Genomic DNA, 56,439 nt, shown 5'->3' with positions numbered 1-56,439 from the left:
TTTTGCAGGGCATCGATATCGGGAGCTATCTGGGCCAGCCGCAAGCCTTTCAGGACTGGTTGCGCAGCCAGGTTCGGGTGCCGGGGGGCGGGAGTACGGGTGATGCGCCGGTCTGTGACATTAATGGTTGTGCGATCTGAAGCGGGGAGGGGGCTGGATGGTTGGTGACTGGTTATCTGCCAATGCCGCCATTCAGAAGTTAGTCTGTGGCGGTCAGCAATTGGCTGGATACCTGCCGGTCAGTGTCAAGGCTTGGTGAGCAGCAGCCTCCATACTCGGCTCGGTTCAAAGCAGACGTCAAAAGTCTAAGCTCCGCGAACTCCACGAAGCAAAGCGCTGATATGCCAGGCCATACTCAGGGAGTAGCGCTGAACCTAGAAAAAGGGCGGTACGCCGGCAATCCGCAGCGGGGCCGGCGTACCGATTTCTTGTGTTAGGCCGCGACTGGCTCCGGCTCCATCGCAGGAACGGCCTTCCCGTCTCCCGCCGTTGGCCTGATCTTGAACCAGATCGCGTACAAGGCTGGCAGGAAAACCAGGGTCAGAATCGTCCCGGCGAAGGTGCCGCCGATGAGCGTATAGGCCAGCGTGCCCCAGAACACCGAATGGGTCAGCGGAATGAATGCCAGCATGGCGGCGAGTGCGGTCAGGATGACCGGACGGGCGCGCTGCACAGTGGCCTCGACGACGGCGTTGAAGGGCGCCAATCCATCCGCGATGTTGTCGCGGATCTGCCCGATCAGGATCAGCGTGTTGCGCATCAGGATGCCGGACAGGGCGATCAGACCGACCAGTGCATTGATGCCGAACGGCTGCCCGAACAGCAACAGCGTCGGCACGACGCCGATCAAGCCGAGCGGTGCGGTGGCGAATACCATCATCATCGCGGCGATCGAACGCACCTGGAAGATGATGGTGATCAGGGTCAGCGCGATCATGATCGGGAAGACCGGCGCCAGGGCCCGATTGGCCTTGCCCGACTCCTCGATGGCGCCAGCCATTTCGATCCGGTAACCAGCCGGCAGTTTGGCAATGATCGGCTGCAGTTCCTGCCACACGGCGCTGGAGACGTCCGGCGGCTGCAAGCCCTCGGCGATATCGCCACGCACGGTGATGGTTGGGGTGCGATCGCGGCGGCGCAGGATGGGATCTTCCATGCGGACATCAACCTTGCCGACCTGTGACAGCGGAATCTTTTGACCGGCCGCACCGACCAGGGTGAAGTCGCCAATCCTGCCCGGATCGAGCCGTGTGTTGCCGCCCGATCTGGCCGTGACCTGCACCGAACGGATGTCCTCGCGCACTTCCGTAATCGGGATGCCACTCAACAGGAACTGCAGCTGCTGCGCCACATCGGCAGACGTCAGGCCGATGCTCTGCAGGCGATCCTGGTCGAGCGAAAAGTGCAGTGCGGGCACGCGCTCGCCCCAGTCGGTGTTGACCGTCCGCATCTGGGCGGAGGCCTGCATGACGCCACGCACCTCTGTCGCGATGTCGCGCAGCTTGTCGGGGTCCGGCCCCATGACACGGTAGGCCACGGGAAACGGCGACGGGGGTCCGAAGACGATCTGGGTCACGCGCACCCGCGCCTCGGGCGCCAAGCCGTCGGCTGCCGCCTGGCGCAATCTGAACTTGAGGGCTTCGCGTTCCTTGTTATCGCCCGTCAGGACCACGACCTTGGCGAACGACGGATCGGGCAATTCAGGTGACATCGCCAGGAAAAAGCGGGGCGCGCCCTGGCCGATGTAGGACGTCACGACCCTGGCCTCTGGCTGTTCTGCCAGCCAGGCTTCGACCTTGGCTGTCGCGGCGCTGGTTTGCGCGATTGAGGTGCCATACGGCATCTGCACCTCGACCAGCACTTCCGGCCGGTCCGAGGTCGGGAAGAACTGCTTGTTGACCACGCCCATGCCGAGAATCGCGATAACGAAGGCGCCAATCACGCTCGCCGCGACCAGCCATTTGTGCCGGATCACCCAGACCAGCAGCCGGCGGAAGCGCTCGTAATTCGGCGTGCCGTAGATGGCTCCGTGCCCACCCGCATGCTTCTCGTAGTTTGGCAGCAGCTTGACCCCGAGGTAGGGCGTGAACACGACGGCTACGATCCACGAGGCGATCAAGGCCGTGCCGACGATCCAGAACATGTTGCTGGTGTACTCGCCGGCGGTCGACTTGGCGAAGCCGTTGGGCATGAAGCCGATCGCCGTCACTAGGGTGCCGGCCAGCATCGGCGCGGCGGTGTGGCTCCAGGCATAGGCTGCGGCACGGATGCGGTCGTAGCCTTCCTCCATCTTCACGACCATCATCTCGATGGCGATGATCGCGTCGTCGACCAGCAGCCCCAGCGCCAGGATCAAGGAACCCAGCGTGATGCGGTCGAAATTCTTGCCGGTCGCCGCCATGATGATGAAGACGGCGGCCAGGGTCAGCGGCACTGCAGCCGCAACCACGACGCCGGCGCGCCAGCCCATGCTGAGAAAGCCGACCAGGATCACCACGCCGAGGGCGACCAGGAACTTGACCATGAATTCGCCAACCGCCGACTGGATATTCACAGACTGGTCCGTCACCTTGGAGAGGTTCATGCCGAGTGGCATTTCGGCGTTGATCGTCGCCGCTTCCGCCTCCAGCGCCTTGCCCAGATTGAGGCCATTCCAACCCTCGCGCATGACCACGCCGAGCAGCAGGGTCGGTTCGCCGTTGTTCCGGATCAGGAAGGTGGCCGGGTCTTCGTAGCCGCGCTTGACCTCGGCGATGTCGCCGAGCTTCAGCGTCCGGCCGCGCGCCGCGACCGGCGTATTACGGATCGTCTCCAGATCGTCGATGGCGCCTTCGAGGCGGATGAAGACCTGTGGGCCCTTGGCTTCGATCGAGCCGGCCGGCGTCATGACATTGCGGCTGTTGAGTGCGGCGAAGAGGTCGCGCGGGGAGACGCCCAGCGTCGCCAGGCGGTCATGCGAGAACTCGACGAAAATCCGTTCGGCCTGCTCGCCGATGATGTTCACCTTCTTGACCCCGGGTACGTGCAGCAGACGCTGACGCATGGTTTCCGCATCGCGCACCAGGTGCCGATGCGGCTCGCCCTTGGCTTTCAAGGCATAGAGCGCAAAGGTCACGTCGGCATATTCGTCATTCACCATCGGGCCGATGACGCCACGCGGTAGTTTGAGCGCCTCGTCGCCGAGTTTCTTGCGCGCCTGATAGAACTGGTCGGGGACGTCGGCCGGCGGCGTACTGTCGAGCAGGACTACCGTGGAGAAAGCCAGCCCCGGCCGCGTAAAGGTCTCGGTCCGGTCATACCAGCGCAGTTCCTGCATGCGCTTTTCCAGCGGTTCGGCGACCAGTTCTTCCATCTCCTTGGCTGTCGCGCCGGGCCAGGCGGTGATCACGGTCATCTGCTTGATGGTAAAGGCGGGGTCCTCGGCACGACCCAGGGTCAGGAAGGCGATGACGCCGGCGATGAAGATCGCCAGCATCAGGAACAGGGTGACCGAGCGCTCGCGGACGGCGAGGGCGGAGAGGTTGAAAGAACTCATTTCTGTGCCCCGCCGTTCGCCGCTGCGCCAGGTGCGGCGCTGCTGTCAGCCAGTCGAACCGGTTCGCCTTCGTGCAGCAGATGGGCGCCGAGCACAACGACACGATCACCCGCCGCCAGCCCACCGGTGATCGCAGCGGATTCACCGCTGAGGCCGGCTACCTGCACGGCGCGCCAGGTAGCCTGAAGCCCCTGTCCTTGGTCCTCCTGACCTTTGACCAGCCAGACGCCGGGCCCCTTGCCCTGATCGAAGAGCGCGCTGACAGGAATCTGGAGCGCCGGGGTGGCGCGGCCGCTTTGAATTTCGATAGAAACGGTCGAGCCGAGGGGCGCGTCGGCCAGCCGGCCCTCCAGTACGTAGCGAGCCTCGAAAGTACGTGTCAGGGGGTTGGCGGCATCCGACAACTGACGCAGTTTCGCGGCGCCTGTCAGCCCGCTGCCATACAGGGTCGCGCGCCCTGCGGAGCCGATCGCCGGACGCAGGCTTTCGGGGAGCGCAATGAGCGCTTCACGACGCCCGGCATGGGCCACCCGGACGACGACCTGGCCTGCAGCGACCACCTGACCCGGCTCGCCCAGGGTCTCGACCACGACCCCGTCCGAATCGGCGAGCAGTACGGCGTAGCCCGTTTCGTTGTGGGCAACGTCGGCCTGGGCCTGGGCTGCCTTGAGCTCCGCTCTCGCCGAATCGGCGGCCGCCTTGATCTTGTCGTAGGCGGAGGCTGACACCGCCCCGGCCGAAACAAGATCGCGGTATCTCGACTCATCCTCCGCGGTCTGGCGGGCGCGCGCCGTGGCGGCGGCAACGGCCTCGTCGTGGGCACGCGTGGCGAGCTTCAAATCGGTGGGGTCGATGCGCATCAGCGCCTGACCGCGCTTGACGGTCTGGCCAGCATCGACCAGGCGCTCCAGGATTTTGCCGGGAACGCGGAAACCCAGGTCGCTCTGCACCCGTGCCGCGACGACGCCGCTGAACGAAGGCTCGGCCTGGATGGCGGTCGCTACCGGCGCGATCCGGACGAGTGGCGCCTGGGTCCGCGGATCGAGTGAAGAAGTGGCGTCGCTGCAGGCTGCCAAGGCGAAAGGCAACAGACCGACGACGGCGAGGAAGGGAATATAGCGGCGCTGAAACATGACGACCTCCTTTAACGCGAAGGCCTTTATCTTCCATCTAGTGACCAATATTGTCAATGGTCACTTTTTTCTCAGGCGGCGTTCTAGGGTGCCAGGCTACGCAGCACCAGATTCGACAACTGGCTGGGCGCGTCCTCGATGAGATCGAGGTTGTGCTGGAGCAGCAACGGATTGGCAAAGGGCAGCATGACGAGATAGATCGCATGCACCGTTTCGTCGAGCGGCGTCTTGCGCTCGAACTCGCCCACTTCCCGCCCTTCTCGGACGATCTCTGTCAGGGTCTGCCGAATGCGCTGTCCGTAGGCAACGGCGGACGGCCAACCCTCGCCGGCGGAATGCGCGGCAATGTCGTACAGCTTGCGATCATTGAAGAAGATTTCCACGCTCGTCGCCACCATGGCTTTGAATAATCGACGGAATTTCTCCGTCGGCGTGCTGGCGCCGGCCACCGCTTCATCGACCGCAGCGACGATGGTGCTCAAGGTCTTGCTGCAGATGGCTTCGCCGATTGCCTGCTTGGAATCGAAGAATTTGTAGATATAAGCCTTGGAAAAGCCGATCGCCTTGGCCAGGTCGGAGACCGTGGTCTTGTCGTAGCCGTAGTGGCTGAAGTGCGCCTCGGCTGCCTCGACGATCTGATCACGAACGCTGTGGTCGACGGGGCCGCGGGCCTGTGGGGTGGAAGATTCGATTTCGCTCATGGGAAAACAATACCGCGTTTGCTGTCGGTTGACAACTAGTGACTAAATTGGGTTATAGTCACAAAAACAAACCAAACCCCGAAGGACTCCCATGCTCACCCATCCCCGCTCTCTCGTCCTGTTTCTGAGTGCCGGCATCTTGTCGGGCTGCGCTGTTGGCCCCGACTATCGGCCGCCCTTGGTCGAGTTGACATCCAGCTTTCTCGGGCAGAAGGGCATCGAGCAACGTCCGGTGCAAGGCAAGACAGACCTGCAACACTGGTGGGCCGCCTTCGACGATGCCTTGCTCGCGTACTACGTCGCCCTAGCCCTCGAGCAGAACCTCGACATCGCCCAAGCGACGGCGCGCGTCGCCCAATCGCGTGCCGCATTGCGCTACGCCGATGCGGCCTTGCTACCCGCGGGCAACGTGAGTGCGAGCGCCGGGCGAGGCTACCTGTCGGTTGAGACCCCGCTCGGGCAGGTGCTCAATAGCTCGCCCGGCTTCAACCGCTGGGGCGGCACTTACGAGGCCAATCTCGGGGCGAGTTGGGAGATCGACCTGTTCGGCGGTCTGCGGCGCGGGCGGGAGACTGCGCGCGCCGAATACGAGGCGTCCGAAGCTGCCGTTGCTGCGACACGGCTGGCCATCGCCGCGCAGACTGCGGACGTGTACGTCATGATCCGCGGCCTGCAGGCGCGCCTCGCGATTGCCCAACAGCAGGTGGAGACCCGACGCCGCTTACTTGTGATGATCCAGCTCCAATACGAGAAGGGGATCGCCGCCGAACTACAGAAGAACCAGGCCGAGGGTTCGCTGACCCAGGCCGAGGCACAGATCCCCGTCCTCCAAGCCGGCCTCGATTCGGCGATGAACGCGCTCGACGTACTGCTCGGCGTGCAGCCGGGAACCCACCGCGCCGAACTGGCGCCGGTAAAGCCGATCCCGGCCGCGCCGGCCCTGGCCGAGGCCGGCAACCCTGCCGAGATGCTGCGCCGCCGGCCGGACCTCATTGCTGCCGAACGGCGTCTGGCTGCCGCCAACGCGCGCATCGGCGTGGCGGTCGCCGAGTATTACCCCAAGTTCTCGCTTGGCGCGCTGCTCGGCAGTGCCACCGCGATAGCGAGCGGCAACCTGTTTACCGGGGGCGCCAGCCAGGCCCAGGGCGTCCTCGGGCTACGCTGGCGGCTGTTCGACTTCGGTCGTGTCGACGCGCAGATCGCTGCCGCGCGCGGCCAGGAGGCCGAAGCCCTGGCAGCCTACCGGCTGGCCGTATTGCGGGCGACCGAGGATGTCGAGAACGCCTTCTCCGCCCTGGTCAACCGCGAGGCCCAGGTCGGCATCCTGACCCGGGGTGAGTCGTCGTTTGCCAAGGCGCGCGAGAACTCGTTTGCCGCCTACCAGGGCGGCGTCGTCAGCCTGATCGAGGTGCTCGATGCTGACGGCAACCTGCTGCAGGCGCGCGATGCCAAGGCCCAGGCACAAACCGAGGCGGCGCGTGCCGCCATCGCCTCCTTCCGGGCCTTGGGCGGCGGCTGGGATACTCCATCGGCAAACAACAACCGCCTCTCCGGCAAACTCTCCACCAACGACTTGAGGAAAGCAAAATGATCACAACCAATAATTCATGGGTACTCATTACGGGCGCATCGAGCGGCTTCGGCGAGGAATTCGCCCGCCAATATGCCGAACAAAATCACTCGCTGGTCCTCGTGGCTCGCCGGCTGGACCGGCTGCAAGCGCTCGCCGAGAAGCTGCGCCGGCAATACCGCATCGAAATCGTGGTCGAGCAGGTCGATCTCTCCGATATTGAAGCGATCACCCAATTGCATCGGCGCCTCCGCGAGCGCGGCATTACCATCGACATCCTGATCAACAACGCCGGCCATGGGTTGCAAGGTCCGTTTTTGGACAACCCATTGGACGCAACCCTGGCGATGGTGCAACTCGATGTGGCCAGCCTGACAGCGGTCACCCATGTCTTCGCCCAGGACATGCGGGCGCGCCGACATGGAAAAATCCTGCTGGTCGCCAGCCTGCTGGCCTACCAGGGCGTGCAGAACTTCGCCGTCTATGCCGCCGCCAAGGCCTACGTGTTGCGTCTGGGTGAAGCGCTGCATCGCGAACTCAGGCGCGATGGCGTCACCGTGACAACGCTCTGCCCCGGCATGTCGGCTACCGGCTTCGCCGCCGCCGCGCAGCAGAAGCTGACGCCGGCATTGAAGTTATTGATGATGCAGCCGGCGCCCGTCGTGCGCACCGGTATCAGCGCCTTGCAGGCCGGACGCATCAGCGTCGTGGCGGGCTGGGCGAACAAGGCGCTGGTGATCCTGACCTGGGCAACACCACGCTGGCTGCACCAGGCCTTCATGGCGCACGCGATGAACGGATGAGCGAGTCGGTCAAACGCTTACAACGAACACTCACAGCAAGGGGTACCTTAGCCCAGCAAACGGTAGCTTTCGCTTGGCGTAGCGTTACCCTGAATGGCCGCTTTTGAAATCTTCGAGCGGCGGGTAACCGCCCCAATGCCGCCGGGCTTTCGGATGATGTCCAGGGTCGGCTTTGGCCGACCAACTGCCTGTTGCCGCTGGCATGAGGCCGGATCTCGGCCGTTGCAGACGTTCGACACCTTTCTTGAGGCCGACTGCTCTGCGAGTTAAAGCAGACCTCCGATTGCCTATAAGAGCCGGTTCAATTCAATTCACGATCTAAAACCAATAAATCCAGCCAAGGCTGGATTTATTGTTTGTCTGATTTGCAACGATCAGGCGGAAAATCCGCCATCGATCAACAGGCTGGCACCGGTGATGTAGGCCGCCTCGGGGCCGGCCAGATAGGCAGCGAAACTCGCCACTTCCTCCACCGTGCCGTAACGCGGTAGCGCCATCAGGCCCTTCAAGGTCTGCGCAAAATCCCCGCTGTCGGGATTCATCTCGGTGTCGATCGGGCCGGGCTGAATGTTATTGACGGTAATGCCGAGCGGACCGAGATCGCGCGCCAGGCCCTTGGTCAGACCGACGATGGCGGCCTTGCTCATGGCGTACACCGAGCCGCCCTGGAAGGGCATGCGGTCGGAGTTGGTGCTGCCGATGGTGATGATGCGGCCGCCCTTGTCCATGTGCTTGACCACCGCCTGCGAGGCGACGATGACGCTGCGCACATTCACGGCCAGGGTGCGATCAATATCTTCGAGCGGGATCTCCGCTTCGGCAACATTGCCCAAGGCCAGCACGCCGGCGTTGTTCACCAGGATATCGATCTTGCCGTAGGTATCGGCGGCTACCTGCACGGCGGCCTTGATCTGCACAGCATCGGCGCTGTCGGCCTTGATCGCGATGGCGCGACCGCCAGCGGTTTCGATCTCCTGGACGACTTCCTGCGCCTGGTTGGCCGAGCTGGCGTAGGTCAGCGCCACGGCGGCGCCGTCGCGCGCCAGCCGCTTGGCAATGGCCGCGCCAATGCCGCGCGAACCGCCCTGAACGAAGGCGACCTTGCCGGCCAGATGATTGACTTGGGCTTGTACGTTTTGAGCTTGCTTCGACATGATGTTTCTCCTTGGGTGGGTTGGCTGCGCAATATCGCTAGGCCATGGGGCGAACTATCCGCCGATCATTGCATTGCGATAAGCCATGAATATCTTTATTCTTTTTAAACCAATGGTTTTAAATAGGCAGGCCGGATTTGGCCTGAAATGCGCATGGAAACATTAGGCAGCATCGAATGCTTCGTCCGCAGCGCCGAAGCCGGCAGCTTCTCCGAAGCGGCGCGGCGCCTGGGTTTGACCCCGGCTGCAGTGGGCAAGAATGTGGCTCGGCTGGAGGCCAGCCTGGGTATCCGTCTGTTCCAGCGCAGCACGCGCAGCCTGCGCCTGACCGAAGCCGGCACGCGCTTCCTGGCCGAGGTCAGCGGTAGCCTGGCAACCATACAGAGCGCGGTCGCCAACTTGGCCGATGCCGAAGGACAAGCCGCCGGCACGCTCAAGGTCAGTATGGGCAACGCTTTCGGGCGCGAGTACATCGTGCCCCTGCTAGGCGACTTTCTCGCCCAGCATCCGGCCATCGTGCCCGACTGGCACTTTGACAATCGCCAGGTCGATCTGATCGCCGAAGGCTTTGACGCTGCCATTGGCGGCGGCTTCGAACTCCCGCCCGGCCTGGTCGCCCGCGAACTTGCGCCGGCGCACATCGTGTTGCTCGCCTCGGAGGCTTACCTCGCTGATCGATCGGCGATCACGCACCCGGATCAACTCAAGCAGCATGCCGGCATTTTCATTCGCTCGCCGCAAACCGGGCGTATCCGTCCGTGGGCCCTGATCAATAGCAAGGATGTGCGCCGCAAGGAGCAGATGCCGATCGACATGAAAATTCGCATGACTATGAGCGACCCAGCCGCTGCGCTCGAAGTGGCCGAGCAGGGCTTGGGCATTGCCGTCGCCAGCATGCCCAACGCCCAATCCTATCTCGCCAGCAAACGGCTTGTCCGCGTCTTGCCTGACTGGTATGCCGATGCCGGCGCTCTCTCGCTTTACTTCTCGGCGCAAAAACTACTGCCGGCCAAGACCCGGGCATTCATCGATTTCGTCGTGTTCCATTTTCGCAAGCGCAAGCTGGCGCAGCGCTTCCGTGCCTACTGAATCGCCCGGACTTTTGTGGTTGTCTTGAAGGACAGCTTTGAATTGATCAGCCGTCGGCGTATTGCGTAGGGCCGAACGTCAGAAAAGGCCGAATTGTGTGAATTGGACTTCTGGCAGGTTCCAGATGTTGGGCTGTCGTTCGATTGGCTGCTTTCTGGAAGGGGCGACCGCCCGTTGGTCGCTAGCACCCAACTACATTCACCTCTAAAGCCCGACCCCGTCCTCCAGCCACACAACCCGTCCCTGACCAGCCTCATTGAGGCGGGCGACAAGGGCAGGTGCTTCGCTTTCGGCCAGCCGGAAAGCGCAGTTCACTTGTTCGCCGTGTTCGATGCTTTTCAGGCTCGCACCAACTGCCTCGATCTCGCGGCGGAGCAGGCCTTCCAGTGCGTAGGGCAGTTCGCAGCTCAGCTCGCGTTGCTTGACGATGGGGATCTTGCGGGCGTCGCGCAGGGCCTGGGCGATGCTGTCGGTGTAGGCGCGGAGCAGGCCGCCGGCGCCGAGCTGGATGCCGCCGTAGTAGCGCACGACGCTGGCGAGTACGCCGTCGAAATCCTGGTGGCGCAGCACTTCGAGCATGGGGCGGCCGGCGGTGCCGCTCGGTTCGCCGTCGTCGACCGCGGCCGACTGGCCGCCGGCGAGCAAGGCCCAGCAGACGTGCGCGGCGCCGGGGTGGGCAGCACGCAGCTGGGCGACGACAGCCTGCGCTGCGGCGCGGTCGGCGACCGGTTGCACGCAGCCAAGGAAGCGGCTTTTCTTGATCAGCAGTTCGCTATGGACGGGCGCGGCGAGAGTCTGGGCCATGGGGCGGGGAACAAGGTGAGGGCGGAGGGCGCCGCCATTTTACGCTGCCCGGCTTGCCTGCCCTGTTCGCCCGTCTTGTTCCTCAGCCTAATCCAGGCTCAGGCTGACCGGTGGTTCGATGCTCACTTCGTCGCAGTTGTTGCCCGGTCCCGAGCGGTCGACGACCAGAAAATCGCCAATTTCATTGAGCGCAAGCAGCGGGTGGTGCCAGACGCCGGCTGCGTAATTGACGCCCTGGCCGGGCCGGGCGAGGAAGGCGCGCAGGTCGTCCGGGCCAGGCGCGGCACCGGGGCGGGCGACGACGACCAGGTAGGGCTGCGGGCCGAGCGGCATGAAGGCCTGCGAGCCGAGTGGGTGGCGTTCCATCATTTCGATCATGAAGGGCAGCGACCGTGGCTGGCCGCGGAATATGCTGACGATCAGCTTCCCGTCCGGGCCGGCGTCGAGTCTGGCCAGGTCGTGGTAGCGCTCGGTGTTGCCGGCGTTGATGGAAATCGGCATTTTTGCGGCGTCGACCGCGATGACCTCGCCGAAGGGCGCGAAGGCGGCAGCGGTCAACGCTTCCGGAACGAGCTTTTTCACCAGGCCACCTTGCCCCACAGACGCAGGCGCGAGACGCCGCCGTCGGGGATGATGTTGAGGCGCACATGCGTGACCGGGCCGAGCTCGGCCAAGCCTTCGCCGAAGGTGTGGATGGCATCCATCGAGAGCTTCTGTTCGCCGATCAGGAAGGGCCAGAACATGCTTTGCGTGATCACCGACTGGTCGGTGCCGCCGTCCATGCGCGCCGCCTGCAGCGAGAAGCGGTCGGGGTAGTTTCCCTTGAAGTGGGCGGTGTCGACTTCGATGCGCTCGATCAGGCCGGGCGTGCCCAGTTGCAGGATGCACCAGTCGTTGCCGGGTTCGCGCCGGCGCCGGGTTTCCCAGCCGTCGCCCATGTTGATGCCGCGCCCCGGAGCGATCAGGTTGGCGGCGCAGCCGAAGTGGGCGTCGTTCGAGGCCACGGCACGGCCGCCGTTTTCCAGCGCGACGAGGTCGTAGGTGCGTTCCGGATCATTCGCATCGAAAACGCCGACCGGCTGGCCATAAACGCGCAGGCGGGCGATGCCGCCGTCCGGGTAGATGTTCAGGCGCAGGTGGCTCCAGGTGTCGGTGCTGGCGATTTCGAGCAGGTGATGGCTATTGCTCGACAAGGTCGTAGACGGCAGGATGCGCGTCCAGCGCGCGTTGGCGAGCACGGCGGGGTCGTCCGATTCACAGTCGGTGGCGTCGATCGAGATGGCCGGTGCGAAGTTGCCGGTGAAGTGGCTGGTATCGACGTCGAAGCCGCGCACGATGCCGCGCCGGCCGAGCTTGACCAGGCTCCAGTCGTAGCCGGCGGTGCGCTTGCGGCGGGTTTCCCAGCCATCCATCCACTTGCCGTTGGCGTCGTACTTGCCCGGAATGAACACCGCCGGTTCCGGGTTGAGCAGGCGTTCGAGCGGCGCGAAGAATTCGTCGCTGGCGGCGATGGCGCGCGCCCCGATGCGGGCGTCGGCGAGGTTGACCGAACGGGTTGCCCAGTCGGGCAGGGTGGCGGGGGCGGAAACGATGGGCGCAGCGTCGCTCATTGGGCGGAGTCCTTGCGGTAAGGGTGGGTGGCGATCCAGTGGCGGGCGATGTCGAGGCGGCGACTGACCCAGACCCGGTCGTGGCGTTCGATATGGTCGAGGAAGCGTTGCAACGCCAGGAAGCGGCCGGGCCGGCCGAGCAGGCGGCAGTGCATGCCGATCGACAGCATCTTGGGCGATTCGTCGCCTTCGGCGTAGAGCACGTCGAAGCTGTCCTTCAGATACTGGAAGAACGGATCGCCATGGCTGAAGCCTTGCGGCAGGCTGAAACGCATGTCGTTGGTGTCGAGCGTGTAGGGCACGATCAGGTGCGGTACCGGCGTGCCGTCGCTCTTGGTGACCTCTGTCCAGAAGGGCAGATCGTCGCCGTAGTAGTCGCTGTCGTAGAGAAGGGCGCCGTCATCGACGACGAGGCGGCGGGTGTTCGGGCTGTCGCGGCCGGTGTACCAGCCGAGCGGGCGCTGGCCGGTCATTTTCTGGATGCTATCGAGCGCCAGCTGCATGTGTTCGCGCTCGGTGGCTTCATCGACGTTCTGGTAGTGAATCCAGCGCCAGCCGTGGCAGGCGATTTCGTGGCCGAGTTCGACGAAGGCGGCGGTCAGCTCCGGGTGGCGTTGCAGTGCCATGCCGACGCCGAACACGGTGAGCGGCAGGCCGCGTTTTTCGAATTCACGCAGGATGCGCCAGACGCCGACGCGCGAGCCGTATTCGTAGATCGACTCCATCGACAGGTGGCGGTCCGGGTAGCTGGCCGGGTTGAACAGTTCGGACAGGAACTGCTCGGAACCGGCGTCGCCATGCAGCACACAGTTCTCGCCGCCTTCTTCGTAATTGAGCACGAACTGCACGGCAATCCGGGCGCCGCCGGGCCAGGCGGCATGCGGCGGGCGGCGACCATATCCAATCAGATCGCGTGGGTATTCGTCTTTGCGTATATGGCTCATTCCTGGCTCCAACTATACTGCGCCCCATCATTTTTCAAGGGATAAGGCATGGAAAACTCACCCACCAGCCCGTATCGCGACGACATCGTGATCTCCTGGCCGGAACTGCACCGCGACACGCGCCTGCTCTGTCATCAGCTGCTGGAAAAAGGCCCGTTCAAGGGCATCATCGCCATCGCCCGGGGCGGCCTGATTCCGGCGGCGCTGATTGCCCGCGAACTGGACATCCAGCTGGTCGATACGATATGTGCCTCGAGCTATGAAGCGGCGGCCGACGACGCCGCCCAGACGACGCGCAAGGAAGTCAAAATCCTCAAGGGCATCGCCCACGATGGCGAAGGCTATCTGCTGATCGACGATCTGGTCGATACCGGCAACACCGCCCGCGTCATCCGTCGGTTGCTGCCCAAGGCCTACTTTGCGACGCTCTACGCCAAACCCTTGGGTCGCGCGGTGGTCGATGTGTGCGTCAAGGAATTCAACCAGGACAAGTGGATCTACTTTCCCTGGGACATCGACTACCAGTTCGTGCCGCCGATCAAGAAACATTTCGCCCCCGCCGCCTGATCTAGCGGTAACCGCCGGCCGCCCAGGCGGCCAGCTTGGCGCGCTCGGCATCGGTCATCGCGGTGATGTTGCCGAGCGGCATGGCCTTCAGTTGCACGGCCTGGGTCAGGATGCGCGGGCCGTTGGCCCGGATGGCGTCCGGGGTATCGAGTAGAACGCCGGCCGGCGCGGCCGGCATCAGGGTCGGCGCGGCGCCGTGGCAGCCGGTGCAGCGCGCCGTGATCAGCGGCTGAATTTCGGCTAGCGTCGGCGCCGTGGCGGCATTGGCGAGGGCCGGCCGGGCCGGGGCCAGCCAGATGAAGACGCCGAGCAGGATTGCCCCGCCAGCCAGCGGGTATTGCCAGGCCAGGATGCCCTTGTGCTTGAGGTTGAAGAAATGGCGGATCAGCACGGCGGCCAGCATGATTGCCGCCAGCACCGCCCAGGCCTGCGGGTGGCTGTAGGTGAAGGCGTAGTGATTGGAGATCATGCAGAACAGGACCGGCAGCGTCAGGTAGTTGTTATGCACGCTGCGTTGCTTGGCGCGCAAGCCATGGATCGGGTCGGGCGTTTCACCGCGTTGCATCGCCGCCACGGTCTTCTTCTGGCCGGGAATGATCCAGAAGAAGACGTTGCCGCTCATCGTCGTTGCGATCATCGCGCCGACATGCAGGAAGGCGGCACGGCCGGAGAGCAGATGGGTCAGCACATAAGCGACGGCGACCACGAAGATGAAATAGAGCGCTGCGAAGAGCAGCAGGCTGCGCTTCATCAGTAGCCGGCACAGGCCGTCGTAGACCAGCCAGCCGCCGGCCAGCGTGGCCAGCCCGATGCCGATCGCCTGGCCCGGCGTCAGTGCCGCCTTGGCCGGATCGACCATGTAGGTCGCGGCCTGCGAGTAGTAGAGCACGCCGAGCAGGAAAAAACCGGTGATCCAGGTCGAGTAGGACTCCCACTTGAACCAGTGCAGGTCGTCCGGCAGGTTCTTCGGGGCGACCAGGTATTTCTGCGGGTTGTAGAAGCCGCCGCCATGCACCGCCCACAGTTCGCCGCCGACGCCCTTGGCGATTAGGTCGGGGTCGCTCGGCGCCTTCAGCGTGTTGTCGAGCCAGATGAAGTAGAACGACGAGCCGATCCAGGCGATGCCAACGATCAGGTGCAACCAGCGCAGCAGCAGCGAGCCGATTTCGATCAGGTAGGCGCTGTCCATCAACTGCCCCGGTAGGTCGAGTAGGCCCACGGCGAGATCAGTAGCGGTACGTGATAGTGACCGCTCGCATCGGCAATGCCGAAGCGCAGGCTGACCTGGTCGAGGAAGGGCGGTTCCGGCAGATCGACACCCAGGCGACGGAAATAGTCGGCTGTCGCGAAAACCAGTTCATAGACGCCGGGCCGCATCGCTTCGTCGGCCAGCAGCGGCTGCGCGCAACGACCATCGCTGTCGGTCTGCCCGACCAGCAGCGGAGTGCGCCGGTCGCCGTCGACCCGGTTCAGGGTGAATTGCATGCCGCCCGCCGGCTGGCCGTGGGCGGTGTCGAGTACGTGGGTCGTCAGGCGCCCCATGGGCTTTCTCCGGTGACTGAGGGTTGGTGGGGCGATTATAGGAAGCTTGTCCGGCGTGGGGTTTTATAAAGGCTATCGGTTATTTCGGATGTTGCTGTCCGGTCTGCGGCAAGTACTTGATTGTTCCGGATATACGAAAGCACAGAAGATCATTATCTTGCGGCGTGGCTTGTTGCCGGGGGCCTGGACTCCGTAAGCTTCGAAGCCAGACAACCCAGCCTTGATCCGATGACCGACGCCACTTCTCTTGCCGAGCTTTCCCGCCTTGAACGCCCGGAGTTCGTCCGCCGGTTGGGCGCCGTCTTCGAGCATTCGCCGTGGGTCATCGAACGGGCCTGGGAAAAGCGCCCCTTTGCCGACAAGCCGGCCTTCTATGCCCGGCTTGCCGAAACCCTGAACGAGGCCGGCCGAGAACGGCAACTGGCCTTGATCAATGCCCACCCGGAACTGGCCGGCAAGGCCGCCATTCGCGGCGAGCTGACGGCCGATTCGGCCCGCGAACAGGCCGGGGCCGGACTCGCTGCCTGCACGCCCGAGGAATTCACCGCCATTCGCCGGCTGAACGACGCCTACCGGGAAAAATTCGGCTGGCCGTTTATCATCGCGGTCAAGGGGCTGAGCCGCCCCTTGATCATCGCCGAGATGAGCCGCCGCCTAGAGCGTCCGGCCGACGAGGAGTTTGCCGAAGCGCTGGGCCAGATCATCCGCATCGCCAGCTTCCGGCTCGACGAGCTGATCGCCGGCGACTGAGCCGGCCCTCGTCTCAGGCCCGCGCGCGCTGGCCGATCGCCGGTTTCGGCGCCGTCTCGGTCAACTGAACTTTGCCGACCCGTTCGCGGATGACGTCGACGATCTGCTCGCGGAACCAGCGGCATTCTTCCGAATGGTGCGAGCGTTCGTGCCAGAGCAGGTAGAAGCGCATTTTCGGAAATTCCAGCGGCGACTCGGCAATGCACAGCTCGCCCACCGAACAGCAATACTCGGCAAAAATGCGCGGCGCCGAGAAGATGATGTCGTTCTGCAACAGCACATAGGGCACCAGATTGAAGTAGGGCACGCTGGCGACCACATTGCGTTTCAGCCGGTCGCGCGCCAGCTGCATGTCGATGACGCCGCGCTGGCCGACCGCGTAGGGCGTCGGGACCAGATGTTCGGCATTCAGGTAATCGTCCTGGCTCAACTTGCGGCCGGCCAGCGGGTGGCTCTTGCGCATCAGGCAGACCACGTCGTCGTCGAACAGCGGCGCCAGGCGCAGATGTTCGGGCGGTTGCGGCCAATTGCCGATGACGATATCCAGCTCGCCCGATTCCAGCGCCTTGGCGTAGTCGTAATCGGGACCGAAGGAATGCAGCACGACCTGCGAATGCGGCGCGAACTTGCGCATGCGGGCGACAACGGTGCCGATCAGGATCGAATTCAGATAATCCGGCGTCGCGATGTTGAACACCCGCCGCGACTTTTGCGGATCGAAACGCACCTGCTGCGAACCGATCGCCTCGATCTGCGCCAGTGCGATCTTGACCGGTTCGAGCAAGCTCAGGCCGCGCTCGGTCGGTGTCATGCCGTTGCGGCTACGGACCAGCAACTGGTCGCCGGTGATATCCCGCAAGCGGCGCAGCGCCGTGCTGACGGCCGGCTGGGACTGGTTCAGGCGGCGTGCCGCATTCGATACGCTGCACTCGGTCAGCAACGCATGCAATACCTGCAGCAGATGAACGTCGATCGATTCCCAGGAACATGTCGCAGCCATTTCTTACCCTTCGTTATGCTGTTAGCAGTAACTATCAGCAAAAACAGTGCCCGGAAAACGAACGCTGCCAGGCGCCAAAAGCCGCCAGCCACAAGGCTTGCGCCGGGGGTCGTCGCACCAATCATGGGCGACGCGGCGACATCGGCACCAAATCGAACCCTGTCTCAAACTGCCAGCGCCTCGCGCACCCCGTCCTGCGGCATCGTTTCGCCGCGGCCGCGCATGATGAACTCGCCGCGCTCCATCAACAGGTACTGGTCGGCCAGCGATTCGGCGAAGTCGTAATACTGCTCGACCAGCAGGATCGCCATTTCGCCGGTTTCGGCGAGCATCCGGATGGCGCGCTCGATGTCCTTGATGATCGACGGCTGGATGCCTTCGGTCGGCTCGTCGAGGATCAACAGCTTCGGCCCCATGGCCAGCGCCCGGCCGATCGCCAGCTGTTGCTGCTGGCCGCCGGACAGGTCGCCGCCGCGGCGATGCATCATCTGCTTCAAGACCGGGAACATCTCGAAGATGCGTTGCGGGATCTTCGTGCTGCCGGGCTTGGTGGCGAGGCCCATCAGCAAGTTTTCTTCCACCGTCAGGCGGGGGAAAATTTCGCGGCCCTGCGGCACGTAACCGATGCCGGCCTTGACGCGGTGGTGGGGGGCGGCGTGGGTGATGTCCTGGCCGTCGAAGGTGATACTGCCGGATTGGGTTTTGACCAGGCCCATCAGGGATTTGAGCAGGGTGGTCTTGCCGACGCCGTTGCGGCCGAGCAGGGTGGTGACTTCGCCGGTTTTTACCTCGAAGCTGAGGCCGCGGAGGATGTGGCTGCCGCCGTAGGATTGGTTGAGGTTTTCGATTGTTAGCATTTTGATTTCCCGTGTTGATTGGCTTGGGATTCCGCCTTGTGGGCGGGCGTACTTTCTTTTGTGTGGCCAAAAGAAAGTAGCCAAAGAAAAGGCCACCCCTGGGTCGGTGCCCGGCGTTGCCGGGTTCCCTGCGCTACTCGAAACGCCGGGCGGCTGGCTAAACTCGCCTGCGGCTCAGACAACGCCAGCCGAAAGCCCCCGGCATTTCTGCGTTGCTCGGCACCTCGCAAGGGGCCCGGAAAACCCGGCAGGTTTGAAGCTGAGTGCCGGTTACAAATGCTTTGGTAGGAACGATATTTGAAGCCTGGCTCGGTTTTGCCCTTCGGGTCCCCATGTGGAGCGCCGAGCAACGGAGCTGGCGGCGGAAAAAGGGCGAGGACTGTCTGAGGGGCGTAGCCCCGAGTTCCGCAGCCCCCGCCGACAGCGAGTAGCGCAGGGAAGCCGGCAACGCCGGCCGCGTAACCCGGGGTCGCCTTTTCTTTGGCTACTTTCTTTTGGCGAAGCAAAAGAAAGTAAGCCCGCCCGCAAGGCGGAACCCCAAGCTCGATATCGGGAAAGTCCAAAATCTCAGCGCCCAAGATAAACCTCAATAACCCGCTGATCATTCTGCACCGTCGCCAGATCCCCTTCCGCCAACACCGACCCCTCATGCAACACCGTCACCAGTCCGCCAAGCTTTTCGACAAACGCCATGTCGTGTTCAACCACCACCAGCGAATGCTTGCCGGCTAGCGAAACAAACAGCTCAGCCGTGCGCATCGTCTCGTCGTCGGTCATGCCGGCGACCGGTTCATCCAATAACAACAGCTTCGGTTCCTGCATCAGCAACATGCCGATTTCCAGCCACTGCTTCTGGCCGTGCGAGAGCAGGCCGGCCTGCCGGTCGGCTTCGCCATCGAGGCGGATCAGGCGCAGGGTTTCGGCGATGCGGTCGCGGTCGTCGCCGGAGAGCCAGGCGAGCAGGCTTTTCCACACCCGCTTGTCGGTCTTCATGGCCAGTTCGAGGTTCTCGAACACCGTGTGCTGCTCGAAGATGGTCGGTTTCTGGAACTTGCGGCCGATGCCGATGTGGGCGATTTCCGGTTCGGTCAGCCGGGTCAGGTCGATCGACTGGCCGAAATAGGCTTTGCCTGAATCTGGTCGGGTCTTGCCGGTGATGACGTCCATCATCGTCGTCTTGCCAGCGCCGTTCGGGCCGATGATGCAGCGCAGTTCGCCGGCGCCGATGTTCAGCGTCAGGTTGTTGAGCGCCTTGAAGCCGTCGAAGCTGACGGTGATGTCTTCAAGGTAGAGGGCGACGCCGTGCGACAGGTCGAGTTCGCCGGTGACGAAATGGCCCATCTGCTCAGTGCCGTCGCTGCCTTCCGGGCGGTCGTCGAGGGTGTTTTCGAGGATCATGCGGCGCCTCCTTGTTTCTGGGTCATCAGTTTCTTCCACAGGCCGACCAGGCCTTGCGGCAGCATCAGCGTGACGACGATGAAGAGCAGGCCGAGGAAGAACAGCCAGTATTCCGGAAAGCTGACGGTGAACCAGCTCTTGGCGAGATTGACGACGAAGGCGCCGATGATCGGGCCGATCAGCGTGCCGCGCCCACCGACGGCAACCCAGATGGCGATCTCGATCGAGTTGGCCGGGCTCATTTCCGAGGGGTTGATGATGCCGACCTGCGGCACGTAGAGCGCGCCGGCGATGCCGCAGATGACGGCCGAGATCACCCAGATGGTCAGCTTGTACCAGAGCGGGTTGTAGCCGATGAACATGACGCGGGATTCGGCATCGCGGATGGCGGTCAGCACGCGGCCGAACTTCGACTTGACCAGCCAGGCGGCGAAAACCAGCGTCACGGCGAGCAGCACGGCGGTCAGGCCGAACAGCACCAGCCGGGTTTCCGGCGAGGTGATGCTGTAGCCGAGGACGCGCTTGAAGTCGGTGAAGCCGTTATTGCCGCCGAAGCCGGTTTCGTTGCGGAAGAAGAGCAGCATCGCGGCGTAGGTAAGGGCCTGGGTGATGATCGAGAAATAGACGCCCTTGATCCGCGAGCGGAAGGCGAAGTAGCCGAAGACGAAGGCGACCAGTGCCGGGACGATGACGACGAGCAGCGCGACCCAGCCGAAGCTGTCGCTACCGCTCCAGAACCACGGGATTTCCTTCCAGTCGAGGAACACCATGAAGTCCGGGAGGTCGGCGCCGTAGGAGCCGTCGCGGCCGATCTGGCGCATCAGGTACATGCCGAAGGCGTAGCCGCCGAGCGCGAAGAACAGGCCGTGGCCGAGCGACAGGATGCCGCCGTAGCCCCAGATCAGGTCCATCGCCACGGCCACCAGCGCGTAGCACATGATCTTGCCGATCAGCGTGATGAAATAGGTCGACAGATGGAAGGCGCTGTCTTCCGCCACCGCCAGATGCAGTACCGGCACGAGAACCAGCGCCAGGGCGAGGAAGACGCCGATGGCGAGCCAGCTCCTGGTGTCCAGCGCGGACAGGATGCGGAGAGTGAGAGGTTGGCGCATGGCTGTTCTCAGTTATCGACGAAGCGGCCCTTGAGGGCGAAGATGCCCTGCGGACGCTTCTGGATGAAGATGATGATGGCGACGAGGATGCTGATCTTGGCGATGACCGCGCCGGCCCAGCCCTCCAGCAGCTTGCTGAAGATGCCCAGGCCGAGCGCTGCCCAGACCGCACCGGCGAGCTGGCCGACGCCGCCGACGACGACGACCATGAAGGAATCGACGATGTAGCCCTGGCCCATATCCGGTCCGACATTGGAGATTTGCGAAAGCGCTACCCCGCCCAGCCCGGCGATGCCGGCGCCGAGCGCGAAGGCCATGGTATCGATGCGTGCGGTCGGGACGCCGACGCAGCCGGCCATCGCCCGGTTCTGGGTGACGGCGCGGACGAACATGCCGAGTCGCGTCTTGTTCATCAGCAGCCAGACCAGCAGCAGCACGAACAGCGCGAAGCCGACGATGATGATGCGGTTCCAGGGCAGGATCAGGTTGGGCATCAGTTCGATGCCGCCGGACATCCAGCTCGGGTTGGCGACTTCGACGTTCTGTGCGCCGAACAGCATGCGCGCCGACTGGATCAGCACCAGCGACAGGCCCCAGGTGGCGAGCAGGGTTTCCAGCGTGCGGCCGTACAGCCAGCGGATCACCGTGCGTTCCATCACCACGCCGACCAGTGCCGCGGCGAAGAAGGCGACCGGGATGGCGGCCGGCAGGTACCAGTCGATGTAATCCGGCAGCCAGGCGCGGAAGACGCTCTGCATGGCGTAGGCCGAATAGGCGCCGACCATCAGCAGTTCGCCGTGCGCCATGTTGATGATGCCCATCACGCCGTAGGTGATGGCCAGGCCGAGCGCCCCGAGCAGCAGGATGCTGCCGAGCGACAGGCCGGAGAAGACCCGGCCGAGGTTCTCGGCCAGGGCGAGGCGGCCGTCGATCGCCTTGATCGCGGCGATCGCCTCATAGCGCACCTTGTCGTCGGCCTCGCTGGCCTTGTCGGTGAGCGGCAGCAGCACGCTCTTGATGGCCGGCGAGGTGGTTTCGGCCAGTGCCTTGACGGCAGCCAGGCGGACCGCCGGGTCGGCATGGCCGAGGCTGGCCTGGGCATGGGCCAGGGTGAGCAGCGCGGTGATCTCGGGGTCGCTTTCCTTTTCCAGCGCCTTGGCCAGCAGCGGCGCCATCTCCGGGCTGACCTTGCTCTGCAGTTCGCGGGCCGAGGCCAGGCGTACTTCGCGCTCGGCATCGAACAGCTTGAGCGCGGCCAGCGCACCGGCTAGTTCGCCGCGAATCCGGTTGTTGACGGTAATGCTTTCCGGCGCACCAGGCATCTTGACCGCTACGCCGCTGGCTGCATCGAAGGCCTGGTCGCCATCGATGATCACCGCCTGGTCGCCGGCCAGGAACAGGCTGTCCGCGGCCATCGCCTTGAGCACCCGGACGGCATCCGGGTCAGCAGTCTGGGTCAGCAGCCGGATGGCCGCCACCTTCTCGGTCGAGTCGTCAGCCGCCAGCTGGCGGATCTGGCCCGCATCGAGCACGGCATGGGCCGGCAGGGTGCAGGCGTAGAGCAGCAAAATAGTCAAAAGTTTGGTCATCAAAGGGTCCGTCCGCAATTTGTGCAGTGCAGCGTCAGCTTAGGGTTCGGGCCGGCGGCGGGGAATACGATGAATTGCGTAGGGTGCGATGCGCGGCGGCTCGCCGTGGCAGGGCGTAGAATTGAATGCCTGCAATCCCGATGGAGCCAGCTATGAGCGACCAAGCGCCCAACTCGAAACCGAATCTTCAGGAAGCCGCCCAGCAGCTGGTGTCGGCGACGCGCTCGGCGCATGCCGCCGAGGTGATGCTGGCCGAAGCCATCGAACACGGCGAGTTGCACGCCGACATCAAGCGCTGGGCGACGGAGCAGTGGGAAGGCAAACAGCTGCCGGGCAATCTCAACCGGCTGGAAACCTTCATCGAGCGCAGCGCCCTCGAGGCCTGGCTGGCTCGCCAGCACTGATCACACAAAGGTGCCCAACTTGACGCGATTCGCCGGTTTTGTCCTGGTCTTGTTGACCTGCTTTTCAGCCTGGGGAGCCGGGCTGTTTGGGCGCGAAGTCGTCATCTCCGAAGCGGAGATCCAGGCGGCGCTGCTCAGGAGTGGCCCGCTGCAGCAAAGCTATGGCGGCGTGATCACCGTGTCCTTGAAAGATCCGCCGAAGATTTCACTGGACAGCCCGGATGGCCGGGCCGGGATCACGGCGCGCATGGATATCGTCTGGCTCGGCAACCGCCCGGTACCGGTCGACGTCGTCGCCCGGGCCGGTCTGCGCTACGACGACCGGAGCAAGGCCTTCTTCCTGACCAGCCCGGTGGTCGAGGCGGTGCAGTCGCCGGCCCTGTCCCGGGAGAACGAACCGCTGGCCCGGCAAGCGGTGAGCCAGCTGATTGCCAGCTACTTGCGGGCCAAGCCGGTCTATGTCTTGCGCGAGGACGGGTCGTCCGAGGAGCAGGCGGCGCGCTGGCTGCTCAAATCGGTGCGCATCGAGCCGGGACGGATCGTCGCTTTGCTGTCACCGATTTGATCGCCGGCGCGTTGCCTTAGATTTCGACCTGTTTGGCGCTGATGGCGTACTGGATGGCGGCCGGGTCGCTGCCATCGAAACGGCCTTTCGGCGATTCGAGTTGCGGCAGCAGCAGGAAGGGAATCGGTGCGTTCTGGCCGGGCAAGGTGACGTCGGTGCCGACATTGAAGGCGATCCAGTTCATCTCCCAGACGCCAAAGAGGATTTTCTTCAAGGACAGCAACTTGCTGTCGCGATCCGATAATCCTTCGATGGCGATGGCCCGCCGGACGTCGCTCGGGTCGACCGGGATCCAGCCGTAACCGGGCACGTAGAATTCGGCCCGGACATGCTGGCCGCGCGTCGCATTGTCGCCGGCCAGGCCGAGGCTGCGGAACAGGCGGGACTGGGCGACACGCAGGCCATAGACGCAACGGGCCGGAATGCCGATGGCCCGACAGAGACTGACGAACAAACCGTTGATGTCGGCCGAACGGCCGCCATACTGGCCATTGATGAATTGCCGGCGAATGTCGCCGGTGCCGCCGCCGGGCAGCGACGGATCATAGGTGGTGTTGTCCACCACCCACTCGTAGATCATTTTCGCTTGCGCCACCGGGTCCTTGATTCGGCCGATCAGTCGCTCGCCGAGCTGGAAGGCCAGGCCGTCGTTGGGAATCAGTTGCGAGGCCTGAAGATTGCGGCGCAGGATGTCGTTGCGCTCGGGGGCAACCGTCCGCTTGGTGACATCGAAATGGCGGTCGGCCGTCGTCACCACGGTCTTGAACTGCAGCTTGCCGTCGACGCCATCGCGCCATTCGCACTGGAAGACCTCGAGGTCGCCATCCGGCAAGCGCCGCATGCTGGAGTTGCCCGGATTGCCTTCCCACGAATGACCCAGCGTGCGCTGGAACAGCGTGTCCTGATTCAAGGGCAGCGGCAGCCACAGCCTGCTGATGCCGCCGCTGGCTTTGAGATTGACCGTCGTGGTGATCTCGTAGGTCCGCCATTCGCTCGGCGGTTCGGGCGCCTTGACCGGCGGCAGACGAGAGGCCGAAGTGCCGACCGGCGGCTTCTCAACGACCGAATCGTCGGCGGTATGCACGACCGGACCGGGCGGCGGGCTCGATACCGGCTGCTTACGGTAGATATTCCTGGCGGTACCGGCTGCCGGCTTTTTGCCTTTTGCGGCAGTCGCCGCTTTTTTGGCCGGGGCTGGCTTGGGGCGCGCCTTGGCGGCCGAAGCTTCCGAGGCGAACAATGAGAGGGCGGCAACAGATGTTAGAAAGTCGCGACGTTTCAAGAATTTCCTCCGGCAGAAACAACCCGTGGCTGAAACGAAAAGGCCGTGTCACAGACACGGCCCCTTTGCTTAATTGCGGCGGATTATAGCACTTCGGCTGCGTGGTCGGCCAAGCGGGAACGCTCGCCACGTTGTAACGTGATGTGACCAGAATGAGCCCAGCCCTTGAAGCGATCGACGACATAGGTCAGGCCGGAACTGCCCTCGGTCAGGTAGGGCGTATCGATCTGCGCGATGTTCCCGAGGCAGATCACCTTGGTGCCCGGGCCGGCCCGGGTGACCAGCGTCTTCATCTGCTTTGGCGTCAGGTTCTGGGCCTCATCGATGATCAGGTACTTCTTCAGGAAAGTCCGGCCGCGCATGAAATTCATCGACTTGACCTTGATCCGCGAGCGAATGATGTCGTGCGTCGCCGCCTTGCCCCAGTCGCCGCCATAGGCGCCGCTGCTCGCTTCGTCGGTATGGGTCAGGACGTCGAGGTTGTCTTCGAGGGCGCCCATCCACGGCGCCATCTTTTCTTCCTCGGTGCCGGGCAGGAAGCCGATATCCTCGCCGACCGGGACGGTGGCGCGGGTCATGATGATTTCGGCGAACTGCTTGCTCTCGAGTACCTGGGTCAGCCCGGCGGCCAGCGTCAGCAGCGTTTTGCCGGTACCGGCCTGGCCGAGCAGGGTGACGAAATCGATATCCGGATTCATCAGCAGGTTCATCGCGAAATTCTGTTCGCGATTGCGCGCCGTGATACCCCAGACGGCATTTTTCGGATGCGTGTAATCGACCAGCGTTTCCAGCACCGCGCTCTTGCCAGCGGTTTCCTTGACGATGGCGGTAAAGTTTTCGCTCTCCAGCCAGACGCACTCGTTGACCAGCATCTGCTGGCAGAGCGGGCCGGTGACGCGGTAATAGGTCTTCGACTCCTTCTTCCACGACTCCATGCCCTTGCCGTGCTTGGTCCAGAAGTTTTCGGGCAGGGCGCGGGTGCCGGTGTAGAGGATGTCGGTATCCTCCAGCACCTTGTCGTTGAAGTAGTCCTCGGCCAGCAGGTTGAGGGCGCGCGACTTGATGCGCATGTTGATGTCTTTCGACACCAGGATGACCGGGCGCTTCGGGAATTTCTTCTGGAGGTGGATGACCACCGACAGGATCTGGTTATCCACCTTCGAGGTCGGCAGGCCTTGCGGCAGTTCGCTGCTGATCGCCTCGGTCTGCAGGTAGAGACGGCCGCTCGCCAGCTTGCTGGAGGGGCCGTAGAGATCGATGCCCTCATCGATGTCGTCGCCGTTCTCGGCCAGCAACTCGTCGAGCATGCGCGAGGTCTGGCGCGCGTTGCGGGCAATTTCCGACATGCCCTTCTTGTTGTTGTCGAGTTCTTCCAGCGTCATGATCGGCAGGAAGACGTCGTGTTCCTCGAAGCGGAAAAGACTGCTCGGGTCGTGCATCAGCACGTTGGTGTCGAGGACGAAAAGTTTGGTAACTGCGGGCTTCTTGGCGGCGGCGGGCTTGCGCGGCATGGAATGGGCCTTGGGTTGGGTTTAGAGGGTTTTTACGAAATCGAGAACTTCCTGGGCATGGCCGGGCACCTTGACGCCCCGCCAGGCGCGGCGCAAGACGCCGCTGCGGTCGATGACGAAGGTGCTGCGTTCGACACCGCGCACCTGTTTGCCATACATGTTTTTCATTTTCATGACGTCGAACAGCGTGCACACCGCTTCGTCGGCATCGGAGCCGAGCTCGAACGGGAAGCTCTGCTTGGTCTTGAAGTTCTCGTGCGATTTCACGCTGTCGCGGGAAACGCCGAGGATCACCGCGTCGAGAGCGGCAAACTGGTCGTGCAGGTCGCGGAATTGCTGGCCTTCGGTGGTGCAGCCCGGCGTACTGTCCTTCGGGTAAAAATAAATCACGACGACCTTGCCGGCTTGCGCCGCAAGATTGAAGGTTTGGCCACTGGTGGCCGGCAGGGAGAAGTCGGGGATTTTGCTGTCGAGCATGTCACTGCCTCTTGGTCGTTTGGTTGAAGCCATTGTCAGCAAATCGCTGCGCGGCGGTCAACCGGTGTTTTGCTAAACTGCAGGCCATGCGAAAAATTTGCGCCTGTCTCGTCTGCATCAGTGCCCTGGCCGGCTGTGGCCAGTCGTGGAACGATCCCTATCCGGCGGCGGAGAGTGAACGCAACATCCTGTACACCGCATTTACCGATCGTCCAAAGCATCTCGATCCGGCCCAGTCCTATTCCGAAGACGAAATCACCTTTACCGCGCAGATCTACGAACCGCCGCTGCAATACCACTATCTGAAGCGCCCCTACGAGCTGATTCCCGCGACGCTGGAACAGGTTCCCGTGCCCCGCTTCTACGACAGCAAAGGGCGGGAGCTTTCAGCCCAGGCGCCGGTGGAGCAGATTGCCGAGAGTGTTTATGAGCTGAAACTGAAGCCGGGCATTCGTTACCAGCCGCATCCGGCCTTCGCGCTCGATGCGTCAGGGCAGCCGCGCTATCTCGGCGAAAGGGTGGCCGACGGGCGGCAGGTGATCGCCGATTTTCCGGCTACCGGCAGTCGCGAACTGACCGCCGACGATTACATCTACCAGATCAAGCGCCTGGCCCATCCGCGTCTGCATTCGCCAATTTTCGGCATGATGGCCGACAAGATCGTCGGGCTGAAGGAACTGGGTGGCGCCTTGCAGCAGGCGGCCAAGGTTTTGCCGGCGAATGCCTGGCTGGACCTCGATGCCTATCCGCTTTCCGGCATTGAAAAAGTCGATGCCCACACCTGGCGCATCCGCATCAAGGGCAAGTATCCGCAGTTCCTCTACTGGCTGGCCATGCCTTTCTTTGCCCCGGTGCCGCGCGAGGTCGACCGCTTTTTTGCCCAGCCGGGCATGGCCGCCAAGAACCTGACGCTCGACTGGTGGCCGGTTGGTACCGGGCCGTTCATGCTCTCCGAGAACGACCCCAACCGCCGCATGGTGCTGTCGCGCAACCCCAACTTCCATGGTCAGAGCTATCCCTGTGAAGGCGAGGCGGGTGATGCCGAGGCCGGCCTGCTGGCCGATTGCGGCAAACCCTTGCCGTTCATCGAACAGGCGGTCTTTACCCGGGAAAAGGAAACGATTCCCTACTGGAACAAGTTCCTGCAAGGCTATTTCGACGCTTCCGGTATTTCCTCGGACAGCTTCGACCAGGCCGTGCGGGTCAATGTTGGCGGCGACGTGGCGCTCTCCGACGAAATGCGCGACAAGGGCATCCGCCTGCTGACTTCGGTCAAGACCTCGATCTTCTACATGGGCTTCAACCTGCTCGACCCGGTACTCGGCGGGCTGAACGAGCGGTCGGCCAAGCTCCGCCAGGCCATATCGATCGCCATCGATCAGGAGGAGTTCATCTCGATTTTCTCCAACGGGCGCGGCATCGCCGCGCAGAGCCCGCTGCCGCCGGGCATCTTCGGCTACGACGATGGCGAAGCCGGCATCGACAGCGCGGTCTATGACTGGGTCGATGGCAAGGCCAAGCGGAAATCGGTCGAGGTGGCGAAAAAGCTGATGAGCGAGGCGGGCTACCCGAACGGCCGCGAGGCCAAAACCGGCGAACCGCTGGTCGTCAATCTCGACACCACCGGTGGCGGCACGGGCGAAAAATCCCGCCTCGACTGGCTGACCCGGCAATTTGCCAAGATCGACATCCAGCTCGTCGTTCGCTCGACCGACTTCAACCGCTTTCAGGACAAGATCCGCAAGGGCAATGTCCAGCTCTATTACCTCGGCTGGAATGCCGACTATCCGGACCCGGAAAACTTCTTCTTCCTGTTGCACGGCGAGGAGTCGCGGGTCGGCAAGGGCGGTGAGAATTCCTCCAATTACGCCAATCCGGAATTCGATCGGCTGTTTGTCCGGATGAAGAACATGGAGAACACGCCGGAACGGCTGGCCATCATCCGCCAGATGAATCGCATCCTGCACCACGACGCACCCTGGGTCTTCGGCTTTCACCCGAAGAGCTATACCCTCGGTCATCGCTGGTTGAAGAACCGCAAGCCGAACGATGTCGGCAACAACATCCTGAAGTATCAACGGATCGATGCCGCTGAACGCACTGCCGCCCGCCGCGCCTGGAACCGTCCGGTGCTCTGGCCGCTTGCCGTAGGTATTGTCATTCTGGCCCTTGCCTTCATTCCGGCCGTCGTCGGTTACCGCCGGCGCGAGCGGCGGTCCGCCGTCAAGTGAGGCTGCTCGACCGGCAGCGCCAACTTGATGCCTTGTTGCTGAATTTTCATGCGCTCTGGCACCCCCAGCCCTTTCGCGAAATCCGTCCGGCGTGGTGCCGGCAGTGGCCGGCTTTGACTGCCGAACTGCTCGCCCTGTCCGACGAAGCCGTCGTGCACCTGAACGATGATGGCGCGGCGGCGCTGACCCTGCTCGCCCGCCATCTGCCCGAGGTGGCGGCCCTGGCTGCGCTGGTCGACGTGCCGGCGCGGCCGGGCGCCGCTCTGACCGACTACGGCCCGCATTGGGCTCGCGAAATTCCCGGACGCAAGCTGCAGCAGATCGAAGCTTTTGCCGCCGCCGCCCGCTGTTGTGGCCGGCCGGTACTCGACTGGTGTGGTGGCAAGGGGCATCTCGGGCGCTTGCTGGCGCAGCAGTGGCAGATGCCGGTACAGACGCTGGAGATCGACCCGGTGCTGTGTAGTGATGGTGACGCGCTGGCCCGGCGGGGAGGGTTTGCGCACGAATTTGTCGTGGCCGACGCCCTGATCACCGCAAACGTGCCAGTAGCCGGCCAGCACGCCGTTGCGCTGCATGCCTGCGGCGATTTGCACCGGCGGCTGATCACGCAGGGGGCCAAGGCGCAGGTAGCACGTTTCGATATCGCGCCCTGCTGCTACTACCGGGGTGTGGCGGAACGCTATCAACCGCTTTCGAGTGGGCTCCGGCTTGTCCTGCAGCGCGACGATACCCGCCTGGCCGTCACTGAGTCGGTCACCGCGGCGCCCCGCGAAACGCGCCAGCGTGACCGGGCGATCGCCTGGAAGCTTGGTTTCGATAGCTACCGGCGGACGGTGAGCGGCGATACCTACAAGAGTTTCAAACCGGTTCCCGAATCGTGGGTGCGTGGCCGCTTTGCCGATTTCCTGGCCCGGATGAATTGCCGCGAAGGCTTGCCGGCACTTGCCGCAGGGAAAGTCGCGGCGTTCGAGGCGGCGGGCTGGCAGCGGCAGCGGGAAGTGATGCGGCTGTCGATTGTCCGCCATGCCTTTCGCCGTGCCCTGGAAATCTGGCTGGGCCTCGATCTTGGCGTATTCCTCGAAGAGCGCGGCTATGCGGTGGATATCGGCAGTTTTTGCGAGCGCCGGCTGACGCCCCGCAATCTGCTTATTTCGGCCCGACTCGGCTAGCGAGAAAGGCCGTCAGTTCGGCCGGGTGGTCGATGATCAGATCGGCTCCCCAGGTGTCCAGCGGGCCGCTGTCGCCGAGGTAGCCGTAGGATACGGCGACGGTCAGGCAGCCGGCGGCACGGCCGGCCTCGATATCGCGCCGGTCGTCGCCGACATACAGCGTCCGCTCGGGGGCGCAGCGCAGCAGCGTGCAGGCATGCAACACCGGCAACGGCGAAGGCTTGGCTGCCGCTGTCGTATCGCCGCTGACGACGCATGGCGTGCGCTGGGCCAGATCCAGCAACTCGACCAGCGGATCGGTAAAGCGCATCCGCTTGTTGGTCACGATGCCCCAGCCAAGCCCCATGCTTTCCAGCGCATCGAGCAATTCCGGAACGCCATCGAACAGGCGGGTTTCGGCGCACAGCCGCATGGCATAAACATCGAGAAAACGCTGCGTCAGCCGTTCGTAGTCCGGATCTGCGCTGTCGATGCCAAAGCCGGCCTGGAGCAGCCCGCGCACCCCTTGCGAGACCCACGGCCGGAGCGTTTCCAGCGGCTGTTGCGGCCGGCCTTCTTCGCGTAGCAGGACGTTGACCGTGCCGCCGAGATCCGGCGCGGTGTCGGCTAGCGTTCCGTCAAGGTCGAAAAGAACGGCTTCATACATTTCGGGTTGTGCGCATCAGGTAATTGACACTGCTGTCCTGGCCAAGCGTGTAGCGCTGACTGAGCAGGTTGTAGCTCATGCCGATCACTTCTTCCGGTTCCAGGCCGGCCATTTTCGCCCAGCGGGCGAGTTCGGACGGCTTGATGAACTTGGCGTAGTCGTGCGTGCCCTTGGGCAGCATCTTCAGTACGTATTCGGCGCCGACCACGGCGAACAGGTAGGATTTCGGGTTGCGATTCAGCGTCGAGAAGAACACCTGGCCGCCGGGTTTGACCAGCCGGGCGCAGGCGCTGACGATGCTCGACGGATTCGGCACGTGTTCGAGCATTTCCAGGCAGGTCACGGCGTCAAAAGTCCCTGGCATTTCATCGGCCAGCTGTTCGGCTGCAATCTTGCGGTAATCGACCTTCTGGCCGCTTTCCAGCAAGTGCAGTTTGGCAACGCCGAGCGGTTTTTCCGACAGATCGATGCCGGTTACGTCGGCGCCGCGCACCGCCATCCCTTCCGACAGCAGGCCGCCACCGCAGCCAACGTCGAGCACGCGCTTGCCGGCCAGTCCGACATGGCGATCGATCCAGTCGAGGCGTAGCGGGTTGATGTCATGCAGCGGTTTGAATTCGCTGCTTGGATCCCACCAGCGATGGGCGAGATCACCAAATTTTTCCAGTTCGGCAGGGTCGGCGTTGAGCATGGTCTGTATCAATTCGGAAAGGAAAAGAAAAAGCCCTGCCGAAGCAGGGCTTTTCGTTGAAGCGTCGGCGAATTACTTGGTGCCGATGACTTCGATATCAACGCGACGATCCGGTTGCAGGCAATCGATCAGCGCCTTGGACTTCTTCTCGCCCTTGCACTTGTTGCCGGTGACCGGTTGCTTTTCGCCCTTGCCTTCGGTGTAAACACGGTTGGCTTCGATACCCTTGGCAACCAGGTATTCCTTGACCGCGGCAGCGCGCTTCTCGGACAGCTTCTGGTTGTAGGCGTCGCCACCGATACGGTCGGTATGGCCGACGGCCAGGATCACTTCGAGCTTGATCGCCTTGGCCTTGGAGACCAGTTCGTCGAGCTTGGCCTTGCCTTCCGGACGCAGCACAGCCTTGTTGAAGTCGAACAGGGCGTCAGCGGCGACGGTTACCTTTTCGCCAACGATGCCGGTCTTCGCCGGAGCGGCGCCGGTTGCAGCGCTGGTCTTCGGTTCGCAGGCTTCCTTCGGCAGCAGGTCCTTGTCGCATTCGCAACCGGCGGCGTCCTTGGCAGCGGCAGCCGGGGTCCAGTAGCCGGTACGCCAGCACAGGCCGAAGCCGCTCTTGGCGACGACATCGCGCTGGTCGATGACATAAACGCGCTCTTGTGCTTGTGCAACAGCGGCACCGAAGCCGATACCGGCCAGCAGTGCCAGAACCAGTGATTTCTTGGCGATATTCTTGATCATTGTTTTCCCTCGTTGAAGAAAATTTGGAAACTTTTAACCCGCGCCAGAGTTTGAAACTACGGCTCCAAGCGGAATTCCAGCCTATTTTGCCATAGGGCAATTGCCGAATCCAAGTCATTTTGCTTGCTGTTCGCTAAACATTTGTGGTCTACGCAACACTTTCCGGCAACCCAGACGTGACTGACGGATTCTCGGCCGGCAACATGCACCAGGTGGGACACCGGGTCGAAGCAGGGCTTGGTTTCCAGGGCGCCCAGGCTCACTGCGCACAGGTCGGCTGCCTTGCCCGGGGTGATCGAGCCAATCTCATGGCCCAGGCCGAGCGCAATGGCGCCATTCAGGGTCGCCATGCGCAAGACTTCGCGGGCCGGCAGTGCCGATGCATCGCCGCTGGTTCCCTTGGCGAGCAGTGATGCCAGACGCATTTCACCGAAGAGATCGAGGCGGTTGTTGCTGGCTGCGCCATCGGTGCCGAGGCCGACGTTGATGCCAAGTTGTCGCATTCGCACCACAGGCGCAAAGCCGCTCGCCAATTTCAGATTGGAGGTCGGGCAGTGGGCGATGTGGCCGCCGGTGGCGGCGATCAGTTCGAGTTCGCTTTCCGTCAGGTGTACACCGTGCACGCCGATGAAGCCCGGGCCAAGCAAGCCCAGGCGATGCAGGCGTTCGATCGGGGTTTGCCGGTGCAGTTGTTGGCTCTCCTCAAGTTCGTGGCGGGTTTCGTGAATGTGGCAATGAATCGGCAGGTTCAGTTGTTCGGAGAGGGTCAGCACCCGTTCGAATGTCGCATCGGAAACGGTGTAGGGCGCATGGGGGGCCAGGCAGAAGCCGATCAGCGGGTTGTCGCGCCAGGTTTCGCGAACAGCCAGGCCTTTGTTGATGTAATCGTCGGCGTCGCTGGCGTAGGGGGTCGGGAACTCCAGCGTGGTGATGCCGAGCATGGCGCGCATGCCGAGTTGCGAGGCGGCTGCTGCCGCGGCCTCGGGATAGAAGTACATGTCGTTGAAACAGGTGATGCCGCCCCTGAGCATTTCTGCGCAGGCGAGCCAGGTGCCGTCGTGAACAAATTGTGCCGACAGGTGCTCGGCTTCGGCCGGCCAAATATGTTTCTGCAGCCATTCCATCAGCGGCAGGTCGTCGGCCAGTCCGCGCATCAGGGTCATCGCGGCGTGGGTGTGCAGATTGACCAGGCCGGGAATCAGGATGTGTTCATCCAGTGTGACGCGCTCTTTTGTCTGGTAGCGCGTACGCGCCTGATTGCTTGGCAAGACATCGAGAATTCTCCCGTCGCGGACGGCCACGGCGTGGTTTTTCAGCACCACGTCGGGGTCGACTGCAGCGATCCAGCGGGCTTCGATCAGAAGGTCGATATCTTCGGGTTTTGATGTCATGAAACGGCGTCTATCCGGTGATGGTGGCGTGTTAAAATAGCAAATTACGCTCAATTCAACCAATCAGGCATCGCGCAAGCGGTGCGAATGTGAGACATGGATCAATTCGCCAAAGAAACACTGCCGATCAGCCTCGAAGACGAGATGCGGCGTTCCTATCTTGATTACGCGATGAGCGTGATCGTCGGCCGGGCCCTGCCCGACGCGCGCGACGGCCTGAAGCCGGTGCATCGCCGCGTATTGTTCGCAATGCACGAGCTGAATAACGACTGGAACAAGGCTTACAAGAAATCGGCCCGTATCGTCGGCGATGTGATCGGTAAGTACCACCCGCACGGCGACTCCGCGGTCTATGAAACGATCGTCCGGATGGCGCAGGATTTCTCGCTGCGCTACATGCTGGTCGATGGTCAGGGTAACTTCGGTTCGGTCGATGGCGACAGCGCAGCGGCGATGCGTTACACCGAAGTGCGCATGGCCAAGATCGGCCACCAGTTGCTCGAAGACCTGGACAAGGAAACGGTCGATTTCGGGCCGAACTACGACGGTTCCGAGCACGAGCCGCTGGTCATGCCGGCGCGTATCCCCAATCTGCTGATCAACGGTTCCTCCGGTATCGCGGTTGGCATGGCGACCAATATTCCGCCGCACAACCTGAACGAGGTGGTCGCCGGTTGTCTGGCCCTGCTCGAAAATCCGGCGATCAGCATCGATGATTTGATCGAGTACATCCCGGCGCCGGACTTCCCGACGGCAGCGCTGATTTACGGCGTCATGGGCGTCCGCGAAGGCTACCGGACCGGCCGCGGCCGCGTCATCATGCGGGCGCGTACGCACTTTGAGGACATGGAAAAGGGCAATGGCCGTCAGGCGCTGATCGTCGACGAGATCCCCTACCAAGTTAACAAGAAGTCGCTGATCGAAAAGATCGCCGAGCTGGTCAATGAGAAGAAAATCGAGGGTATCTCCGATATCCGCGATGAGTCCGACAAATCGGGCATGCGCGTCGTCATCGAACTGAAGCGCGGCGAAGTCGGCGAGGTCATCCTCAATAACCTGTACAAGCAGACGCAGTTGCAGGACACCTTCGGCATGAACATGGTGGCGCTGGTCGACGGCCAGCCCCGTCTGCTCAACCTGAAGCAGATGCTCGAATGCTTCCTGTCGCATCGCCGCGAAGTGGTGACGCGGCGTACCGTGTTCGAGTTGCGCAAGGCGCGCGAACGGGGTCACATCCTCGAAGGTCTGGCCGTCGCGTTGTCCAATGTCGATGAAATCATCGCCCTGATCAAGGCGGCGCCGACCCCGGCCGATGCCAAGGTTGGCCTGATGGGCCGTCAGTGGCGCAGTGCCGTGGTCGAGGAGATGCTGGTGCGTGCCTCGTCGGATGCCTCGCGTCCGGACGGTCTGGCCCCGGAGTTCGGTCTCTCGGAACAAGGCTACCGCCTCTCCGATGCCCAGGCCCAGGCCATTCTCGAGCTGCGCCTGCAGCGCCTGACCGGGCTGGAGCAGGACAAGATCGTCAGCGAGTACAAGGATGTGATGGCCAAGATCCTCGATCTGCTCGACATCCTGGCCAAGCCGGCCCGCATCACCGAAATCATCGTTACCGAACTGACGGCAGTTCGTGAGCAGTTCGGCGACGAGCGCCGCTCCGAGATTGTGTTGCATACGCAGGAACTGGGTATCGAGGACTTCATTACGCCGCAGGACATGGTGGTGACGCTGTCCCATGGTGGCTACGTCAAGGCCCAGCCGCTGGCCGATTACCGCGCCCAGCGCCGGGGCGGTCGCGGCAAGCAGGCGGCGGCGATCAAGGACGAGGATTTCGTCGATCACCTGTTCGTTGCCAATACCCACGATTACATCCTGTGTTTCTCGAACCGTGGCCGCTGCTACTGGCTCAAGGTCTATGAAGCGCCGCAGGGCAGTCGCAACAGCCGCGGCAAGCCGATCGTCAATCTCTTCCCGCTGGAAGAGGGTGAGCGGATCAATGCCGTACTGCCGGTCAAGGAATTCTCCGACGACCAATACGTCTTCATGGCCACTGTGATGGGTACGGTCAAGAAGACGCCGCTGTCCGATTACTCCAACCCGCGCAAGGCCGGCATCATCGCCGTGGCGCTGGACGAAGGCGATTACCTGATCGGCGTCGAACTGACCTCCGGCAGCAGCGATATCGTGCTCGTTTCGAATGCCGGCAAGGCTGTCTGGTTCGACGAGGAAGATGTCCGCCCGATGGGCCGTGGCGCCCGTGGGGTACGTGGTATGAAACTGCAGGCCGGGCAGTCGGTGATTTCGCTGCTGGTCGCCGAAAGCGATCAACAGACCGTGCTGGTCGCGACCGAGAACGGTTACGGCAAGCGCACCGTGCTGGCCGATTTTCGCCATTCCGGACGCGGCACCCAGGGTGTGCGCGCCATTGCCGACAGCGAGCGTAACGGCATCGTGGTTGGCGCCAAGCTGGTTAACGACGAAGACGAGATCATGCTGATCACTACCGGTGGCGTGCTGATTCGCACCCGGGTTGCCGAGATTCGCGGCATGGGCCGGGCGACCCAGGGCGTCACGCTGATTTCGCTCGATGCCGGCGAAAAGCTGGCAGGTCTGGAAAAGGTTGTCGAGTCCGTCGGCGAAGTTGACGGTGAAGCGGAAAACATTGAAGCCAACGGCGATGCGGCAGGTTCCGACAGCGTCGAGGGTAATGGCGAAGCGGCCGGCGAGGCCGCCGGGGAGGAATGATGAGTCGGGTCTGGAATTTCAGCGCCGGCCCTGCCGCGCTGCCGGAAGAAGTGCTGCGGCAGGCGCAGGCCGAATTGCTCGATTGGCATGGCGCGGGTTGCAGCGTCATGGAAATGAGCCATCGCGGCAAGGAATTCACCGGTATCCTCGAGCAGGCCGAAGCCGACCTGCGCGACTTGCTGGGTATTCCCGCCAATTACAAGGTGCTCTTCCTGCAGGGCGGCGCGACGCAGCAGTTCGCCCAGATCCCGATGAACCTGCTGGCCGGACGTTCGGCCGACTATATCGTGACCGGTTCATGGTCGAAGAAGGCCTTCAAGGAAGCGCAGCGCATCGGCACGGTGCGCTGTGCGGCGACGACCGAGAGCAGCGGTTTTACCGGTCTGCCGACGGCCGAGGAGATCAAGCTCGATCCCTTCGCCGCCTACCTGCACGTCTGCACCAATGAAACCATCCATGGCGTCGAGATTCCCGCCGAGCGCATCGCCGATACCGGCGTGCCGCTGGTTGCCGACATGTCCTCGCATATCCTGTCGCGGCCGGTCAATGTCGAGAAATTCGGCCTGATCTACGCTGGTGCGCAGAAGAATATCGGCCCGTCCGGTCTGACGCTGGTCGTCATGCGCGAAGAACTGCTCGGCATGGCGCCGTTGACCATCCCGACGGTGATGGACTACGCAGTGATGGCGGAAAACGGCTCGATGCTGAATACGCCGCCGACCTACGGGATCTATATTGCCGGCCTGGTGTTCCAGTGGCTGAAGCGGCAGGGCGGCATGCCGGGCATTGCGGCGGTGAACGCCGAAAAAGCCCGCATCTTGTATGGCTGTATCGACGAGTCCGGCGGTTTCTACCATAACCCGGTCGATCCCGACTGCCGCTCGCGGATGAATGTGCCCTTCACGCTGGCCGATGCCGAACTCGATGCTGCCTTCCTCGCCGAATCGAAGGCGGCCGGGCTGGTTTCGCTGAAGGGCCACAAGTCGGTTGGCGGCATGCGGGCCTCGATCTACAACGCCGTTTCGCTGGAAGGCGTGCAGGTCCTGGTCGATTTCATGAACGATTTCGCCAAACGCAACGGGTAAGTAGCGATGAGCGACGATCTGCAAAAGGCCCTGGCCGGCGTCCGTGCCGAAATCGACGGCATCGATGCCGAACTGCTCCGCCTGTTGAATGCCCGGGCGCGCTGCGCCCAGAAGGTCGGCGAGATCAAGGCGGAACACGGCGAAGCCGGCCATATCTACCGTCCGGAGCGTGAGGCGCAGGTGCTGCGCCGCTTGCAGGAGAGCAATCCCGGCCCGTTGCCCGGGGAAAACATCACTTTCTTCTTCCGCGAGGTGATGTCGGCCTGCCTGTCGCTGGAAGAGCCGCTCGGCATCTCTTTTCTCGGCCCGCTCGGCTCCTTTACCGGCAGTGCGGCGACCAAGCATTTCGGGCATGCCGCGCGCCTGTTGCCGCAATCGTCGATTGACGATGTCTTCCGCGAAGTCGAATCGGGTCACGCCCACTATGCCGTGGTACCGGTGGAGAACTCGACCGAAGGCGCAGTCGGTCGGACCATGGACCTGCTGCTCGGCACCCAACTGAAAATATGCGGCGAAGTGGTGCTGCGCATCCACCAGAACCTGCTGTCCAACGAAAGCGATCTGGGCAAGATCAGCAAGGTTTATTCGCATGCCCAGTCCCTGGCCCAGTGCCACGAATGGCTGAATCACAACCTGCCCGGCATCCCGCGTATTTCGGTGGCCAGCAACTCGCTGGCCGCGCAGATGGCGGCAGACGAGCCGGGCGTTGCGGCGATCGCCGGCGTAGCGGCAGCCGAGCGCTTCAAGCTGCCCAAGCTGGTCGAGAATATCGAGGACGAGCCGAACAACACGACGCGTTTTCTGGTTCTCGGCAAGCACGATGCCGGCCCGTCCGGCCGCGACAAAACCTCGCTGGTCATGTCGGCGCCGAATCGTACCGGCGCCCTGCACGAGTTGTTGCTGCCCCTGTCGCATGCCGGCGTCTCGATGTCCCGGCTGGAATCCCGGCCGGCGCGCAACGCCCTGTGGCAATACGTCTTCTACGTCGATATCGAAGGTCACCGCGACGAGCCGGCGATCAAGGCGGCCCTCGACGAATTGGCCGGCCATGCCGCCTATCTGAAAATTCTCGGGTCCTACCCGGCTGCTGTTTACTAAGGAATTGCGATGAGCCCTGTCGAGCAAGCACTGTCCTACGTGCGCGCCATTTCGCCCTATCAACCGGGCAAGCCGATCACCGAACTGGCCCGCGAAATGGGCATTCCGGTCGAGAGGATCGTTAAGCTGGCCTCCAATGAGAATCCGCTGGGCATGAGCCCGAAGGCGAAGAGGGCCGTCGAGGCGGCGATCGGCGGTATCGAGCGCTATCCGGACCAGTTCGACTTGATTCGCGCCGTCGCCGAGCGGACTGGCGTGGCCCAGAATCAAGTGGTCCTCGGCAACGGTTCGAACGACGTGCTCGATCTGATTGCCCGCGTCTTTTTGGCACCCGGTCGCTCGGCTGTTTTCGCCCAGTATGCCTTCGCGGTGTACCCGCTGGCCACGCTGTCGACCGGCGCCGAGTTGATTTCGACGCCCGCCAAGAATTACGGCCATGATCTGGACGCAATGCGTGCCGCCATCCGGCCGGATACACGCATCATCTGGATTGCCAACCCGAACAATCCAACCGGCACTTTTCTGCCTTATCCCGAACTGCGCGCTTTCCTCGAAGCTGTGCCGCCGGACGTAGTAGTTGTCCTGGACGAGGCCTACAACGAATATCTGCCGCCTGCCGAGCGCGTCGATACCGCGGGCTGGATCGATGATTTTCCGAATCTGGTGGTGCTCCGGACCTTCTCGAAGATTTTCGGTTTGGCCGGCTTGCGCGTTGGTTATGCGCTGGCTTCCGTCGCGGTTGCCGATCTGATGAACCGTATACGCCAGCCGTTCAACGTCAACAACCTGGCTCTCGCAGCGGCTGTTGCAGCCCTCGATGACCACCTGTTCGTTGCCGAAAGCTACGAACTCAACCGGCGCGGCATGGAGCAACTGGTGGCCGGCTTGAAGCGTCTCGGGCTCGAACATATCCCGTCACATGGCAACTTCGTTACCTTCAAGATTGCGGATGCGGCGGCGATCAACCAGAAGCTGCTCAAGCAGGGCGTCATCGTCCGCCCGATTGGCGGCTATGGCCTGCCTGACTGGCTGCGCGTGACGATTGGTTCGGAGCCGGAGAACGCCCGCTTCCTGGAGGCGCTGGAGAAGGCGCTTTAAATGACAGCCCGTTCGCCCGAGTTCGGCAAGGTCGTCGTTTTCGGCACCGGCCTGATTGGCGGCTCCTTCGCGCTGGCCCTCAAGGAAGCTGGCGCAGTGGAAGAGGTTGTCGGTTTCGGGCGAACCCCGGCGACGCTTCGGGCCGCCCAGCAACTTGGGGTGATCGACCGGGCCGGGATCAACCCGACGCATGAAATCGAAGAGGCCGACATCGTGCTGGTCGCGACGCCGGTTGCGCAGATGCCGGAGATATTTTCCCGCATCGAACCCTATCTCGGTCCGCACACCATCGTCACCGATGGCGGATCGACCAAGGGCGATGTCGTTGCTGCCGCCCGTGCCGCTTTCGGCAACCGGATCAATCAGTTTGTCCCGGCCCACCCGATCGCCGGCGCAGAAAACAGCGGCCCAGCGGCGGCGCGCTGGGATCTGTATCAGGGTAAGAAGGTGGTCGTCACCCCTTTGCCGGAAAACAGTGACGACTCGCTCGACCGCATCAAGCGCGCCTGGTCCTTGTGCGGCGCCGATATCTACGAGCTGACGCCGGAGGCCCATGATCGGGTGTTTGCCGCGGTCAGCCATCTGCCGCATCTGCTGTCCTATGCGCTGGTGCACGATCTGGCCGTGCGGGCGGATGCCGATCTGTTCTTCACTTTTGCCGCCTCGGGATTCCGTGATTTCACCCGGATCGCCGCCAGTCATCCGGAGATGTGGCGGGACATTTGTCTCGCCAACCGCGAGGCGCTGCTCGGCGAACTGGATAGCTACCGGGCGCAACTCGACGAACTCCGGCTGGCGTTGGCCCAGAACGACGGCGAACGTTTGGAGGAAGTCTTCGGCATCGCCCGGCAGGCGCGGCGTAACTGGGCCGGTGAGAGCTGATGTCAGGCCTGCTACGCGCCTTGCTGCTCGGTGTTGTGTTGGCGATGCCGGTGATGGCCGTAGCAGAAGCACCGGCTATCCTGCTGGCCGAGGTCTATCGCGACCAGATTGACGTAACCCGCTATCTGGTCAGCGAAAAGCTTGATGGTGTTCGGGCGGTCTGGGATGGTGAGCGGTTGCGTTTTCGCAGCGGCCGGGATATCAAGGCGCCAGTCTGGTTTATCGCCGGCCTGCCGAAAACGCCGCTCGATGGTGAACTGTGGCTCGGGCGGGGCCGCTTCGAGGCGCTGTCCGGCATTGTTCGTCGCGAGCAGCCAGACGATGCGGAATGGCGCTCTGTGCGTTATATGATTTTCGAGTTGCCGGGAGCGCAAGGTTCGTTTCGCGAGCGTGCCGCAGCCATTTCGCAACTAGTCCGCCAGGCTAACGTGCCGTGGCTGCAGGAAATTGAGCAATTCGACGTGGTCGACCGCGCCAGTCTGCAAAAGCGCCTGAAGAGCGTCGTTCAGGGCGGTGGTGAGGGCTTGATGCTGCATCGCGCCGACGCCGCCTATGAAACCGGGCGCAGCGATACCTTGCTTAAACTCAAGCCGTGGAACGATACCGAGGCTGTGGTCATCGGGCATTTGCCTGGCAAGGGCAAGTACGCTGGAATGCTCGGTGCCTTGCGCGTGCGTAGCGCTGATGGCCGTGAGTTTTCGCTTGGCACCGGGTTCTCTGACGAACAACGCCGTAATCCGCCGGCCATTGGTAGCGAAGTGACCTACCGCTATCGCAATCTGACCATCCGTGGTCTGCCTCGGTTTGCCAGCTTCATGCGGTTACGGGGAGAATAACCTATGTATGAAAGAGAGAATTCATGATCCTCGTTACTGGTGGCGCCGGTTTCATCGGTAGCAACTTTGTTCTCGACTGGCTGGAGCAACGCGATGACCTGCCTCCTAACCCTGAGCCGCTGATTAACCTCGATGCGCTGACCTATGCCGGCAATCTCGAGAATCTTGCCGGCCTGAAGGGTGACTCACGCCACATTTTTGTTCATGGCAATATCGGCGATGTTGAGTTGGTAAGCAGACTGCTGGCCGAGCACCAGCCACGGGCGGTGATCAATTTCGCCGCCGAATCCCACGTGGACCGCAGCATTCACGGCCCGGAAGATTTTATCCAGACCAATATCGTCGGGACTTTTCATCTGCTCGAAGCGGTTCGCGTTTATTGGCAGGCTCTTGATCCGGAGAGAAAGGACCGCTTCCGGTTTCTTCACGTCTCAACCGACGAAGTCTACGGCTCCCTGGCAAAGGATGATCCAGCCTTCGCCGAGACCAATCGCTACGAGCCGAACAGTCCGTATTCAGCGAGCAAGGCGGCCAGCGATCATCTGGTGCGCGCCTACCACCACACCTACGGTCTTCCGGTGCTGACCACCAACTGTTCCAACAATTACGGTCCTTACCATTTCCCGGAAAAACTGATTCCGCTGGTCATCCACAATGCGCTGGCCGGTAAGCCGCTGCCAATTTATGGCGATGGTCAGCAAATTCGCGACTGGCTCTATGTTAAAGATCACTGCTCGGCAATTCGCCGCGTTCTCGAAGCAGGGCGAGTCGGGGAAACCTACAACGTCGGGGGCTGGAATGAAAAGCCCAATCTCGATGTTGTCCATACTCTCTGTGCCATTCTCGACGAGCTTCTGCCACGTGCCGATGGACGTTCCTACAAGGATCAGATTACGTACGTTACCGACCGTCTCGGCCATGACCGCCGTTACGCGATCGACGCCAGCAAGATCGAACGCGAACTCGGCTGGAAACCAGCCGAAACCTTCGAAACAGGAATTCGCAAGACCATCCAATGGTACCTTGAGCATCGAGCTTGGGTCCAAAACGTCACCAGCGGCGCCTATCGGCAATGGATGGACAAAAACTACGGAGCAAACGCATGAGTACCCGCAAAGGCATTATCCTCGCCGGTGGTTCCGGCACGCGGCTCTACCCGGTCACCCTGGCAGTCTCGAAGCAACTGCTCCCCATTCACGACAAGCCCATGATCTACTACCCGCTCAGCACGCTGATGCTGGCCGGTATAAGGGACATCCTGATCATCTCCACCCCGCAGGACACCCCGCGGTTCCAACAATTGCTGGGCGATGGTAGTCAGTGGGGGCTTGCCCTCCAATATGCTGTACAGCCCAGTCCGGATGGCTTGGCTCAGGCATTTATCATTGGCCGAGAGTTTCTTGGAAATAGCAACAGTGCCTTGGTTCTCGGCGACAATATATTTTATGGTAACGAGTTTGCTGATGACCTTAAAGCAGCCGGTTCGCAAAGTATTGGCGCCACAGTTTTTGCCTATCATGTGCACGACCCTGAACGTTACGGCGTCATAGAATTCGATCCGATCGGCAAGGCGATCAGTCTCGAAGAAAAGCCAGTTCAGCCGAGATCCAGCTATGCTGTCACTGGGCTTTACTTTTACGATAATCAAGTGATCGACATCGCCCGCGACCTTAAGCCTTCTGCTCGTGGCGAGTTGGAAATCACCGACGTCAATCGTATCTATCTGGAAAAGAACCAACTTAACGTAAAGGTCATGGGCCGAGGTCATGCCTGGCTCGATACCGGTACTCACGAAAGCCTGCTCGACGCCAGCCAGTTCATCGCTACTATCGAAAAACGGCAGGGGCTGAAAATTGCCTGCCCAGAAGAAATCGCCTATCGTCAGGGCTACATTGATGCGGAAAAACTTGAGCAACTTGCTCGACCTATGCTCAAAAATCCTTATGGACAATACCTGATGGGGATTTTGAAAGAGCGGGTATTTTGATCAATATCATCCCAACAAAAATTTCCGACCTTCTCATTGTTGAACCAAAAATATTTGGTGATGAGCGAGGTTTTTTTTATGAGAGCTTCAACCAGAAAGCTTTTAGCGAAGCAATTGGACAGAAGATCGAATTCGTTCAGGATAACCATTCAAGAAGTGCCAAAGATGTCCTCCGTGGCTTGCATTACCAAATAGCACCGAAAGAGCAAGGAAAACTCGTTCGCGTTGTCTTGGGCGAGGTTTTTGATGTCGCGGTAGATATCCGGAGAGGCTCTAGTACTTTCGGTCAATGGGTTGGCCTCATACTTAGTGCTGAGAACAAAAGGCAGCTATGGATACCTCCAGGCTTCGCACACGGTTTCCTGACTTTGAGTGGCTGCGCTGAATCCCTGTATAAAACTACCAATTACTACGCGCCAGAATACGAGCGATGTATCGCCTGGAACGATCCGGAAATCGGCATCAAATGGCCATTGGCCACAGAGCCTCTGCTCTCTTTAAAGGATCGCCAAGGAGGCAGATTAGCTTCAATATAGATGCTCGGAGACGCACTGGGTATTTCGATTTTCTTGGCTCGATAGTAGCCTCTCGACAAAGCTATGAGGAGGGGGGGCACGTCCTTTCTCTAAGCAAAATTGAAAGTCAGGTCGGGACAAAGTACAATTCGCCCCCCTAACTTGAACGGTGGCCTTCAGCCTTTTCATGCCTCAAGAAACCCAGCGCCTCGCGCTGCTCAAGCTTCTCGAACAAAATCCAAATTTCAGTCAGCGGGAGCTTGCCCAAGCCATGGGCGTGAGTCTGGGTAAAACCAATTACTGCCTCAAAGCTATGGTGGAAAAAGGCTTCGTTAAGCTTAGCAAATTCTGCCAAAACAAAAATAAGCAGGCATACGCTTATCTGCTAACTCCCAGTGGCGTTGAAGAAAAAGCCCGCATTGTTCGTGGTTTTCTTCAACGTAAGGAAGCGGAATATGAAGCAATTCAGAATGAAATAGAAACTCTCCGCGGTGACCTGCTCGACTCAACGTTAGGTATTTCGTGAGCCTCAGTCAAACCGATTATCTCCGTAAGAAACGTAGCATCATTCAAATTGGTGCCTTCTTTCTCTAGTCGCTATGTCATCTATGCATCAACAACCCAAAGTTTACATTGCTGGCCATCGAGGCATGGTTGGTTCGGCCATCGTTAGGCAACTGCAGCAGCGTGGCTACACAAATATCATTACCCGAACCCGTGCTGAACTTGATCTGACTGATCAATCAGCAGTCAGATCGTTTTTTGAGCAAGAAGCGCCAGATCAGGTTTACCTTGCCGCCGCAAAAGTCGGTGGAATATTAGCCAATAACACCTACCCGGCCCAGTTCATCTACGAAAATCTGATGATTCAAGCCAACATCGTCCACGCCGCACATACGCACGGGGTACAAAAACTGTTGTTTCTTGGTTCCAGTTGTATCTACCCGAAACAAGCGCCGCAACCCATGCGCGAAGAAGCACTACTTACTGGTACGCTGGAGCCCACTAATGAGCCATACGCCATTGCCAAGATCTCCGGCATCAAGCTCTGCGAAAGCTACAACCGCCAATATGGTCGTGACTACCGCAGCGTCATGCCTACCAACCTCTATGGTCCTGGTGATGGCTACGATCTCGTCAATAGCCATGTCCTGCCAGCCATGATCCGCAAATTTCACCTAGCGAAATTGGCAGGGTTGGGTGAAATCAAAGGCATCATCGAAGATCAGCAACGCTACGGTAATATCCCCGCCGATATAAAGGCCATGATCGGTCTCGAGTCTGATAAGCCAGTTACGGTTGGTAGCAAAATCACTCCGAAAAGTAGCGTTATGCTGTGGGGTACTGGTACCCCATATCGTGAGTTTCTTTACGTTGATGATATGGCCGCCGCCAGCGTCTTCGTCATGGAGTTGGACAAAACCACCTTCGCTGCTAATACGCAACCCATGCTGAGCCACATTAATGTTGGATTCGGCAGCGATCTCACCATCCACGAAGCCGCAAAAACAGTAGCTGAAGTCGTTGGTTATCGCGGCAATATTGAATTTGATATCAGTAAACCTGATGGTACGCCTAAAAAATTGATGGATAGCCAACGTCTGGAAATGCTCGGCTGGAAAGCACGTACCACACTCGTTGATGGCTTGCGGCAAGCCTATGCCGATTACCTGAATTGTGGCAAATAAGCTCCCAAAAAACAGTTTGATCTAGGAATCGATAGTGACCATAGCCCAAAAGACTGCCCTCATCACCGGTGTTACCGGTCAGGATGGATCATATCTTGCCGAATTCTTGCTCGGAAAAGGTTATATCGTTCACGGCATAAAACGTCGTGCGAGTTTGTTCAATACGCAGCGTGTAGACCATATTTACCAAGACCCTCACATTGAAAACGCCAACTTCAAATTGCATTATGGCGACCTCACCGACTCCAGCAATCTGATTCGTATTATTCAAGAAACTCAGCCTGACGAAATCTATAATCTCGGGGCGCAAAGCCATGTGGCTGTGAGCTTTGAAAGCCCCGAATATACCGCTGACGTAGATGCCATGGGCACGCTACGCATTCTTGAAGCCATTCGTATTCTTGGTTTGGAAAAGAAAACCCGTTTCTATCAAGCGTCTACCTCGGAACTCTACGGTCTGGTACAAGAAACGCCGCAAAAGGAAACCACTCCCTTCTATCCGCGCAGTCCATACGCGGTGGCTAAGATGTACGCCTACTGGATTACTGTCAATTACCGTGAGGCCTATGGTATCTATGCCTGCAACGGTATTCTTTTCAACCATGAAAGTCCGCGACGTGGGGAGACATTCGTTACGCGCAAGATCACTCGCGGCTTGGCCAATATTAGCCAAGGGCTCGAAGAGTGTCTTTACATGGGCAATATGGATGCACTTCGTGACTGGGGGCATGCCAAAGATTACGTACGTATGCAATGGCTAATGCTGCAACAGGAACAACCTGATGACTTTGTCATCGCCACGGGCATCCAATACAGCGTTCGCCAATTTATTGAAAAGGCTGCTGCAGCTCTTGGCATGGAACTTCGTTGGGAAGGTCAGGGGGTTAACGAGGTTGGGTATTGGAACGACAAGCCTGTAATTCGTATTGACCCACGCTACTTCCGTCCCACAGAGGTGGAAACACTGCTTGGCGATCCGACGAAAGCGAAAGATAAGCTTGGCTGGGTGCCGGAAATAACTCTCGATGAAATGGTGAAAGAGATGGCAGAGTATGACCTTGAGCAGGCTAAACGGCATGCACTGCTTAATCAGCATGGCTATAGCGTTGCGGTTAGTCTTGAATAATTTTTTTCGTTAACTTTTATGTGGATGTCATTCGCTTCGCAGGCTTTTGTAGCTACCTGTCAACCGGATGCACCCTTTGATTTCGAAAATGAGGAAATATTGACCCATTTCGCGATACTTGATTTGCCAACATTTAGCGACCCTCGTGGGGCGCTGACGGTGCTTGATGGTGCATTGCCATTTCTGATCAAACGTACATACTGGATATATGGTGCTGATGGTCAGGTTCGTGGCGGCCACCGCCACCAGAGAACCCGCCAGGCACTAATTGCGATCACCGGATCGGTGAGTATCTATATGAACGATGGAGTTATCAGCGACAATATTGTCTTGGACTCGCCAAGCAGATGTCTTTTGGTTGAGCCTAAAGACTGGCACACAATGACTTTTGGCCCAGGTTCTGTTCTCTTGATCATGTCATCACATCCGTATGATCGCAGCGAATATATTGATACAAAATATGACTGATTCATCTGTTATCGAATATGAGAACCTTGCACGTTCCAACGCTGACTATATGGCAGAGTTGGAACAGGCTGCTTCGAGAGTGATTCGCTCAGGTTGGTATGTTCTCGGGAGTGAGGTGGCTGCTTTTGAGACAGAGTTTGCCCAGTATATTGGTGCTAAACATTGTATTGGTGTGGCTAACGGACTTGATGCCCTGATTCTCTCGATTGAGGCTCTCGATTTACCTAAGGAGAGCGAAATACTGGTTGCTTCCAATACCTATATCGCGACTATTCTGGCCATCATTAGGGCTGGGCATCGTCCCGTATTGGTGGAACCAGAGTTGGCAACCTTCAACATGGACCCCGCGCGACTTTTAGGTGCGCTGACTTCAAGTACGCGCGCGATTTGTGCAACGCACATGTTTGGTAAGCCATGTCGAATGGACGCTATAGGTGCTTTTGCTCGAGAGCATGGACTGAAGCTGATTGAGGACTGCGCGCAGTCACATGGAGCAAAACTCAAAGGGAAGGTGACCGGTACTTTCGGTGATGCTGGGTGCTTCAGTTTTTATCCTACCAAGAATCTTGGAGCAGTTGGTGACGCAGGTGCAGTGGTCACTGACGACGACGAACTGGCGGATCGTTTGCGTTACACACGGAACTACGGCTCGAAACAGAAATACATGAATCGCTACTTGGGGGTGAATTCTCGCTTAGATGAACTTCAGGCAGCGCTGTTGCGGGTGAAGTTACGTCGTTTAGACGAAATGACCCGATACAAGAGACAGTTGGCCGAGGTCTATTTTGCCTGTTTGCCAGACTGGCTTGTGCAGCCAGTACGATTTTCAGACGAGTTCGATGTTTTTCATATATTTGCAGTCCGGCACCCGCGTCGGGACGTGTTGAAACAATATCTGCTTGAAAACGGAATCAAGACAGAGATTCACTATCCAATTGCCCCGCATCGCCAACAAGCCATGATTGGTATTTTGGCCGGCGAGTACCCAATTGCCGACGAAGTGCACGCAACTGAACTTAGCTTGCCGATATCGGTGGGGCACCAAGTTGCCGAAATAAAACAAGTCTGCGCCTGCATTAATCAGGCTGCTAGGGAAATGGACCACTAAAGTATGCCTTTAACCTCTTCACCTGCAGCTACCAGCCCATCTATTCTCAACGGAGGGAATGGCGAATGGGATGTCGTCATTCGTCCGCGGGGGAAAGTTGTCGCGATAGATCTGCGTAGTGTCTGGAATTATCGTGATTTGGTCTGGATGTTTTTCAAACGTGATTTCATCACTTTCTACAAACAAACTATTCTCGGTCCTCTCTGGTATCTCATCCAACCGACCCTGACATCACTGACGTATTTTGTCGTATTTGGCAAGATCGCAAACATCTCGACCAATGGCCTACCACCATTTCTTTTCTACATGTCGGGCATCGTCATGTGGACATACTTTTCTGCCTGTCTGACCAATAATTCAGAAGTGTTTTCAAAAAATGCTTCGTTGTTCGGCAAGGTGTACTTTCCTCGTTTGGTGGTGCCCATCTCCGTTGCCATGAGCAGTTTTGTTACTTTTGGCATACAGTTTGCCCTCTTGGTTGTTACGACTCTCGGATTTTCGTTCGCCGGCAGTGGAGTGACGCTTCATTTGCCGGTATTCGCTCTATTGCCCCTGTTGATTTGTTATGTCGCCGCACTTGGGATGGGAGTGGGGTTGATCGTTTCGGCTCTTACTGTTCGATTCCGTGATCTTGCTTATGCAACAGGCTTTGTGACCCAATTGTGGATGTATGCAACACCCGTTGTCTATCCATACTCTCAGATTCCAGTTAAGTATCAATGGTTCTTTAATCTCAATCCCATGACTGCTCCTGTTGAGACGCTGCGCTCAATCATGTTCGGTGTTGAGGGGGTAGGAGGTACCGTATGGATATCTAATTTGGTTGTTACGGTATGCCTGCTGTTCGCTGGTCTCGTTCTTTTTTCCCGGGCGGAATCTAACGCTATGGATACGGTTTGAGGAGAAGAGCATGGCCAATAATGTAGTGATTCGAGCCGAACACGTTAGTAAGGAATACCGGTTAGGGGTTATTAATCACGGTACGTTATATCGGGATCTTCAGAGCTGGTGGGCTAAGTTTCGCGGCCGGGGTGATCCAAACGCTGAAATTAGCGATCTTTCTGGGCACCGACGTGACCACGCTCGCATAGAAGGTGACCGCTTTCATGCTCTCGATGACGTTTCGTTCGAGGTCAATCAAGGCGATATTGTTGGGGTTGTCGGGCGTAACGGGGCTGGAAAATCAACCTTGCTCAAGGTGATTTCAAGAATTACAGCGCCCACTAGCGGTTACATAGGATTGAAAGGGCGGGTAGCAAGCCTGCTTGAGGTTGGCACTGGTTTTCACCCGGAGTTGACTGGCCGCGAGAACGTATTTCTTAATGGTGCAATTCTTGGGATGAGTCGCCGTGAAGTTTCCAGTAAATTCGAGCAAATAGTGGAATTTGCGGAAATTGGCGAATTTATCGACACACCTGTAAAACGCTATTCTTCCGGGATGTACGTACGCCTTGCATTTTCGGTGGCTGCACACCTTGAACCTGAAATTTTACTCGTTGATGAGGTTTTAGCTGTTGGTGATATCAATTTTCAGAAGAAGTGTTTAGGGAGGATGCAGGAAGTTGGAAAAGACGGACGAACGATTCTCTTTGTCAGCCATAACCTCACAGCGGTGAGCAGTATCTGCCCAAAGGCGATGTTGGTAGCGGATGGGAGGGTGACGGCAGTTGGTGAAACTCAGAGTGTTCTCCAAGAATATCTTTCTGACGAAAAGACAGGATTAGGCGGTACATATATTGTCTCCCCTGACTCCTTAGCAGGAAAAGCAGTCATCTTTCGTGTTGTGGTTCGCAATAATGATGAAGTCGAGGGTGGGACTCTGGAATTGACAGAGCCTTTTACTATCGAAGTGCAATACGAGTTGCGTACGGCGCTAAGTGGGCTTAGCGTCGGCCTTCAAATTATGGCTGATGATGGGTTTACTTGCTTGTTTAGCTTATCTGACCCGGAGTTGGAGCCTTCTCGACTGGACATGCGAGAGCCAGGACATTATCGCTCTACTATTCGCTTCCCCGCTAGTTTGCTGAATACAGGCACATATTCTGTGCGGGTTGGAATTTCTTCTAGATTTTCAATCTACTCAGTAGTCGAGGGAATTCGATTTGAGGTTCTCGATAATGTTGGAATTATTCAGATGCTCGGTCAAAGCCGAAAACCTTCTTTGTCCGCTCTCCAGTTACCCTGGGTAATAGAGCGGGTTTGATTCTCAATTTGTGAATGGCTTTGGGTACGTATGTCAAAAATACATAAAGTTCTGGTGACAGGTGCAGATGGATTTATCGGCTCCCATTTAGTGGAAGAACTGGTCAAGGCAGGGTATTCAGTCCGAGCGCTATGCCAGTACAACTCCTTTTCCAGCTGGGGATGGCTCGATGAGTCACCTTGCCGTAACGAGGTTGAAGTTGTACTTGGCGATGTCCGCGATCCTGCACAAATGCACTCGATTGCCAAAGGCATTGATACCATTTTCCATCTTGCAGCCCTCATTGCCATTCCATACTCCTACCAAGCTCCATCCAGCTATGTTGATACCAACATTCAAGGAACGCTAAATGTGCTGCAGGCTGCCCTTGATGCCGGGGTTGGCAGGATTATTCACACCTCGACCAGCGAAGTGTATGGGACGGCGCGTTTTGTACCGATTAACGAAGAGCATCCACTTCAAGCTCAGTCGCCTTATTCGGCGACCAAGATCGGAGCCGATGCTTTGGCTTTCAGTTTCTTCAGTAGTTTTGGTTTGCCGGTAACTATCGCACGGCCATTCAATACCTATGGTCCACGGCAGTCGGCTAGAGCAGTTATCCCCACAGTAATTACCCAGATTCTGACTGGTAAGAAAAAAATAAAACTTGGCAGTTTGGCGCCTACACGCGATTTCAACTTTGTGCTGGATACCTGCGCCGGATTTTTGGCTTTAGCAGGTTGCGATGCAGCAGTCGGGAAGACTGTAAATATTGGCTCCGGTAGCGAGATATCCGTGGGTGATACCGTTCGCCTGATTGCACGCCTGATCGGTATGGATGTAGATATCGAGTGCGACGATCAGCGACTTCGCCCCGCCGCCAGCGAAGTTGAGCGGCTTTGTTGTGACAACAAATTAATCCGTGAATTGACAGGATTTCTTCCTGCATACGACCTGGAGCAGGGATTGCGCAAAACGATCGAGTGGCTCCAGTTGCCAGAAAATCTGAAACGTTATAAAGCGGATGTATTCAATGTCTAAACGCGCGGTCATCCTGGCCGGTGGTAAAGGGACCCGTTTGCGCCCTTACACTATCGTCTTGCCCAAGCCGCTGATGCCCATTGGCGAGTTTCCGATTCTCGAAGTTATCGTCAAGCAACTGGTTGCCAACGGGTTTGACCACATCACACTGGCGGTTAACCACCAAGCAGAGATTATCAAGGCCTTCTTCATGGATGGTCAGAAGTGGGGTATTCGTATTGACTATTCGTTGGAGGATCAACCGCTTGGTACGATGGGGCCACTCAAACAGATCTCTGATTTGCCCGAAACGTTTTTAGTCATGAATGGCGATATTCTGACTAATCTTGATTACTCCGATTTTTACGAAAAGCATACCCAAAGCGGAAAAATATTCACCATCTCATCACATGTCCGCGAACAATTGGTCGACTATGGAGTTCTTGACACTGAGAATGGCAACCTGCTTGGGTTGCGCGAAAAGCCGCGCATGAACTACGAAGTCAGTATGGGGGTATACATGATGTCCAGAGTTGCTCTGGACTTTATTCCGGCTGATACCGCCTACGGTTTCGACCAACTGATGCTTAACTTGGTTGCTGCTCAAGAGAGCGTGGCAGTACGCAGATTCGCTGGTTATTGGTTGGACATCGGACGCCCCGACGACTACATGACGGCGATTGATATTTTCGAAAAAGACAGCACTGTTTTCCTTACATAAGCCCACCATGAGTAACGAAAAAACGACCTTCACACCGATTAACAAAGGCCAGTTCTCCCTAGAACCCCCCGAGAGAATCGCAGCCTTTGAGCGTAACCGTGGTTTTGGGGTGAGCGATGCCTATCAGGAGAACCGGCGGCTGTGGACCGAGTATGCGCAGCAGCAATATGTTTCCGAATATCCTTTGCATGTCGATATTGAGCTAGCCTCGGTGTGCAATCTGCACTGTCCGATGTGCTACACCATTTCGTCGGAGTTCAAGAAGAAGGTCAACGCCAAATTGATGGATTTCGATTTGTTCACAAAAGTGGTGGACGAATGTGCAGCCGGCGGAGTCTATTCGATTCGTCTCAGTTTTCGCGGTGAGTCCTTTCTGCACAAGCGGATTGTTGAGTGCGTTCGTTATGCTAAAGAAAAGGGCATAAAGGAAGTTTCCACGTTGACTAATGGTTTGCGTCTCGATGAAGAGATGTTCACCCAGATGATGGAGGCCGGCATTGATTGGATCACCATTTCATTTGACGGCTTGGGCGAGACCTACGAACAGATCCGGCGACCGGCAAAATATGCCCGTGCTGTCGAGAAAGTGGCAAATTACGCAGCTATCAAACAGCAAGCTGGTCGCATCAAACCGGTTATCAAGATTCAAAGCATTCTCCCTGCCATTGAATCTGATCCACAAGCGTTTTACGATGTTTTCGCACCGATCACCGATATGGTCAGTGCCAATCCGCTGATTGACTTCATGCAAAGCAAGCGCGATCTGCCCAAGATAGATAATTTTGTGTGCCCGCAAATCTATCAACGACTGGTTGTTGGCGCCGATGGCTTGTGCATGATGTGCGCCAATGACGAGGAAGGGAAAATCATCGTTGGTGATGCCAACGTACAGACTCTCCACGACATCTGGCACGGTAGCAAGATGGAAGAAATCCGTGCAACGCACCAGCGTTGTGCCGGTACCAAGGAACTGACAGCATGCGCCGAATGCTACTTGCCGCTTAAGACCTACGAGGAAGAAGTAGAGGTTGGCGAGCGACGTGTCATTGCCGAAAAATACGTGGCCAGCACGCAAAAGGTCATTGAGCTGCACACCCCAGAAAAATTTAAACGTACGGATATCAAGGTATGAACTGGCAAGTCCCTTTTTTCGACCTAGTTCTGGGTGACGAGGAAAAATTGGCAGCTATTGCTGTCATCGAATCGAATTGGCTGACCGCTGGTCCGCGAATCGCTGAGTTTGAGGCTGCCTTTGCGCTATCCGTGGGGGGGGGGGCAACTGCCGTTGCTTTGTCCAGTGCAACCGCTGCTCTGCACCTTGCTTTGCTCGGCTTGGATATTGGTCCGGGAGACGAGGTGATTCTTCCGTCTCTGACCTTTGTGGCTTGTGCTAATACTATTCGCAGCGTCGGGGCCACGCCTGTTTTTGCCGACGTCACCAGTGAACTCGACTGGAATATTTCCGTCGCCGATGTGGCGGCCAAGATTACTTCGCGTACCCGTGCCGTTATGATCGTGCACTACGCTGGCTACCCTTGTGACATGGATGCTTTTGTCGATCTCTGCCAGCAACACCGCTTGCTTCTCATCGAAGATTGCTCGCATGCTGTCCTCGGTACTTGGCAAGGTCGTGCTCTTGGCACCTTTGGGGACGCTGGTTGTTTTAGCTTCTTCAGCAATAAAAATATGACCACCGGCGAAGGGGGCATGCTCATCACGCGTCAGCCAGCCTTGGCTGAAAGAGTACGTATCCTTCGTTCGCACGGCATTACCGCCTCGACTTATCAGCGCTTTAAGGGCCATGCTTACGGCTATGATGTCGCTGAAGCCGGCTTCAACTATCGGATGGATGAGATACGGGCAGCTATTGGTTTAGTGCAAATGCAAAAGTTACCGGCTTTTAACGCCAAGCGAAAAGAGCTCGTTGAACGCTATCGCAAGCTGATTGCCGAACGACTGCCCGAAGTCAGAGTGCCTTTTGCCGACTACCAGGGTGAAGCTAGTTACCACATCTTCCCGGTATTACTTCCCTGTGATGCCGAGCGCCGCAACGAAGTCCTACGCAATATGGGCCAACAAGGGATCCAGTGCAGCATGCACTATCGGCCCATCCATACCTTTACCGCCTACCAGGATGTTGTTGTCGAGGTGCCTGTTTGTGAGCGTATTGCTGGCTCCATTCTTACCCTGCCGCTGTTTCCCAGTTTGTCTGATGAACAAATGGATTTGGTGGTCGACACCTTAGGCCGTTGCCTATGATCGAATTGCTGGCCTGGGATTCCCAGATGCTTGGTGTCAAGGTTGGCAAGCTTGTCGGCGAAATGGAAGGCGCTGATTTCGATGACTACGACTTGATTGTTGCTCGCAAGCTCCAGCAAGAGCGCGTAAGCATTGTCAAACTGGAACAGCAAGGTTTTCGCTACGTAGGCCTTGATGTTGCCTTGCTCCGCTCTGGTTTGGTGCCGCCGCCGGTTTTTGTGCCAACGGCACCTGGCTTGCAGATCAAGCAGTGCCGACGGAGTTTGCCGGAGTTCTCCATAGCAGGCTTTCGTATTGACGACAGCCGCTTCATGCTCGATGAACGTTGCCGGCAACGCCTGTCAGCTGACTTCTGGGATCATGTGATAAGCGATCATTGTCAAGAATTTGCTGATGTGGTTGTCTGTGCTACCGATGAGCGACAAAGACTGGGAGCTTTTATCAGTTGCTTGCATAAGCAGCAGTCTCTGGATATGTTTCTTGTCGCCACCCACCCGGATTGCCAAAACCGCGGCTTGGGAACACGTTTGGTGTACGAGGTTGTTAGCTTAGCCGAGCAATTGCGGTTGCCTGTGACAACCAGTGTCATGGCCAGTAACGTCCGTGCTTTCAATTTCTATCTGCAACATCAATTTACCGTTGCCAGCGCCGAGGTTATCCTCCATCGTTGGTGCGCAGGAACCAACTATGAACAATGAATTACTGGAACAGTGCCAAAATCGCGGCTGGCCACTGATCATTGCCGAAATAGGGGCAAACTATGGAGGGATGGAAATTGTCAAGGCGATGGTTCGGGCGGCTGCCGCCTGCGGCGTCGACTTGGTCAAGTTTCAGACCTATCGAGCCGAAACCATCGCTACTCCCGGCAGTTTCTTCACTTTTGAGGATGGTAGCCAAGTATCGCAGTTCGATTTTTTCAAGAAGCACGAACTTAGTGAGCAGGATCATGATGAGCTTGATGCACTATGTCGGCAACTGGGCATCCAGTGGCTATCGACGCCGAGCCATGTGACGGATTTGGCATTGCTCGAGAAGTACGAGTTGCCTTTTTATAAAACAGGTTCCGACGACCTCACAAACCTACCTTTTCTCAAAGCCGTTGCGAGTAAGGGGCGGCCAATGCTGGTATCGACCGGTATGTGTTCCCTTGCTGAAATTGAAATGGCAGTTGACGCCATTCAGGCTGCTGGCAACCAGCAACTCATTTTGTTGCACTGTGTCGTTTCCTATCCGTCCAAGGTCGAGGATGCCAATCTGCGGGTGATTGAAACCCTGCAACGGGCTTTCGGCCTCCCGGTAGGCCTCTCTGATCACACTCAAGACGAATTCACCAGTGTCTTGGCGACGCAGATGGGGGCGGTGGTTATCGAAAAGCACTTGACCTTGGATCATGCATTAAAACTTCCGGATCACGAAGCCTCACTAGATCCGGTTCAATTTAGATTGTTGGTCGACCGCGTTCGGTTGGTGAACCGCGCCTTGGGGAATGGCATCAAAAGCATCCTGCCGACTGAGCAAAAGTGGCGACAAGCAGCACGGAAATCATTGTTCTCCGCTACCGATATTGCTGCCGGTACAATCCTCGAGGAAAGCCATATTGCCATCCGCCGTCCTTCTGATGGCATTCATCCACAACATCTTCCCTTGCTACTCGGCCGACCAACCAAGACTTTTATCGCTGCCAACACCCTGATCCAATGGGATATGCTTTGAATCCAGATACGCTCTTGACTAGGGTCTGCATTCATCAGCCGGATTTTGCGCCATATCTTGGTTTTTTTCAGCGCCTACTGCTGGTTGACCACTTCATTCTGCTTGATGACGTACAATTTATCCGTCGTGGTTGGCAGCATCGAGACCAGATCAAAAGTAAGCAAGGCCCAGTCTGGCTCACCCTGTCACTGGCTAAGGGCGAGTATGAGCAGCGTATCAATGAAGTCCGACTTGCTGACGACCCCAAGTGGATTGACGATAATCTCAATTTATTGCGCGAGTGCTATAGGCATTCTGCCTGTTTCGAAGAAATATTCCCCTTGGTTGAAGAAATTTACCGCGCCGGGTATTCGCGGTTGATTGATTTTAATCGGGCAATATTGGACTTGGCTTTTACTTATTTCCAGATTTCGTTGCCTGTCACTCTGGCGTCGGATTATGCCATCACCACTGCCAGTAGCGCTCGTTTGGTTGACTTGGTACTGAAAATAAGTGCTTCCCAGTACATCTCGGGAACCGGAGCCCGCGATTATCTTGATGAACAGCTTTTTTCGGCTGCTGGAATCGCCGTCCAGTGGCAGCAGTTTTCCCACCCAGTTTATCCTCAACTGCACGAGGAATTTACTCCCATGCTGTCCTGCCTGGACG

Annotated in this window: 55 protein-coding genes (2 of these 55 running past the window's edge); 33 read left to right on the top strand and 22 right to left on the bottom strand. The window is 59.5% G+C overall.

The features are described from left to right. On the top strand, positions 1-140 hold the final stretch of the coding sequence (locus KI611_RS15285) for a DsbA family protein (protein WP_226416509.1). Its footprint begins 550 nt before the window's first position; only the last 140 of its 690 coding nucleotides appear in the window; its start codon lies off the left edge, out of view; it ends in the stop codon at positions 138-140. A gap of 293 nt (positions 141-433) precedes the next feature. Here the strand turns inward: KI611_RS15285 and KI611_RS15280 are convergent, their stop codons facing one another. From KI611_RS15280 to KI611_RS15270, 3 genes are all read right to left on the bottom strand, one after another. Further along, complete coding sequence (locus KI611_RS15280; protein WP_226416508.1) at positions 434-3,535, bottom strand: efflux RND transporter permease subunit; 3,102 nt, start codon at positions 3,533-3,535, stop codon at positions 434-436. Next, positions 3,532-4,668, bottom strand: a complete 1,137-nt coding sequence (locus KI611_RS15275) for an efflux RND transporter periplasmic adaptor subunit (protein WP_226416507.1) — start codon at positions 4,666-4,668, stop codon at positions 3,532-3,534. The genes KI611_RS15280 and KI611_RS15275 overlap by 4 nt, the downstream gene beginning before the upstream one ends. An 83-nt stretch (positions 4,669-4,751) precedes the next feature. After that, positions 4,752-5,369: a TetR/AcrR family transcriptional regulator gene (locus KI611_RS15270; RefSeq protein WP_226416506.1), complete on the bottom strand. Its 618-nt coding sequence runs from the start codon at positions 5,367-5,369 to the stop codon at positions 4,752-4,754. 91 nt (positions 5,370-5,460) lie between these two features. Here KI611_RS15270 and KI611_RS15265 point away from each other — a divergent pair, with 91 nt between their 5' ends. Further along, positions 5,461-6,960, top strand: coding sequence for an efflux transporter outer membrane subunit (locus KI611_RS15265; protein WP_226416505.1), 1,500 nt, complete (start codon positions 5,461-5,463; stop codon positions 6,958-6,960). After that, the gene (locus KI611_RS15260; RefSeq protein ID WP_226416504.1) at positions 6,957-7,742 is read left to right on the top strand and encodes an SDR family NAD(P)-dependent oxidoreductase; all 786 of its coding nucleotides are present in this window, start codon (positions 6,957-6,959) and stop codon (positions 7,740-7,742) included. The genes KI611_RS15265 and KI611_RS15260 overlap by 4 nt, the downstream gene beginning before the upstream one ends. Positions 7,743-8,116: 374 nt before the next feature. On the opposite strand, the gene KI611_RS15255 is transcribed toward KI611_RS15260, so the two are convergent. After that, a complete protein-coding gene (locus tag KI611_RS15255) occupies positions 8,117-8,896 on the bottom strand; it encodes a 3-oxoacyl-ACP reductase family protein (protein ID WP_226416503.1) in 780 nt (259 codons plus the stop codon). 153 nt (positions 8,897-9,049) lie between these two features. Between KI611_RS15255 and KI611_RS15250 the strand changes: the two genes are divergently transcribed. Then, positions 9,050-9,985 (top strand): LysR family transcriptional regulator, encoded by a 936-nt coding sequence (locus KI611_RS15250; RefSeq protein ID WP_226416502.1) that lies wholly within the window; start codon positions 9,050-9,052, stop codon positions 9,983-9,985. 204 nt (positions 9,986-10,189) lie between these two features. Here the strand turns inward: KI611_RS15250 and KI611_RS15245 are convergent, their stop codons facing one another. The 4 genes from KI611_RS15245 to puuE form a co-directional block, all read right to left on the bottom strand. Beyond that, positions 10,190-10,789 (bottom strand): IMPACT family protein, encoded by a 600-nt coding sequence (locus KI611_RS15245; RefSeq protein WP_226416501.1) that lies wholly within the window; start codon positions 10,787-10,789, stop codon positions 10,190-10,192. 87 nt (positions 10,790-10,876) lie between these two features. Continuing rightward, positions 10,877-11,371, bottom strand: coding sequence for an ureidoglycolate lyase (locus tag KI611_RS15240; RefSeq protein ID WP_226416500.1), 495 nt, complete (start codon positions 11,369-11,371; stop codon positions 10,877-10,879). Beyond that, complete coding sequence (alc, locus tag KI611_RS15235; RefSeq protein ID WP_226416499.1) at positions 11,368-12,399, bottom strand: allantoicase; 1,032 nt, start codon at positions 12,397-12,399, stop codon at positions 11,368-11,370. The genes KI611_RS15240 and alc overlap by 4 nt, the downstream gene beginning before the upstream one ends. Next, complete coding sequence (gene puuE / locus KI611_RS15230; RefSeq protein ID WP_226416498.1) at positions 12,396-13,343, bottom strand: allantoinase PuuE; 948 nt, start codon at positions 13,341-13,343, stop codon at positions 12,396-12,398. The genes alc and puuE overlap by 4 nt, the downstream gene beginning before the upstream one ends. 48 nt (positions 13,344-13,391) lie before the next feature. Between puuE and gpt the strand changes: the two genes are divergently transcribed. Beyond that, positions 13,392-13,910, top strand: a complete 519-nt coding sequence (gene gpt, locus KI611_RS15225; protein WP_226416497.1) for a xanthine phosphoribosyltransferase — start codon at positions 13,392-13,394, stop codon at positions 13,908-13,910. A 1-nt stretch (position 13,911) separates the two neighbouring features. Here the strand turns inward: gpt and KI611_RS15220 are convergent, their stop codons facing one another. Together KI611_RS15220 and uraH are read right to left on the bottom strand one after the other, a co-directional pair. Continuing rightward, positions 13,912-15,129, bottom strand: a complete 1,218-nt coding sequence (locus KI611_RS15220; protein WP_226416496.1) for a urate hydroxylase PuuD — start codon at positions 15,127-15,129, stop codon at positions 13,912-13,914. Beyond that, positions 15,099-15,452, bottom strand: a complete 354-nt coding sequence (gene uraH / locus KI611_RS15215; protein WP_226416495.1) for a hydroxyisourate hydrolase — start codon at positions 15,450-15,452, stop codon at positions 15,099-15,101. The genes KI611_RS15220 and uraH overlap by 31 nt, the downstream gene beginning before the upstream one ends. Positions 15,453-15,680: 228 nt before the next feature. On the opposite strand from uraH, the gene uraD reads away from it, so the two are divergent. Next, on the top strand, positions 15,681-16,202 hold the full coding sequence (gene uraD / locus KI611_RS15210) for a 2-oxo-4-hydroxy-4-carboxy-5-ureidoimidazoline decarboxylase (protein WP_226416494.1): 522 nt from the start codon (positions 15,681-15,683) through the stop codon (positions 16,200-16,202). A gap of 13 nt (positions 16,203-16,215) precedes the next feature. Here uraD and KI611_RS15205 read toward each other — a convergent pair whose 3' ends face one another. The 5 genes from KI611_RS15205 to urtB all read right to left on the bottom strand — a co-directional run bounded on the left by KI611_RS15205 (position 16,216) and on the right by urtB (position 22,158). Then, entirely contained in the window at positions 16,216-17,202 is a 987-nt protein-coding gene (locus KI611_RS15205; protein ID WP_226416493.1) for a LysR substrate-binding domain-containing protein, read from the bottom strand. 164 nt (positions 17,203-17,366) lie between these two features. After that, positions 17,367-18,059 (bottom strand): urea ABC transporter ATP-binding subunit UrtE, encoded by a 693-nt coding sequence (gene urtE, locus KI611_RS15200; protein WP_226416492.1) that lies wholly within the window; start codon positions 18,057-18,059, stop codon positions 17,367-17,369. A gap of 567 nt (positions 18,060-18,626) precedes the next feature. Then, entirely contained in the window at positions 18,627-19,400 is a 774-nt protein-coding gene (gene urtD / locus KI611_RS15195) for an urea ABC transporter ATP-binding protein UrtD (RefSeq protein WP_226419926.1), read from the bottom strand. Positions 19,401-19,453: 53 nt separating this feature from the next. Then, complete coding sequence (gene urtC / locus KI611_RS15190; RefSeq protein ID WP_226416491.1) at positions 19,454-20,569, bottom strand: urea ABC transporter permease subunit UrtC; 1,116 nt, start codon at positions 20,567-20,569, stop codon at positions 19,454-19,456. Positions 20,570-20,577: 8 nt separating this feature from the next. Then, on the bottom strand, positions 20,578-22,158 hold the full coding sequence (urtB, locus tag KI611_RS15185; protein ID WP_226416490.1) for an urea ABC transporter permease subunit UrtB: 1,581 nt from the start codon (positions 22,156-22,158) through the stop codon (positions 20,578-20,580). Positions 22,159-22,310: 152 nt separating this feature from the next. On the opposite strand from urtB, the gene KI611_RS15180 reads away from it, so the two are divergent. Beyond that, on the top strand, positions 22,311-22,562 hold the full coding sequence (locus KI611_RS15180; protein WP_226416489.1) for a hypothetical protein: 252 nt from the start codon (positions 22,311-22,313) through the stop codon (positions 22,560-22,562). Between the two features lie 19 nt (positions 22,563-22,581). Further along, the gene (locus KI611_RS15175) at positions 22,582-23,127 is read left to right on the top strand and encodes a DUF1439 domain-containing protein (RefSeq protein WP_226416488.1); all 546 of its coding nucleotides are present in this window, start codon (positions 22,582-22,584) and stop codon (positions 23,125-23,127) included. 16 nt (positions 23,128-23,143) lie between these two features. Here the strand turns inward: KI611_RS15175 and KI611_RS15170 are convergent, their stop codons facing one another. From KI611_RS15170 to KI611_RS15160, 3 genes are all read right to left on the bottom strand, one after another. Next, positions 23,144-24,409 (bottom strand): transglutaminase-like domain-containing protein, encoded by a 1,266-nt coding sequence (locus KI611_RS15170; RefSeq protein WP_226416487.1) that lies wholly within the window; start codon positions 24,407-24,409, stop codon positions 23,144-23,146. Between the two features lie 83 nt (positions 24,410-24,492). Continuing rightward, positions 24,493-25,920: a PhoH family protein gene (locus KI611_RS15165; RefSeq protein WP_226416486.1), complete on the bottom strand. Its 1,428-nt coding sequence runs from the start codon at positions 25,918-25,920 to the stop codon at positions 24,493-24,495. A gap of 21 nt (positions 25,921-25,941) precedes the next feature. Further along, positions 25,942-26,397 carry a peroxiredoxin gene (locus KI611_RS15160; protein ID WP_319002299.1) on the bottom strand — a complete coding sequence of 152 codons (456 nt, stop codon included), beginning with the start codon at positions 26,395-26,397 and terminating at the stop codon, positions 25,942-25,944. 86 nt (positions 26,398-26,483) lie between these two features. Between KI611_RS15160 and KI611_RS15155 the strand changes: the two genes are divergently transcribed. Both KI611_RS15155 and KI611_RS15150 read left to right on the top strand, forming a co-directional pair. After that, positions 26,484-28,628, top strand: coding sequence for an ABC transporter substrate-binding protein (locus KI611_RS15155; RefSeq protein ID WP_226416484.1), 2,145 nt, complete (start codon positions 26,484-26,486; stop codon positions 28,626-28,628). Next, complete coding sequence (locus tag KI611_RS15150; protein WP_226416483.1) at positions 28,625-29,797, top strand: methyltransferase; 1,173 nt, start codon at positions 28,625-28,627, stop codon at positions 29,795-29,797. The genes KI611_RS15155 and KI611_RS15150 overlap by 4 nt, the downstream gene beginning before the upstream one ends. Here KI611_RS15150 and KI611_RS15145 read toward each other — a convergent pair. From KI611_RS15145 to KI611_RS15130, 4 genes are all read right to left on the bottom strand, one after another. Beyond that, positions 29,775-30,443: an HAD family hydrolase gene (locus KI611_RS15145; RefSeq protein WP_226416482.1), complete on the bottom strand. Its 669-nt coding sequence runs from the start codon at positions 30,441-30,443 to the stop codon at positions 29,775-29,777. The two genes, KI611_RS15150 and KI611_RS15145, sit on opposite strands and share 23 nt — an antisense overlap. After that, positions 30,436-31,134, bottom strand: a complete 699-nt coding sequence (gene ubiG, locus KI611_RS15140) for a bifunctional 2-polyprenyl-6-hydroxyphenol methylase/3-demethylubiquinol 3-O-methyltransferase UbiG (protein WP_226416481.1) — start codon at positions 31,132-31,134, stop codon at positions 30,436-30,438. The genes KI611_RS15145 and ubiG overlap by 8 nt, the downstream gene beginning before the upstream one ends. Positions 31,135-31,206: 72 nt before the next feature. Further along, positions 31,207-31,872 carry an OmpA family protein gene (locus KI611_RS15135; protein ID WP_226416480.1) on the bottom strand — a complete coding sequence of 222 codons (666 nt, stop codon included), beginning with the start codon at positions 31,870-31,872 and terminating at the stop codon, positions 31,207-31,209. Positions 31,873-31,928: 56 nt separating this feature from the next. Next, complete coding sequence (locus KI611_RS15130) at positions 31,929-33,263, bottom strand: TRZ/ATZ family hydrolase (RefSeq protein ID WP_226416479.1); 1,335 nt, start codon at positions 33,261-33,263, stop codon at positions 31,929-31,931. 96 nt (positions 33,264-33,359) lie between these two features. Between KI611_RS15130 and gyrA the strand changes: the two genes are divergently transcribed. The 23 genes from gyrA to KI611_RS15015 all read left to right on the top strand — a co-directional run. After that, positions 33,360-36,005: a DNA gyrase subunit A gene (gyrA, locus tag KI611_RS15125; protein WP_226416478.1), complete on the top strand. Its 2,646-nt coding sequence runs from the start codon at positions 33,360-33,362 to the stop codon at positions 36,003-36,005. Further along, positions 36,005-37,090, top strand: coding sequence for a 3-phosphoserine/phosphohydroxythreonine transaminase (gene serC / locus KI611_RS15120; protein ID WP_226416477.1), 1,086 nt, complete (start codon positions 36,005-36,007; stop codon positions 37,088-37,090). The genes gyrA and serC overlap by 1 nt, the downstream gene beginning before the upstream one ends. A gap of 6 nt (positions 37,091-37,096) precedes the next feature. Further along, complete coding sequence (pheA, locus tag KI611_RS15115; RefSeq protein ID WP_226416476.1) at positions 37,097-38,188, top strand: prephenate dehydratase; 1,092 nt, start codon at positions 37,097-37,099, stop codon at positions 38,186-38,188. 9 nt (positions 38,189-38,197) lie between these two features. Further along, on the top strand, positions 38,198-39,286 hold the full coding sequence (gene hisC, locus KI611_RS15110; RefSeq protein ID WP_226416475.1) for a histidinol-phosphate transaminase: 1,089 nt from the start codon (positions 38,198-38,200) through the stop codon (positions 39,284-39,286). Next, the gene (locus KI611_RS15105) at positions 39,287-40,168 is read left to right on the top strand and encodes a prephenate dehydrogenase (RefSeq protein WP_226416474.1); all 882 of its coding nucleotides are present in this window, start codon (positions 39,287-39,289) and stop codon (positions 40,166-40,168) included. Then, positions 40,168-41,004 carry a DNA ligase gene (locus tag KI611_RS15100; protein ID WP_226416473.1) on the top strand — a complete coding sequence of 279 codons (837 nt, stop codon included), beginning with the start codon at positions 40,168-40,170 and terminating at the stop codon, positions 41,002-41,004. Before KI611_RS15105 ends, KI611_RS15100 begins: the two co-directional genes overlap by 1 nt. A gap of 23 nt (positions 41,005-41,027) precedes the next feature. After that, a complete protein-coding gene (gene rfbB / locus KI611_RS15095) occupies positions 41,028-42,110 on the top strand; it encodes a dTDP-glucose 4,6-dehydratase (RefSeq protein ID WP_226416472.1) in 1,083 nt (360 codons plus the stop codon). Then, positions 42,107-42,991, top strand: a complete 885-nt coding sequence (gene rfbA, locus KI611_RS15090; RefSeq protein ID WP_226416471.1) for a glucose-1-phosphate thymidylyltransferase RfbA — start codon at positions 42,107-42,109, stop codon at positions 42,989-42,991. Before rfbB ends, rfbA begins: the two co-directional genes overlap by 4 nt. Then, positions 42,991-43,527: a dTDP-4-dehydrorhamnose 3,5-epimerase gene (gene rfbC / locus KI611_RS15085; RefSeq protein ID WP_226419925.1), complete on the top strand. Its 537-nt coding sequence runs from the start codon at positions 42,991-42,993 to the stop codon at positions 43,525-43,527. Before rfbA ends, rfbC begins: the two co-directional genes overlap by 1 nt. A 166-nt stretch (positions 43,528-43,693) precedes the next feature. Next, positions 43,694-44,032 carry a MarR family EPS-associated transcriptional regulator gene (locus KI611_RS15080; protein WP_226416470.1) on the top strand — a complete coding sequence of 113 codons (339 nt, stop codon included), beginning with the start codon at positions 43,694-43,696 and terminating at the stop codon, positions 44,030-44,032. Between the two features lie 82 nt (positions 44,033-44,114). Next, positions 44,115-45,194, top strand: coding sequence for a GDP-L-fucose synthase family protein (locus KI611_RS15075; RefSeq protein ID WP_226416469.1), 1,080 nt, complete (start codon positions 44,115-44,117; stop codon positions 45,192-45,194). A 40-nt stretch (positions 45,195-45,234) separates the two neighbouring features. Then, positions 45,235-46,320, top strand: a complete 1,086-nt coding sequence (gene gmd, locus KI611_RS15070) for a GDP-mannose 4,6-dehydratase (RefSeq protein ID WP_226419924.1) — start codon at positions 45,235-45,237, stop codon at positions 46,318-46,320. A gap of 18 nt (positions 46,321-46,338) precedes the next feature. Further along, the gene (locus tag KI611_RS15065; RefSeq protein WP_226416468.1) at positions 46,339-46,788 is read left to right on the top strand and encodes a sugar 3,4-ketoisomerase; all 450 of its coding nucleotides are present in this window, start codon (positions 46,339-46,341) and stop codon (positions 46,786-46,788) included. Next, complete coding sequence (locus KI611_RS15060) at positions 46,751-47,896, top strand: DegT/DnrJ/EryC1/StrS family aminotransferase (RefSeq protein ID WP_226416467.1); 1,146 nt, start codon at positions 46,751-46,753, stop codon at positions 47,894-47,896. The genes KI611_RS15065 and KI611_RS15060 overlap by 38 nt, the downstream gene beginning before the upstream one ends. Positions 47,897-47,899: 3 nt before the next feature. Beyond that, complete coding sequence (locus KI611_RS15055; RefSeq protein ID WP_226416466.1) at positions 47,900-48,796, top strand: ABC transporter permease; 897 nt, start codon at positions 47,900-47,902, stop codon at positions 48,794-48,796. Positions 48,797-48,806: 10 nt separating this feature from the next. After that, complete coding sequence (locus KI611_RS15050) at positions 48,807-50,099, top strand: ABC transporter ATP-binding protein (protein ID WP_226416465.1); 1,293 nt, start codon at positions 48,807-48,809, stop codon at positions 50,097-50,099. A gap of 30 nt (positions 50,100-50,129) precedes the next feature. Then, complete coding sequence (locus KI611_RS15045; RefSeq protein ID WP_319002297.1) at positions 50,130-51,119, top strand: NAD-dependent 4,6-dehydratase LegB; 990 nt, start codon at positions 50,130-50,132, stop codon at positions 51,117-51,119. After that, on the top strand, positions 51,112-51,819 hold the full coding sequence (locus KI611_RS15040; RefSeq protein ID WP_226416464.1) for a sugar phosphate nucleotidyltransferase: 708 nt from the start codon (positions 51,112-51,114) through the stop codon (positions 51,817-51,819). The genes KI611_RS15045 and KI611_RS15040 overlap by 8 nt, the downstream gene beginning before the upstream one ends. A gap of 7 nt (positions 51,820-51,826) precedes the next feature. After that, a complete protein-coding gene (locus tag KI611_RS15035) occupies positions 51,827-52,951 on the top strand; it encodes a radical SAM/SPASM domain-containing protein (RefSeq protein WP_226416463.1) in 1,125 nt (374 codons plus the stop codon). After that, positions 52,948-54,078 (top strand): DegT/DnrJ/EryC1/StrS family aminotransferase, encoded by a 1,131-nt coding sequence (locus tag KI611_RS15030; protein ID WP_226416462.1) that lies wholly within the window; start codon positions 52,948-52,950, stop codon positions 54,076-54,078. Before KI611_RS15035 ends, KI611_RS15030 begins: the two co-directional genes overlap by 4 nt. Continuing rightward, entirely contained in the window at positions 54,075-54,776 is a 702-nt protein-coding gene (locus KI611_RS15025; RefSeq protein WP_226416461.1) for a GNAT family N-acetyltransferase, read from the top strand. The genes KI611_RS15030 and KI611_RS15025 overlap by 4 nt, the downstream gene beginning before the upstream one ends. Continuing rightward, complete coding sequence (locus tag KI611_RS15020; RefSeq protein ID WP_226416460.1) at positions 54,766-55,791, top strand: N-acetylneuraminate synthase family protein; 1,026 nt, start codon at positions 54,766-54,768, stop codon at positions 55,789-55,791. The genes KI611_RS15025 and KI611_RS15020 overlap by 11 nt, the downstream gene beginning before the upstream one ends. Then, positions 55,788-56,439, top strand: the 5' portion of a protein-coding gene (locus KI611_RS15015; RefSeq protein WP_226416459.1) for a WbqC family protein. 56 nt of this gene lie beyond the right edge of the window; the window shows 652 of its 708 coding nt (coding positions 1-652); it begins with the start codon at positions 55,788-55,790; its stop codon lies off the right edge, out of view. Before KI611_RS15020 ends, KI611_RS15015 begins: the two co-directional genes overlap by 4 nt.

It is taken from the genome of Dechloromonas denitrificans (assembly GCF_020510685.1).
In the GTDB taxonomy this organism is placed as follows: Bacteria; Pseudomonadota; Gammaproteobacteria; order Burkholderiales; family Rhodocyclaceae; genus Azonexus; species Azonexus denitrificans_A.
Note: the sequence above shows the minus strand (reverse complement) of the source record. Positions and strands in the feature narration are given on the sequence as shown.

Excerpts from the sequence above, each read along its gene's own strand:
- KI611_RS15180 (WP_226416489.1), top strand. The coding sequence starts at position 22,311 with ATGAGCGACCAAGCGCCCAACTCGAAACCGAATCTTCAGGAAGCCGCC.
- hisC (WP_226416475.1), top strand. The coding sequence starts at position 38,198 with ATGAGCCCTGTCGAGCAAGCACTGTCCTACGTGCGCGCCATTTCGCCC.
- KI611_RS15275 (WP_226416507.1), bottom strand. The coding sequence starts at position 4,668 with ATGTTTCAGCGCCGCTATATTCCCTTCCTCGCCGTCGTCGGTCTGTTG.
- alc (WP_226416499.1), bottom strand. The coding sequence starts at position 12,399 with ATGAGCGACGCTGCGCCCATCGTTTCCGCCCCCGCCACCCTGCCCGAC.
- gpt (WP_226416497.1), top strand. The coding sequence starts at position 13,392 with ATGGAAAACTCACCCACCAGCCCGTATCGCGACGACATCGTGATCTCC.
- KI611_RS15100 (WP_226416473.1), top strand. The coding sequence starts at position 40,168 with ATGTCAGGCCTGCTACGCGCCTTGCTGCTCGGTGTTGTGTTGGCGATG.
- KI611_RS15065 (WP_226416468.1), top strand. The coding sequence starts at position 46,339 with ATGTGGATGTCATTCGCTTCGCAGGCTTTTGTAGCTACCTGTCAACCG.
- uraH (WP_226416495.1), bottom strand. The coding sequence starts at position 15,452 with ATGGGGCGCCTGACGACCCACGTACTCGACACCGCCCACGGCCAGCCG.
- pheA (WP_226416476.1), top strand. The coding sequence starts at position 37,097 with ATGAGCGACGATCTGCAAAAGGCCCTGGCCGGCGTCCGTGCCGAAATC.
- KI611_RS15105 (WP_226416474.1), top strand. The coding sequence starts at position 39,287 with ATGACAGCCCGTTCGCCCGAGTTCGGCAAGGTCGTCGTTTTCGGCACC.
- ubiG (WP_226416481.1), bottom strand. The coding sequence starts at position 31,134 with ATGCTCAACGCCGACCCTGCCGAACTGGAAAAATTTGGTGATCTCGCC.
- KI611_RS15165 (WP_226416486.1), bottom strand. The coding sequence starts at position 25,920 with ATGCCGCGCAAGCCCGCCGCCGCCAAGAAGCCCGCAGTTACCAAACTT.
- KI611_RS15035 (WP_226416463.1), top strand. The coding sequence starts at position 51,827 with ATGAGTAACGAAAAAACGACCTTCACACCGATTAACAAAGGCCAGTTC.
- KI611_RS15155 (WP_226416484.1), top strand. The coding sequence starts at position 26,484 with ATGCGAAAAATTTGCGCCTGTCTCGTCTGCATCAGTGCCCTGGCCGGC.
- KI611_RS15260 (WP_226416504.1), top strand. The coding sequence starts at position 6,957 with ATGATCACAACCAATAATTCATGGGTACTCATTACGGGCGCATCGAGC.
- KI611_RS15160 (WP_319002299.1), bottom strand. The coding sequence starts at position 26,397 with ATGCTCGACAGCAAAATCCCCGACTTCTCCCTGCCGGCCACCAGTGGC.
- KI611_RS15060 (WP_226416467.1), top strand. The coding sequence starts at position 46,751 with ATGATCGCAGCGAATATATTGATACAAAATATGACTGATTCATCTGTT.
- KI611_RS15205 (WP_226416493.1), bottom strand. The coding sequence starts at position 17,202 with ATGGCTGCGACATGTTCCTGGGAATCGATCGACGTTCATCTGCTGCAG.
- KI611_RS15025 (WP_226416461.1), top strand. The coding sequence starts at position 54,075 with ATGATCGAATTGCTGGCCTGGGATTCCCAGATGCTTGGTGTCAAGGTT.
- KI611_RS15040 (WP_226416464.1), top strand. The coding sequence starts at position 51,112 with ATGTCTAAACGCGCGGTCATCCTGGCCGGTGGTAAAGGGACCCGTTTG.
- puuE (WP_226416498.1), bottom strand. The coding sequence starts at position 13,343 with ATGAGCCATATACGCAAAGACGAATACCCACGCGATCTGATTGGATAT.
- KI611_RS15130 (WP_226416479.1), bottom strand. The coding sequence starts at position 33,263 with ATGACATCAAAACCCGAAGATATCGACCTTCTGATCGAAGCCCGCTGG.
- KI611_RS15135 (WP_226416480.1), bottom strand. The coding sequence starts at position 31,872 with ATGATCAAGAATATCGCCAAGAAATCACTGGTTCTGGCACTGCTGGCC.
- urtC (WP_226416491.1), bottom strand. The coding sequence starts at position 20,569 with ATGCGCCAACCTCTCACTCTCCGCATCCTGTCCGCGCTGGACACCAGG.
- KI611_RS15265 (WP_226416505.1), top strand. The coding sequence starts at position 5,461 with ATGCTCACCCATCCCCGCTCTCTCGTCCTGTTTCTGAGTGCCGGCATC.
- urtD (WP_226419926.1), bottom strand. The coding sequence starts at position 19,400 with ATGGGCCATTTCGTCACCGGCGAACTCGACCTGTCGCACGGCGTCGCC.
- KI611_RS15045 (WP_319002297.1), top strand. The coding sequence starts at position 50,130 with ATGTCAAAAATACATAAAGTTCTGGTGACAGGTGCAGATGGATTTATC.
- KI611_RS15020 (WP_226416460.1), top strand. The coding sequence starts at position 54,766 with ATGAACAATGAATTACTGGAACAGTGCCAAAATCGCGGCTGGCCACTG.
- KI611_RS15145 (WP_226416482.1), bottom strand. The coding sequence starts at position 30,443 with ATGTATGAAGCCGTTCTTTTCGACCTTGACGGAACGCTAGCCGACACC.
- KI611_RS15250 (WP_226416502.1), top strand. The coding sequence starts at position 9,050 with ATGGAAACATTAGGCAGCATCGAATGCTTCGTCCGCAGCGCCGAAGCC.
- KI611_RS15055 (WP_226416466.1), top strand. The coding sequence starts at position 47,900 with ATGCCTTTAACCTCTTCACCTGCAGCTACCAGCCCATCTATTCTCAAC.
- KI611_RS15075 (WP_226416469.1), top strand. The coding sequence starts at position 44,115 with ATGCATCAACAACCCAAAGTTTACATTGCTGGCCATCGAGGCATGGTT.
- KI611_RS15245 (WP_226416501.1), bottom strand. The coding sequence starts at position 10,789 with ATGGCCCAGACTCTCGCCGCGCCCGTCCATAGCGAACTGCTGATCAAG.
- urtB (WP_226416490.1), bottom strand. The coding sequence starts at position 22,158 with ATGACCAAACTTTTGACTATTTTGCTGCTCTACGCCTGCACCCTGCCG.
- KI611_RS15270 (WP_226416506.1), bottom strand. The coding sequence starts at position 5,369 with ATGAGCGAAATCGAATCTTCCACCCCACAGGCCCGCGGCCCCGTCGAC.
- rfbA (WP_226416471.1), top strand. The coding sequence starts at position 42,107 with ATGAGTACCCGCAAAGGCATTATCCTCGCCGGTGGTTCCGGCACGCGG.
- KI611_RS15030 (WP_226416462.1), top strand. The coding sequence starts at position 52,948 with ATGAACTGGCAAGTCCCTTTTTTCGACCTAGTTCTGGGTGACGAGGAA.
- rfbB (WP_226416472.1), top strand. The coding sequence starts at position 41,028 with ATGATCCTCGTTACTGGTGGCGCCGGTTTCATCGGTAGCAACTTTGTT.
- urtE (WP_226416492.1), bottom strand. The coding sequence starts at position 18,059 with ATGCTAACAATCGAAAACCTCAACCAATCCTACGGCGGCAGCCACATC.
- KI611_RS15080 (WP_226416470.1), top strand. The coding sequence starts at position 43,694 with ATGCCTCAAGAAACCCAGCGCCTCGCGCTGCTCAAGCTTCTCGAACAA.
- KI611_RS15050 (WP_226416465.1), top strand. The coding sequence starts at position 48,807 with ATGGCCAATAATGTAGTGATTCGAGCCGAACACGTTAGTAAGGAATAC.
- KI611_RS15280 (WP_226416508.1), bottom strand. The coding sequence starts at position 3,535 with ATGAGTTCTTTCAACCTCTCCGCCCTCGCCGTCCGCGAGCGCTCGGTC.
- KI611_RS15255 (WP_226416503.1), bottom strand. The coding sequence starts at position 8,896 with ATGTCGAAGCAAGCTCAAAACGTACAAGCCCAAGTCAATCATCTGGCC.
- gyrA (WP_226416478.1), top strand. The coding sequence starts at position 33,360 with ATGGATCAATTCGCCAAAGAAACACTGCCGATCAGCCTCGAAGACGAG.
- uraD (WP_226416494.1), top strand. The coding sequence starts at position 15,681 with ATGACCGACGCCACTTCTCTTGCCGAGCTTTCCCGCCTTGAACGCCCG.
- serC (WP_226416477.1), top strand. The coding sequence starts at position 36,005 with ATGAGTCGGGTCTGGAATTTCAGCGCCGGCCCTGCCGCGCTGCCGGAA.